This is a genomic window from Streptomyces uncialis (assembly GCF_036250755.1).
GTDB classification, from domain to species: domain Bacteria; phylum Actinomycetota; class Actinomycetes; order Streptomycetales; family Streptomycetaceae; genus Streptomyces; species Streptomyces uncialis.
On the sequence record NZ_CP109583.1, the window covers coordinates 5451905 to 5506769 of the forward strand.

At 71.8% G+C, this 54865-nt stretch carries 56 protein-coding genes (1 of these 56 only partly in view); 30 read left to right on the forward strand and 26 right to left on the reverse strand.

Annotation, left to right across the window (positions count from 1 at the left end; translation table 11 throughout):
* Positions 1–120 precede the first annotated feature (120 nt).
* On the forward strand, positions 121–1116 hold the full coding sequence (gene hemB, locus OG711_RS22605) for a porphobilinogen synthase (RefSeq protein ID WP_073793051.1): 996 nt from the start codon (positions 121–123) through the stop codon (positions 1114–1116).
* 477 nt (positions 1117–1593) lie between these two features.
* Here hemB and OG711_RS22610 read toward each other — a convergent pair whose 3' ends face one another.
* The 4 genes from OG711_RS22610 to OG711_RS22625 all read right to left on the reverse strand — a co-directional run bounded on the left by OG711_RS22610 (position 1594) and on the right by OG711_RS22625 (position 5289).
* The gene (locus OG711_RS22610) at positions 1594–2037 is read right to left on the reverse strand and encodes a hypothetical protein (RefSeq protein ID WP_266516845.1); all 444 of its coding nucleotides are present in this window, start codon (positions 2035–2037) and stop codon (positions 1594–1596) included.
* Between the two features lie 180 nt (positions 2038–2217).
* The gene (locus OG711_RS22615) at positions 2218–3123 is read right to left on the reverse strand and encodes an NAD(P)-dependent oxidoreductase (RefSeq protein WP_329560195.1); all 906 of its coding nucleotides are present in this window, start codon (positions 3121–3123) and stop codon (positions 2218–2220) included.
* Positions 3124–3211: 88 nt separating this feature from the next.
* Positions 3212–4636, reverse strand: a complete 1425-nt coding sequence (locus OG711_RS22620; protein ID WP_329560196.1) for a sensor histidine kinase — start codon at positions 4634–4636, stop codon at positions 3212–3214.
* The gene (locus tag OG711_RS22625) at positions 4633–5289 is read right to left on the reverse strand and encodes a response regulator transcription factor (RefSeq protein WP_073793048.1); all 657 of its coding nucleotides are present in this window, start codon (positions 5287–5289) and stop codon (positions 4633–4635) included. Before OG711_RS22625 ends, OG711_RS22620 begins: the two co-directional genes overlap by 4 nt.
* Positions 5290–5589: 300 nt before the next feature.
* Between OG711_RS22625 and OG711_RS22630 the strand changes: the two genes are divergently transcribed.
* From OG711_RS22630 to OG711_RS22660, 7 genes are all read left to right on the forward strand, one after another.
* Positions 5590–6129 (forward strand): hypothetical protein, encoded by a 540-nt coding sequence (locus tag OG711_RS22630; RefSeq protein ID WP_073793047.1) that lies wholly within the window; start codon positions 5590–5592, stop codon positions 6127–6129.
* Positions 6129–7376, forward strand: a complete 1248-nt coding sequence (locus OG711_RS22635) for a peptidoglycan-binding domain-containing protein (RefSeq protein WP_329560197.1) — start codon at positions 6129–6131, stop codon at positions 7374–7376. The genes OG711_RS22630 and OG711_RS22635 overlap by 1 nt, the downstream gene beginning before the upstream one ends.
* Entirely contained in the window at positions 7373–8164 is a 792-nt protein-coding gene (locus tag OG711_RS22640; protein ID WP_329560198.1) for an ABC transporter ATP-binding protein, read from the forward strand. The genes OG711_RS22635 and OG711_RS22640 overlap by 4 nt, the downstream gene beginning before the upstream one ends.
* On the forward strand, positions 8161–9498 hold the full coding sequence (locus tag OG711_RS22645; RefSeq protein WP_329560199.1) for an ABC transporter permease: 1338 nt from the start codon (positions 8161–8163) through the stop codon (positions 9496–9498). Before OG711_RS22640 ends, OG711_RS22645 begins: the two co-directional genes overlap by 4 nt.
* A gap of 145 nt (positions 9499–9643) precedes the next feature.
* Positions 9644–10033 (forward strand): DUF805 domain-containing protein, encoded by a 390-nt coding sequence (locus OG711_RS22650; RefSeq protein ID WP_329560200.1) that lies wholly within the window; start codon positions 9644–9646, stop codon positions 10031–10033.
* A gap of 62 nt (positions 10034–10095) precedes the next feature.
* The gene (locus OG711_RS22655) at positions 10096–10983 is read left to right on the forward strand and encodes a DUF3592 domain-containing protein (protein ID WP_329560201.1); all 888 of its coding nucleotides are present in this window, start codon (positions 10096–10098) and stop codon (positions 10981–10983) included.
* A gap of 152 nt (positions 10984–11135) precedes the next feature.
* The gene (locus OG711_RS22660; RefSeq protein ID WP_329560202.1) at positions 11136–11834 is read left to right on the forward strand and encodes a hypothetical protein; all 699 of its coding nucleotides are present in this window, start codon (positions 11136–11138) and stop codon (positions 11832–11834) included.
* 214 nt (positions 11835–12048) lie between these two features.
* Here the strand turns inward: OG711_RS22660 and OG711_RS22665 are convergent, their stop codons facing one another.
* Both OG711_RS22665 and OG711_RS22670 read right to left on the reverse strand, forming a co-directional pair.
* Positions 12049–12876, reverse strand: a complete 828-nt coding sequence (locus tag OG711_RS22665; RefSeq protein WP_329560203.1) for a DUF4253 domain-containing protein — start codon at positions 12874–12876, stop codon at positions 12049–12051.
* A gap of 51 nt (positions 12877–12927) precedes the next feature.
* Positions 12928–13395 carry an NUDIX domain-containing protein gene (locus tag OG711_RS22670; RefSeq protein WP_329560204.1) on the reverse strand — a complete coding sequence of 156 codons (468 nt, stop codon included), beginning with the start codon at positions 13393–13395 and terminating at the stop codon, positions 12928–12930.
* Between the two features lie 252 nt (positions 13396–13647).
* Between OG711_RS22670 and OG711_RS22675 the strand changes: the two genes are divergently transcribed.
* Positions 13648–14142 (forward strand): MarR family winged helix-turn-helix transcriptional regulator, encoded by a 495-nt coding sequence (locus tag OG711_RS22675; RefSeq protein ID WP_329560205.1) that lies wholly within the window; start codon positions 13648–13650, stop codon positions 14140–14142.
* On the forward strand, positions 14139–14609 hold the full coding sequence (locus tag OG711_RS22680) for a MarR family transcriptional regulator (protein WP_329560206.1): 471 nt from the start codon (positions 14139–14141) through the stop codon (positions 14607–14609). The genes OG711_RS22675 and OG711_RS22680 overlap by 4 nt, the downstream gene beginning before the upstream one ends.
* A 42-nt stretch (positions 14610–14651) precedes the next feature.
* Here the strand turns inward: OG711_RS22680 and OG711_RS22685 are convergent, their stop codons facing one another.
* Positions 14652–15368, reverse strand: coding sequence for an NAD(P)-dependent oxidoreductase (locus tag OG711_RS22685; protein ID WP_329560207.1), 717 nt, complete (start codon positions 15366–15368; stop codon positions 14652–14654).
* A gap of 219 nt (positions 15369–15587) precedes the next feature.
* Here OG711_RS22685 and OG711_RS22690 point away from each other — a divergent pair, with 219 nt between their 5' ends.
* Positions 15588–16181 carry a TetR/AcrR family transcriptional regulator C-terminal domain-containing protein gene (locus tag OG711_RS22690; RefSeq protein WP_329563965.1) on the forward strand — a complete coding sequence of 198 codons (594 nt, stop codon included), beginning with the start codon at positions 15588–15590 and terminating at the stop codon, positions 16179–16181.
* A 112-nt stretch (positions 16182–16293) separates the two neighbouring features.
* Here the strand turns inward: OG711_RS22690 and OG711_RS22695 are convergent, their stop codons facing one another.
* Positions 16294–16941, reverse strand: a complete 648-nt coding sequence (locus OG711_RS22695; RefSeq protein ID WP_329560208.1) for a TetR/AcrR family transcriptional regulator — start codon at positions 16939–16941, stop codon at positions 16294–16296.
* A gap of 95 nt (positions 16942–17036) precedes the next feature.
* Between OG711_RS22695 and OG711_RS22700 the strand changes: the two genes are divergently transcribed.
* Positions 17037–18062: a hypothetical protein gene (locus tag OG711_RS22700; protein WP_329560209.1), complete on the forward strand. Its 1026-nt coding sequence runs from the start codon at positions 17037–17039 to the stop codon at positions 18060–18062.
* A 181-nt stretch (positions 18063–18243) separates the two neighbouring features.
* On the opposite strand, the gene OG711_RS22705 is transcribed toward OG711_RS22700, so the two are convergent.
* Positions 18244–18645, reverse strand: coding sequence for a RidA family protein (locus OG711_RS22705; protein WP_073793036.1), 402 nt, complete (start codon positions 18643–18645; stop codon positions 18244–18246).
* 99 nt (positions 18646–18744) lie between these two features.
* On the opposite strand from OG711_RS22705, the gene OG711_RS22710 reads away from it, so the two are divergent.
* Positions 18745–19128, forward strand: coding sequence for a winged helix-turn-helix transcriptional regulator (locus tag OG711_RS22710; protein ID WP_073793035.1), 384 nt, complete (start codon positions 18745–18747; stop codon positions 19126–19128).
* Between the two features lie 110 nt (positions 19129–19238).
* Here the strand turns inward: OG711_RS22710 and OG711_RS22715 are convergent, their stop codons facing one another.
* The gene (locus OG711_RS22715) at positions 19239–20684 is read right to left on the reverse strand and encodes an FG-GAP and VCBS repeat-containing protein (RefSeq protein ID WP_329560210.1); all 1446 of its coding nucleotides are present in this window, start codon (positions 20682–20684) and stop codon (positions 19239–19241) included.
* 552 nt (positions 20685–21236) lie between these two features.
* Here OG711_RS22715 and OG711_RS22720 point away from each other — a divergent pair.
* The 3 genes from OG711_RS22720 to OG711_RS22730 all read left to right on the forward strand — a co-directional run bounded on the left by OG711_RS22720 (position 21237) and on the right by OG711_RS22730 (position 25334).
* The gene (locus OG711_RS22720; protein WP_329560211.1) at positions 21237–21590 is read left to right on the forward strand and encodes a hypothetical protein; all 354 of its coding nucleotides are present in this window, start codon (positions 21237–21239) and stop codon (positions 21588–21590) included.
* 197 nt (positions 21591–21787) lie between these two features.
* Complete coding sequence (locus tag OG711_RS22725) at positions 21788–24208, forward strand: tetratricopeptide repeat protein (RefSeq protein ID WP_329560212.1); 2421 nt, start codon at positions 21788–21790, stop codon at positions 24206–24208.
* A 265-nt stretch (positions 24209–24473) separates the two neighbouring features.
* Entirely contained in the window at positions 24474–25334 is an 861-nt protein-coding gene (locus OG711_RS22730) for an endonuclease/exonuclease/phosphatase family protein (RefSeq protein WP_329563967.1), read from the forward strand.
* 81 nt (positions 25335–25415) lie between these two features.
* Here the strand turns inward: OG711_RS22730 and OG711_RS22735 are convergent, their stop codons facing one another.
* Entirely contained in the window at positions 25416–26123 is a 708-nt protein-coding gene (locus OG711_RS22735; RefSeq protein WP_329563969.1) for a hypothetical protein, read from the reverse strand.
* A gap of 285 nt (positions 26124–26408) precedes the next feature.
* Here OG711_RS22735 and OG711_RS22740 point away from each other — a divergent pair, with 285 nt between their 5' ends.
* A complete protein-coding gene (locus OG711_RS22740) occupies positions 26409–27026 on the forward strand; it encodes a hypothetical protein (RefSeq protein ID WP_329560213.1) in 618 nt (205 codons plus the stop codon).
* A gap of 40 nt (positions 27027–27066) precedes the next feature.
* On the opposite strand, the gene OG711_RS22745 is transcribed toward OG711_RS22740, so the two are convergent.
* Positions 27067–27540: an NUDIX domain-containing protein gene (locus OG711_RS22745; protein WP_073793030.1), complete on the reverse strand. Its 474-nt coding sequence runs from the start codon at positions 27538–27540 to the stop codon at positions 27067–27069.
* Positions 27541–27649: 109 nt separating this feature from the next.
* Between OG711_RS22745 and OG711_RS22750 the strand changes: the two genes are divergently transcribed.
* Positions 27650–27802: a hypothetical protein gene (locus OG711_RS22750; protein ID WP_329560214.1), complete on the forward strand. Its 153-nt coding sequence runs from the start codon at positions 27650–27652 to the stop codon at positions 27800–27802.
* 38 nt (positions 27803–27840) lie between these two features.
* On the opposite strand, the gene OG711_RS22755 is transcribed toward OG711_RS22750, so the two are convergent.
* The 4 genes from OG711_RS22755 to OG711_RS22770 all read right to left on the reverse strand — a co-directional run bounded on the left by OG711_RS22755 (position 27841) and on the right by OG711_RS22770 (position 29854).
* The gene (locus OG711_RS22755) at positions 27841–28380 is read right to left on the reverse strand and encodes a UTRA domain-containing protein (protein ID WP_329560215.1); all 540 of its coding nucleotides are present in this window, start codon (positions 28378–28380) and stop codon (positions 27841–27843) included.
* Positions 28377–28694, reverse strand: a complete 318-nt coding sequence (locus tag OG711_RS22760) for a DUF397 domain-containing protein (protein WP_329560216.1) — start codon at positions 28692–28694, stop codon at positions 28377–28379. The genes OG711_RS22755 and OG711_RS22760 overlap by 4 nt, the downstream gene beginning before the upstream one ends.
* A gap of 99 nt (positions 28695–28793) precedes the next feature.
* Positions 28794–29036 carry a DUF397 domain-containing protein gene (locus OG711_RS22765; RefSeq protein WP_329560217.1) on the reverse strand — a complete coding sequence of 81 codons (243 nt, stop codon included), beginning with the start codon at positions 29034–29036 and terminating at the stop codon, positions 28794–28796.
* Positions 29033–29854, reverse strand: a complete 822-nt coding sequence (locus OG711_RS22770; RefSeq protein WP_329560218.1) for a helix-turn-helix domain-containing protein — start codon at positions 29852–29854, stop codon at positions 29033–29035. The genes OG711_RS22765 and OG711_RS22770 overlap by 4 nt, the downstream gene beginning before the upstream one ends.
* A 111-nt stretch (positions 29855–29965) precedes the next feature.
* Here OG711_RS22770 and OG711_RS22775 point away from each other — a divergent pair, with 111 nt between their 5' ends.
* Complete coding sequence (locus OG711_RS22775) at positions 29966–30376, forward strand: ATP-binding protein (protein WP_329560219.1); 411 nt, start codon at positions 29966–29968, stop codon at positions 30374–30376.
* A gap of 52 nt (positions 30377–30428) precedes the next feature.
* Here OG711_RS22775 and OG711_RS22780 read toward each other — a convergent pair whose 3' ends face one another.
* Positions 30429–30839: an NUDIX hydrolase gene (locus tag OG711_RS22780; protein WP_073793025.1), complete on the reverse strand. Its 411-nt coding sequence runs from the start codon at positions 30837–30839 to the stop codon at positions 30429–30431.
* Between the two features lie 171 nt (positions 30840–31010).
* Between OG711_RS22780 and OG711_RS22785 the strand changes: the two genes are divergently transcribed.
* Positions 31011–32267, forward strand: coding sequence for an aminotransferase-like domain-containing protein (locus OG711_RS22785; RefSeq protein WP_405673992.1), 1257 nt, complete (start codon positions 31011–31013; stop codon positions 32265–32267).
* 74 nt (positions 32268–32341) lie between these two features.
* On the opposite strand, the gene OG711_RS22790 is transcribed toward OG711_RS22785, so the two are convergent.
* Positions 32342–32827, reverse strand: coding sequence for a beta-class carbonic anhydrase (locus OG711_RS22790; protein ID WP_329560221.1), 486 nt, complete (start codon positions 32825–32827; stop codon positions 32342–32344).
* A gap of 268 nt (positions 32828–33095) precedes the next feature.
* Positions 33096–34874 (reverse strand): arginine--tRNA ligase, encoded by a 1779-nt coding sequence (gene argS, locus OG711_RS22795; protein WP_329560222.1) that lies wholly within the window; start codon positions 34872–34874, stop codon positions 33096–33098.
* Positions 34875–35200: 326 nt separating this feature from the next.
* Here argS and lysS point away from each other — a divergent pair, with 326 nt between their 5' ends.
* The 5 genes from lysS to OG711_RS22820 all read left to right on the forward strand — a co-directional run bounded on the left by lysS (position 35201) and on the right by OG711_RS22820 (position 41162).
* Positions 35201–36931, forward strand: coding sequence for a lysine--tRNA ligase (gene lysS / locus OG711_RS22800; RefSeq protein ID WP_329560223.1), 1731 nt, complete (start codon positions 35201–35203; stop codon positions 36929–36931).
* Positions 36932–38223: 1292 nt separating this feature from the next.
* Positions 38224–39204 (forward strand): ABC transporter ATP-binding protein, encoded by a 981-nt coding sequence (locus OG711_RS22805; RefSeq protein WP_073793020.1) that lies wholly within the window; start codon positions 38224–38226, stop codon positions 39202–39204.
* Positions 39201–40187 (forward strand): ABC transporter permease, encoded by a 987-nt coding sequence (locus tag OG711_RS22810; RefSeq protein WP_329560224.1) that lies wholly within the window; start codon positions 39201–39203, stop codon positions 40185–40187. Before OG711_RS22805 ends, OG711_RS22810 begins: the two co-directional genes overlap by 4 nt.
* Before the next feature lie 31 nt (positions 40188–40218).
* A complete protein-coding gene (locus OG711_RS22815; RefSeq protein ID WP_266518333.1) occupies positions 40219–40605 on the forward strand; it encodes a GntR family transcriptional regulator in 387 nt (128 codons plus the stop codon).
* Positions 40606–40946: 341 nt separating this feature from the next.
* Entirely contained in the window at positions 40947–41162 is a 216-nt protein-coding gene (locus OG711_RS22820; protein WP_073793017.1) for a hypothetical protein, read from the forward strand.
* Positions 41163–41171: 9 nt separating this feature from the next.
* Here the strand turns inward: OG711_RS22820 and OG711_RS39180 are convergent, their stop codons facing one another.
* The 3 genes from OG711_RS39180 to OG711_RS22835 all read right to left on the reverse strand — a co-directional run bounded on the left by OG711_RS39180 (position 41172) and on the right by OG711_RS22835 (position 44886).
* Positions 41172–42812 carry a DUF2637 domain-containing protein gene (locus OG711_RS39180; RefSeq protein WP_405673994.1) on the reverse strand — a complete coding sequence of 547 codons (1641 nt, stop codon included), beginning with the start codon at positions 42810–42812 and terminating at the stop codon, positions 41172–41174.
* 60 nt (positions 42813–42872) lie between these two features.
* On the reverse strand, positions 42873–43757 hold the full coding sequence (locus OG711_RS22830; RefSeq protein ID WP_329560225.1) for a DUF3558 family protein: 885 nt from the start codon (positions 43755–43757) through the stop codon (positions 42873–42875).
* Positions 43758–43890: 133 nt separating this feature from the next.
* Positions 43891–44886: a DUF3558 domain-containing protein gene (locus tag OG711_RS22835; RefSeq protein WP_329560226.1), complete on the reverse strand. Its 996-nt coding sequence runs from the start codon at positions 44884–44886 to the stop codon at positions 43891–43893.
* Positions 44887–45085: 199 nt separating this feature from the next.
* Here OG711_RS22835 and OG711_RS22840 point away from each other — a divergent pair, with 199 nt between their 5' ends.
* Complete coding sequence (locus tag OG711_RS22840; protein WP_073793015.1) at positions 45086–46279, forward strand: RtcB family protein; 1194 nt, start codon at positions 45086–45088, stop codon at positions 46277–46279.
* 19 nt (positions 46280–46298) lie between these two features.
* On the opposite strand, the gene OG711_RS22845 is transcribed toward OG711_RS22840, so the two are convergent.
* Positions 46299–47096 carry an SDR family NAD(P)-dependent oxidoreductase gene (locus OG711_RS22845; protein WP_099279731.1) on the reverse strand — a complete coding sequence of 266 codons (798 nt, stop codon included), beginning with the start codon at positions 47094–47096 and terminating at the stop codon, positions 46299–46301.
* Between the two features lie 561 nt (positions 47097–47657).
* Between OG711_RS22845 and OG711_RS22850 the strand changes: the two genes are divergently transcribed.
* On the forward strand, positions 47658–48149 hold the full coding sequence (locus OG711_RS22850) for a hypothetical protein (protein WP_329560227.1): 492 nt from the start codon (positions 47658–47660) through the stop codon (positions 48147–48149).
* A gap of 69 nt (positions 48150–48218) precedes the next feature.
* Here the strand turns inward: OG711_RS22850 and OG711_RS22855 are convergent, their stop codons facing one another.
* Positions 48219–49055, reverse strand: a complete 837-nt coding sequence (locus tag OG711_RS22855) for an AraC family transcriptional regulator (protein WP_329560228.1) — start codon at positions 49053–49055, stop codon at positions 48219–48221.
* Positions 49056–49161: 106 nt separating this feature from the next.
* Here OG711_RS22855 and OG711_RS22860 point away from each other — a divergent pair, with 106 nt between their 5' ends.
* The 3 genes from OG711_RS22860 (at position 49162) to OG711_RS22870 (ending at position 51892) form a co-directional block, all read left to right on the forward strand.
* Positions 49162–49797: a TIGR03086 family metal-binding protein gene (locus OG711_RS22860; protein ID WP_079184974.1), complete on the forward strand. Its 636-nt coding sequence runs from the start codon at positions 49162–49164 to the stop codon at positions 49795–49797.
* A 302-nt stretch (positions 49798–50099) separates the two neighbouring features.
* A complete protein-coding gene (locus tag OG711_RS22865; protein WP_329560229.1) occupies positions 50100–51227 on the forward strand; it encodes an LLM class flavin-dependent oxidoreductase in 1128 nt (375 codons plus the stop codon).
* Positions 51224–51892, forward strand: coding sequence for an FMN reductase (locus OG711_RS22870; protein ID WP_073793011.1), 669 nt, complete (start codon positions 51224–51226; stop codon positions 51890–51892). The genes OG711_RS22865 and OG711_RS22870 overlap by 4 nt, the downstream gene beginning before the upstream one ends.
* A 227-nt stretch (positions 51893–52119) precedes the next feature.
* On the opposite strand, the gene OG711_RS22875 is transcribed toward OG711_RS22870, so the two are convergent.
* Both OG711_RS22875 and OG711_RS22880 read right to left on the reverse strand, forming a co-directional pair.
* Positions 52120–53397, reverse strand: a complete 1278-nt coding sequence (locus OG711_RS22875; RefSeq protein WP_073793010.1) for a glycosyltransferase family 4 protein — start codon at positions 53395–53397, stop codon at positions 52120–52122.
* An 858-nt stretch (positions 53398–54255) separates the two neighbouring features.
* Positions 54256–54865 carry the 3' portion of a hypothetical protein gene (locus tag OG711_RS22880; protein WP_079184973.1) on the reverse strand. 11 nt of this gene lie beyond the right edge of the window, so only the last 610 of its 621 coding nucleotides appear in the window; its start codon lies beyond the right edge, outside the window; it ends in the stop codon at positions 54256–54258.

The window sequence follows — 54865 nt, forward strand, 5'->3', positions numbered from 1 at the left end:
GGTGCCTGTGCTTGGCGCCGGGGCCGGGCGCGGTACGGGACGTGGCGGGCCGGTGGTGGTGCCGGGCCGTCCGGCCCGGGGCGGACAGCCGTTCCGGGCGTGACGCTACGGAGTTCGACGTTGAGTAAGTACGGTTCTTTTCCCGGGGCACGGCCCCGACGGCTGCGGGCGACGCCCGTACTGCGGCGGATGGTCGCCGAGACCCGGTTGCACCCCGCCGATCTGATCCTTCCCGCGTTCGTGCGGGAAGGGGTGTCGGCGCCGGTGCCGATCGGGACGATGCCCGGGGTGGTCCAGCACACCCGGGACAGTCTGCGGGCGGCGGCCGTCGAGGCGGTGGCGGCCGGGGTGTCCGGGATCATGCTGTTCGGGGTGCCGGAGGAGGGCAAGAAGGACGCCCTCGGCACGGCCGGTACCGACCCGGACGGGATTCTCCAGGTCGCGTTGCGCGATGTGCGGGCGGAGGTCGGGGACGAGCTGATCGTCATGTCCGATCTGTGCCTGGACGAGTTCACCGACCACGGGCACTGCGGGGTCCTCGACACGGACGGCCGTGTCGACAACGACGCGACGCTGGAGCGGTACGCGGAGATGGCGCAGGTCCAGGCCGACGCGGGCGCCCATGTCGTGGGCCCCAGCGGGATGATGGACGGCCAGATCGGGGTGGTCCGCGACGCGCTCGACCAGATCGACCGGGACGATGTGGCGATCCTCGCGTACACGGTGAAGTACGCGTCGGCGTTCTACGGGCCGTTCCGGGAGGCGGTGGGCTCCTCGCTGAAGGGTGACCGCAAGACGTACCAGCAGGACCCCGCGAACGCCCGTGAGTCGCTGCGGGAGCTGGCGCTGGACCTGGAGGAGGGCGCGGACATGGTGATGGTCAAGCCGGCCGGGCCGTATCTCGACGTGCTCGCGAAGGTCGCGCAGGCGGTGGAGGTCCCGGTCGCCGCGTACCAGATCTCCGGGGAGTACGCGATGGTCGAGGCGGCGGCGGAGCGGGGGTGGATCGACCGGGACCGGGCGATCCTGGAGTCGCTGCTCGGGATCAAGCGGGCCGGGGCGAACATGATCCTCACGTATTGGGCTACCGAGGTCGCGCGGGGGTTGCGGGGCTGACCCGGCCCGGTTCGGGTTCGCCCCTTCGGGGGTCGGGGGGCTGCCTCTTGCTGTGCCCCGTTCCCCGCGGGTCGCCTTTGCTTGGGCTTTCGGGGTCTGTCCGGGTGGACGTACTTGTTCCCTGTGCCGTCGCTCGGCGGGTGCGCAGTTCCCCGCGGGTCGCCTTTGCTTGGGCTTCCGAGGTCTGTCCGGGTGGGCGTACTTGTTCCCTGTGCCGTCGCTCGGTGGGTGCGCAGTTCCCCGCGCCCCTTTGGGGCGCCCCTGGCTGTTGTTCGTCCGGTGCGGGTCTGCCCTCGTGCGCAGTTCCCCGCGGGTCGCCTTTGCTTGGGCTTCCGAGGTCTGTCCGGGTGGGCGTACTTGTTCCCTGTGCCGTCGCTCGGTGGGTGCGCAGTTCCCCGCGCCCCTTTGGGGCGCTCCTGGCTGTTGTTCGTCCGGTGCGGTTCCCCGCGCCCTTTTGGGCGCGGGGACGTGTTGGTGTCAGGCGGTTACGGGGGTGCTCGCGCAGTGGTTGGTGCCGGTGTTCTGGACGAGGCAGACCCGCATGGTGTGGGTGGAGCCCTCGGGGAGGTTGCGGGTGACCCGGTCGACGTTGTCGGTCTGGCCGACGGTCGACGCCCTGCGTCCGTCGCTGAGCTGGGCCACGAACTCGTACGTGGTGTCGCCGAAGTCGACGACCTCCAGGGTGTCGTCCTGGATCAGGCCCTGCGCGTTCTGGTGCCATTCGCCGTAGCCGAGGCGCTCGGTGCCCGCGTAGTAGGTGACGCGTACGCCGTTGCCGGTGGACGCGGTCGTCGCATGGATCGCCTGTACGGCGGCCGTGGTGTCGGCGGACTGGGCGGCGGCGCTGCCCGCGCCGAACGTCATACCGGTGGTGAGGGCGAGGGCGGTCGTGGCGAGGAGGGCACCGACTGCTTTGCGCATGGAGGGTTCAGCCTTTCGGGTCGTGGAATGCCTTGCGGTACGACCATTGGACCCTCCGTGATTATCGATTGCCATAGGTGAGGGGCGGTTGACGCAATGACGCCTCAGGATGAATTCAAGAGGCATGCGGTGCGCGGATAGGGCCGGTGGCGTATTCGCGTCTTGCCGCTCGGGTTCTGTTTACTTTCCCAGGAGTTCCACCAGGCGGGAAAAGCCGTCGGCGGAGTGGCCTTCCGCCACCGAGCGGTCGAGGAGATCGCGCAGCGGCTCGAAGAAGGCGGGGCTGACGCCCTGGGCGGCGAAGGCGTCCAGGAAGCCGCCGATCGCGGCCTGGTTGACGGCGAGGCTGGAGACATCGGTGAGATGGTCGCCGGAGTCCAGGGCCGCCGCGATGCCCGGGACGTTGCCCTGGGTCATCGCGGTCACCCAGTCCGCCAGCAGGGGCGCGAAATCCGTGGCCGGGATGTTCTCCGAGCGGATCATCGCGTACGCCTGGGTGACGCCCATGACCATGCCGTACATGCCTGTGAGCAGGGCCAGGTCGTACAGGGCCGCGTAGCCGGGGTCGGTGCCGGTCCAGCGGGTGCCGCCGAGCGCGGCCAGGGTCGGGCGGTGTGCCTCGTACGCGCGCTCGTCGCCGCTGTAGAGGATGTAACCGGCGGGGGTGGCGATCATCTGGGGGACGGCCATGATGCCGCCGTCGAGGTAAGCGGCGCCCTGCTCCGCCGTCCAGGCGGCCAGTTCGCGGGCCTGGGCGGGGGTGCCGTTCGTGAGGTTCGCGAGGACGCGGCCCTTCAGTGAGGCGGCGATCGGGGTGAGCAGTCCGGTGACGTCGTCGTAGGTGGTGAGGCACAGGATCGTGAGTTCACCCGCCTCGATCGCGGCGGCCGGGGATTGTGCGGGAACAGCTCCCTGGGCGGTGAGGATTCCGGTCTTCGCAGGGTTCCGGTTCCATACCGTCACCTGGTGTCCGGCCTTGAGGAGCGCCGCCGCCAGGGCCGATCCCATCATTCCCAGACCGATCACCGAAACATGCGCGGGAGCGGGGTCGGGGGAAGTCGTCGCGGTGGTTTCGGGTGCGGGCATGGGAATTCCTTTTCGGGGCGGTGGGGTGTTCCGGGAATGTGTTCATCCTTGTTCGCCCGGCCGCCGCCGACAAGTACCGACCAATTCCTCAGATACGCACCGAAAGGTCAGTGAGGGTTCCCAGGGGGTCCGCCGCCGGAAGGGTCACCGAGATGCTGAGGCCCCCCTCCTCCCGGGGGTGGGCCGTGACCTCGCCGTCGTGGGCGCGGGCGATCGAGCGGACGATGGACAGTCCGAGCCCGGCGCCCTTCGCGGTGACGAGCCGGTCCGTGCCCCGGCGGCGGAACGGCTCGAACAGCGAGGGGATCTCGTACGCGGGGATGACCGGGCCGGTGTTGGCGACCGTCACACCCACCCGGGTCCCCGCCGTTCCGTCCTCCTCCGGTACGGGACCGCTGACGATCTCGATCCGGCCCCCGGGCCCGGTGTTGTGGCGTACCGCGTTCTCCACCAGGTTGTGCACCAGCCGCTCCAGCAGCAGCGCGTCCCCCGTCGTCAGGGCCTCGTCGGCGGTGGACCGGATGCCGACGCCCGCCGCCCGTGCCTCCGCGCCGGTCTGCGCCACGACGTGCTCGACCACGTCGGCGAGGTCGACCGGGGCGCGCTCGGTGAGGGCGTTCTCCGAGGACGCCAGCATCAGCAGTCCGCCGATGAGCCGTTCATGACGGTCGTTGATCTCCAGCAGGTTCTCCCCGAGCCGCCGGACGTCCTCCGAGGCGGTGCGCCGGTGCATCGCCACCTCGACCAGGGCGCGGCCCAGGGTCAGCGGGGTGCGCAGTTCGTGGGAGGCGTTGGCGACGAAGCGGCGCTGTCCGTCGAAGGAGCGGTCCAGCCGCTCGATCATGGTGTCGAAGGTGTCGGCCAGGTCCTTCACCTCGTCGTGCGGGCCGCTCAGCGCGATGCGTTCGTGCAGTCCGCGGTCGGCGGCGGGCGCGTTGGCGATCCGCCGGGCCGTTTCGGTGACCCGGTGCAGCGGGGCGAGGACGCGGCCCGCGATCAGCCAGCCGAACCCGGCCGCCACCCCGCCCACGACGAGCAGGGCGATACCGCTCTGGGTCAGCAGGGCGGTCGTCGCCGCGGACCTCAGCCGGTCCTGCTCCTTCGTGAGCCATTCCCCGGCCTCCTCGCCCTTCAGGACGGTGCCGCCGCGCAGATAGACCCGGGTGTTGCGGTCCAGGGGCGGCGGGGTGGGCAGCGGTACGGCGGAGGAGGCGGCGGACCGCTCGGACGCGGCTCCGCCGGTCAGTATCTTCGGCCCGGAGCCCTCGGTCTGCTGGTCGAACAGGACCTGGGTGAGCCCGAGCAGCAGCAGCCCCGCGATCAGGAACAGGACCCCGTACAGCAGGGTGAGCCGGCCGCGCAGGCTGAGGCGGCGCGGGGCCGTGGGGCGGCGCCGGCGGCGGAGCGCGGTTCGGGGTCCCGGGCCGCGGTGGCCGCGGGACCTCGGTGTGTGGTCGGGGGCTTTCGTGGGCCGGTCGCCGGGCTTCGGGGCCTCGTCGGGGTGGCGGTTCACGGGATGCGGTACCCCACTCCGGTCACCGTCTCCACCAGGGGCGGGGCGGCCAGCTTGCGGCGGAGTTTGAGGATCGTCAGCCGGACCACCCCGGAGAACGGGTCGGCGTTCTCGTCCCACACCTTCTCCAGCAGCACCTCGGCGGAGACCGGTGCCCCGTCGGCGCGCAGCAGTTCGGCCAGTACGGCGAACTCCTTGCGGGCCAGCGGGACGTACCGGCCGTCGCGGTAGACCTCGCGGCGCCCCGGGTCCAGGGTGAGGCCCGCGCGGCGCAGCACCGGGGGCGCGGCGGGGCGGGAGCGGCGGCCGAGCGAGTGGACGCGGGCCGCGAGTTCCGCGAACGCGAACGGCTTCGTCAGATAGTCGTCCGCGCCGAGGGACAGCCCGGCCACCCGGTCGGCGATCCCGGCCGCCGCGGTCAGCATCAGCACCCGTGGCGCGGTGTCCGCGCCGACGAGTTCCCGGCACACGTCGTCGCCGTGGACGGCCGGGATGTCCCGGTCGAGGACCACGACGTCGTAGGCGTGGACCGTCAGGCGTTCCAGGGCCGCCGCGCCGTCGTGCGCGATGTCCACCGCGTGGGTCTCCTCGCGGAGCCATTCCGCGATGGCGTCCGCGAGCAGCGGTTCGTCCTCCACGATCAGTACCCGCATGAGCCCCGTCCCTGCCGCTGGTCCCTCGCCGTGCGCCGTGTCCCGGGCGTGGTCGGCGGCCGGGTGCGCGGTGCTGAGAGGTCCATGGTCCCCGGGGCCGTGTTTCCTCCCCGTTAGTGATCGCTGTGCCTCCGGGGGGAGTTGGCGGCCTCGGCCTTGCCGTCCGGTCGGGCCGCCGGACGGGGAAACGCCCGGGAAACAGCGGGTGGCGTTCTCTCGGAGCCATCGGGCCGGTTCTCGACCGGCCGGGCGGACGGCGCGGAGAGCCGCGGCGACGCGGACCGAAGGAGACGAACCACGATGCGATCACGGACACGGGGCACGCTGGCGGCGGTGCCGGTACTGGTGGCGCTGCTGCTCACCGGGTGCGGGGCAGGCGGCACCGACGACAAGGTGGCCTCCGCCGCCGGCGACGGCAAGGGGAAGACGGCCGCCGCCAAGGAGAGCCTGAGCCCCGAGAAGCGCGCGCTGAAGATGGCCCAGTGCATGCGTGATCAGGGGATGGACGTGGCCGACCCGGAGGAGGGCGGCGGCGTCCAGATCCAGGGGCGCGGCAAGAAGATGAGCAAGAAGAAGGTCGACGACGCGATGGCGGCGTGCCGCAAGTTCGCGCCGCAGGGGCTGGACAAGGGCGCCGATCCCAAGGCGATGGACAACATGCGCGAGTACGCCAAGTGCATGCGGGAGAACGGTGTCGAGGAGTTCCCGGACCCGCAGGGCGGCGGGATGCGGCTGGACGCCAAGGTCGCGGAGGACCCGGACGTCCCGGCCGCCGACAAGAAGTGCAAGCCCAAGATGGGCAAGGGCGGCGGCGGACTGCTGGGCGGGGGGAAGCGCTGATGGCCGCGGACACGGACACGGACGGGGGTCCGGGGGCCGGTACGGGTACGGGTACTGATACCCGTACCGGTACCGGTGGGGCCGGTGTCGCTCCCGCCACGGCCGACGGGGGGCTCGGAGCCGTGCTCGGCGCGGGCGGGGGTCCGGCCGGGCCCCGGGGCGCCAAGCGGGCCCGCAGGTCCCGCCGGGGGAGGCTGGCCCTCGCGCTGGTCGTACTGATCGCGGGCGGGGCTGCCGCCGCCGCGGCGCTGGGGCTCGGCAGAGCGCAGGACGACACCGCCAGCACCCCCGCGCTGCCCCCGAAGACCGCCGAGGTGGACCGCCGTGACCTCAAGGACGCCAAGAGCACGGACGGTTCCCTCGGGTTCGGCACCTCACGGACCGCCATCTCCCGGATCGGCGGCACCCTCACCGGGGTCGCGGAGGCGGGGGACACCGTCGGACGCGGCAAGGCGCTGTACGAGGTGGACGACGTGCCCGTCACGCTGATGTACGGGCCGACGCCCGCGTACCGGGCGCTGAAATCCGGCCTGGAGGGCGATGACGTACGCCAGTTGGAGCGCAATCTCGCCGCCCTCGGGTACAGCGGCTTCACCGTGGACGAGGAGTTCACGGACCTGACCGCCGACGCGGTGAAGGAGTGGCAGGAGGACCTGGGCGTCAAGGAGACCGGCACGGTCGACCTCGGACGGGTCGTCTTCGTGCCCGGCGAGGTCCGGGTGGACAGCGTCGAGGCGGAACAGGGCGCGGCACTCGCGCCCGGCGGGAAGGTCCTCGCGTACACCGGCACCGGCAAGGCGGTGACCGTGGAACTCGAACCCGCCGACCAGGACATGGCGAAGGAGGGCACCAAGGTCGAGGTCGTCCTGCCCGACGACACCGTCGCCAAGGGGGTCGTCGAGGACGTCACCACCGTCATCACACCCGGCGGCAACGGGGAGGACGACGAGGCCGAGACGACCGTCGAGGTCGTCATCGGACTCACCGACGCCAAGGGCCGCAAGGCCGCCGACTCGTACGCGCTGGCCGCGGTGGACGTGGAGTTCACCGCCGGCACCCGTGAGGACGTGCTGACCGTGCCCGTGTCGGCGCTGCTCGCGCTGTCCGAGGGCGGCTTCGGCGTGGAGGTGGTCGAGGGGACCGCGACGCGCTACGCACCGGTGGAGCCCGGACTGTTCGCGGACGGCCGGGTCGAGATCACCGGCGACGGGATCACCGAGGGCACGAAGGTGGGGGTACCGGAGTGATCTCCCTGGACGGGGTGACCCGGACGTACGCGGGCGGGGTGACCGCCCTGGACGGGGTGTCGCTGCACATCGCCGCCGGTGAACTCGTCGCCATCGTCGGCCCGTCGGGCTCCGGCAAGTCCACCATGCTCAATGTGCTCGGCACCCTCGACCGGCCCACCGCCGGCCGGGTCCGTCTCGACGGGTACCCGGTCGGGGAACTGTCCGACGCCGAACTGTCGGCGCTGCGGGCCACCCGGATCGGGTTCGTGTTCCAGCACTTCCACCTCGCGGCCGGTACGACCGCCCTCGACAATGTCGCCGACGGACTGCTGTACACCGGGCTGCGGAGCGGGGAACGGCGGCGGCGCGCGGCGGCCGTGCTGGAACGGGTCGGCCTCGGCCACCGGCTGGACCATGAGCCGCACGAACTGTCCGGCGGGGAACGGCAGCGGGTCGCCATCGCGCGGGCCGTCGCGGGGGAACCCGCGCTGCTGCTCGCGGACGAGCCGACGGGTGCGCTGGACTCGCACTCGGGGGCCGGGGTGATGGCCCTGCTGCGGGAGCTGAACGCGTCCGGGACGACCGTCGTCGTCATCACGCACGAACGGGAGATCGCGGAGTCGCTGCCCCGGCAGGTGCGGATGCGGGACGGACGGGTGGTCGCGGACGACACCCGCACGGGCGGTGCGACCGCGTTGTCCGGCGAGACGGAGTTCTCGTCCGGGGCGTACTCGTCCGGGGACGCGTTGTCCGGGGCGTACTCGTCCGGGGAGTCCGTGTCCGGCGCGGGGGAGGGGACACGATGACCACGTCCAGTGCGTCCAGTGCGTCGGGCACGTCCGGCACGTCCAGCGGGTCCGGTGGTACCTCCGTCCTCGGGCGGCCCGGGTCGCGCGGGGCCTCGCGGGGCAGGTCGCGTCACGGGTCCCCGGCCGGGGACCGGCCGAGGCTGCGGCCCGCCCGGCTGTCACCGCGCGATGTGGTGAAGGTCGGCGCGGTGGGACTGCGGACGCGTCCGCTGCGGGCGTTCCTGTCCGCGCTGGGTATCGCGATCGGGATCGCGGCGATGGTCGCCGTGGTCGGGATCTCGTCCTCGTCGCGCGCCGACCTCGACCGCACCCTCGACGCGCTCGGCACCAATCTGCTGACCGTCACCCCCGGCAGCACCATGATGGGCGGCCAGGCGACGCTGCCGCTCACGGCGGAGGACATGGTGTCGCGGATCGGTCCCGTCGACGCGGTCTCTGCCATCGGCAAGGTCCCGGACACCAAGGTCTACCGCAACGACAAGATCCCGGCCGCGGAGACGGGCGGCCTCTCGGCGTACGCGGTACGCGACGACCTGCGGACGACGGTCGGCGCCGAACTGCGCGCCGGGAGCTGGCTGAACGCGGCGACCGCCCGCTATCCGGCGGTCGTCCTCGGTTCGGACGCGGCGGCCCGGCTCGGCATCGGGAAGGTCGACCCCGACACCCGGGTCCTCGTCGGACAGCGGTGGTTCACCGTCGTCGGCATCCTGGAGGAAGCCGCGCTCGCGCCCGAACTCGACGCCGCCGCGCTGATCGGCTGGCGGTCGGCCGCCACGTACCTCGGGTTCGACGGGCACGCGACCACCATCTACACGCGCTCCGCCGAGTCGGCGGTCCCGCAGGTGCAGTCCGTGCTGGGCGCGACCGCCAACCCCCAGCAGCCCGACGAGGTCAATGTGTCCCGTCCGTCCGACGCGCTGGCCGCGCAGCAGGCGGCCGGGGAGGCGTTCACCGGGCTGCTGCTCGGGCTCGGCGCGGTGGCGCTGCTCGTCGGCGGGGTCGGGGTCGCCAACACCATGGTGATCTCCGTACTGGAACGGCGGGCCGAGATCGGTCTGCGGCGTTCGCTGGGCGCGACCCGGGGGCAGATCCGGACGCAGTTCCTCGCCGAGTCGCTGCTGTTGTCCGCGCTCGGCGGGCTGGGCGGCGCGGTCCTCGGTACGGGGGTCACCGGCGGGTACGCGGTGTACCAGGGCTGGCCGACGGTCGTCCCGCTGTGGGCGGTGGCCGGCGGGGTCGCGGCGACGCTGGTCATCGGCGGTCTCGCGGGTCTGTACCCGGCGATCCGCGCGTCCAGGCTGTCGCCGACGGAGGCGCTGTCCGCGACCTGAGGAATCCGGCCGGAGCGGGGGCGGGAGGGGACGGAGGCGACTCCGGGTAACGGTTTGATCAGTGTTCATCAAGCCCGCTTACCTTCCCGCCCCCGACCTGACTCAATGATCGGGTCGTACCGGTCATAGGGGGCAGGGGGTTGGCATGTTCCGGTGGTACGCGACCGTGCTCGGACGGTACGCCGTGTTCGGCGGCCGGGCCCGCTGCCGTGAGCTCTGGTACTTCGCCGTGGTGCACGCCCTTGCCACCCTCTGTCTCTACGCCCTGGACGTGACGCTGTTCGGCGCGCGGGCGCCCTGGCTGACGGCCGCGTACACGCTGGCGACCCTGCCGCCCGTCCTCGCGGCGGTGGTCCGGCGGCTGCACGACACCGGGCGCGGCGGGTGGTTCGCCCTGCTGTGGCTGGTGCCGGTCGCCGGCTGGTGCGCGGTGCTGGCGCTGCTCGGGGCGGAGGGGCAGGCCGGTGGGAACCGGTTCGGTCCCGATCCCCGGGGCGGTGTCGAGCCCGCGCCCGGGACCGTCCCGGCCGTGTGACACGTCCCGGCGCCGGGGGCTCGTTCCCCTGGGCGTACGTCTGCTGTGCGGGGGTTGAGCTGGTGAGTACGGTCGATCCGGGTGAGGCGCGGCGCGCGCGGAAGCGGCGGGCCGCCGAACGGAACCGGCGGGGCGCGCCGCTCGGGGTGTTCTTCTGGTGCCTCCTTCTCGCGTACGGCGGGCTCTGGGGGCTCGCGGCGTACGGGGCCGCCGACGCCGCCGCCTTCCCGCTGGCGTCCGGCTACCTCACCGAGGACCTGTTCCCGGTGAACGACACCCCCGGGTACCTGTGGGCGCTGTTCACGGGCACGACCGCCGCCCTGTTCCTGGGGCTGGCGGTCGGTGCGCGCTGCACCACCCGGCTGGGCCCGTACGTCGGCCCCGCGCTGCTCCGCGCCCTCGCGTGCACCGGGGCGGGGCTGGGGCTGCTGCTCGGCGCCCGCGACCTGTGGACCCGGCCGCCCCGGACGGGCACCTTCGTGGACGCGGCGGGCCGGGCGGGCGCCGAGTGGGGGATCGGGCCGTGGGCCGCGTGGACCTCGCAGTGGTGGGTCCCCGGGCTGTTGCTGCTGATGGCGGTACGGGGTGTGGTGGCGGCCGTGGTCAGGGACCGGGTCCGACGGCGCCGGGACGCGCGGACCCGGGACCTCCTCCGTACCGGCCGCCGGGTCCCCGGCGAGGTCACCGCGGTGTCCGCGACGGGAGTGGAGATCGACGGCCGGCCCCGGCTGGAGTTCGACGTCCGGTTCACCGACCACCAAGGCGTACGGCGGTGGGTGACCCGCCGCGGCTGCTTCGACAAGGCGGCGCTGCCCCGGGTGGGGGACCCGGCGGCGGTGTGGTTCGACCCGGCGGACCCGGGCGACCAGAAGTCGATCCCGGTGGCCCTGAACGGACTTCACGACGACGCCGAGGAGATGCTGGGACGGGACGAGCTGCCGTTCGTGTGACGGGTGGGGGCGGGGGATGCGGGCCCCTGGGACGGGATGCGCCGAACTGTGAGCGCACACCCGTGATTTGACGGTCCGTCCGGACGGTTACTGTCTGGGCCTGTGGTGGTCGGTGGTGATCACCCGTGTCCTGGGCGAAATGGGCTCTTCTGATGACCGATCTCTTCACCGTGTCCGTCGACAGCGTCGAGGGGGCGGCCTTCCACGGCCGTGTCCATCTCATAGGCGCCGACGCCGTGCGGGTGCCCCGCGATGTGACGTTCCCCGTCGCGCTGCTGGTCGACGCGTGGTCCCGGCGGGGCCGTGGCGGACCGGCCGGTGGGGGCGCTCCGGACACGGGGGACGCACGGCTCGACGGGGAGTTCCGCGTCCTGCACGAGTGCCTGCACGGGCGGCTGCTGCGGGTCACCGACGACGGCTTCCTGCTGGCGGACGACGGGACGACGGTCCTCGAACCCCGCCGCCGGGCCGCCGAGGTGTACGACCTGGGAGGCGCGGACCGCGACGAGGTGTCCGCGTACGTCCGCACCCTGACCGACGCCGACGCGTTCGGCCGCCTGGCCGCGTCGGTCGTCACGGGCTACGACATCGGGCCGCTGGTGAACGTGCCGGTATGGAGCGATGTCGCGGCCGTGGAACCCGAGGAGTGGGAGCCCGGCCTGGAGGAGATGGCCACCTGGAGCGAGCCCGCGGACCTCGACTACTGGCGGACCTGGCGACTGCTGGAGACCCGCCCCTTCGAGGAACTTCCCTGCGCCGGGATCACGGTGAAGGTCTCCGACCCCGCGTATCTGGAGCCGCTGGCGGACGGGATGCGCTGGTCGACGGCGTACGCCGGGACGGCGGGCTGAACGGGTCGGGCGGGCGCGTCTGCCCCGGACCGGCGGGTGGGCGGGCGTGGCGGTCGTGGTGATCGTGGTGGGGTCCGACGGGCGTGGCGGGGCCCGGAGGCCGGGCGGGGTCGGCTGTCACGGCTGGTGGCCCGTGGTCCGTGGCCCGTGGTCCGGGTGGTGGCGGTAGTAGTGGCGGTCGGGCCGGGGCCGTGCGGTCCTCGGGCGCGGGGTCTCAGTCCCACCAGAAGCTCCACACGTACTGGTCGAGCAGCCGCTCGCGGGCGTACTGCGCGATGCCCGGGGTGTCGGACTGATGGAGATTGTCCGGGCAGAAGGCGAAGTGCTCAGCGGCGAGCGCCTCCGCGGCCTCCTGGGTCCGGGGCGGCGCGGCCACCGATATCACCAGCTGGTCGTACGTCAGCGCCACGATACGGGTGCCGAACCGGTCCTCCCACGAGCGCATGACCGCGCAGAGCCGTGCCACGTCGTTGTCATGGTTCAGCGGGCCCGACCAGCCGATCACGGCGGGGATGTCCGCGCTGCGGCGCGCGGGGACGAGGGCGAGGCGGGGCTGTCCGAGCCAGCCGTCACCGTCGCTGATCATGTCCGCGAATTCCCTGGCGGCGCTGTCGGGGTCCTCGGGGAACTCGTCGCTGCCCGCCGCGAGGCCCCGCCACGGCGGCTCCTCGTGGCCACCGGTCCCGCTCTCGCCGGGCCCGTCCTCGGCCAGGCCCGCCCAGTACTCCGCGAGCACGTCGTCCGCGTCGTGGTCGCCCGGGTAGCTCATCCGGTCGGGCATCAGACCCCACTCGGCCGGGTCCGCGCCCTTGCCGTCGGGGTCCGCGATCAGCACGGGCAGCAGCCCGACGGCACGCCGCGCGGCCGACGCCCGGCCCCAGTCCCCGAACCCGACGGGCTCGGCGGACAGCCACAGCAGCGGCTCGTGCCACGACCCTTCGTGCACGGTGTCGACCAGGGCGCCGGGCGGCAGCTCCAGCCCGAACGCCCGCCCGGTCGGGTCGTCCTGGAGTCTCGGCAGCGCGTTGGGAAGTGAGGCCATGTCCCAGAAGGTAACGGCCCCCACTGACAACGCCCCTTGACCTGGGGTTTCCTATAGTGGACCCAGTCGCCGGTTCCCGGCCGACCGGACGGCCCACGTCCCGATGTGCTCGATCACGTGGTCGCGGAGTGCGGGCGGCTGGAGGTTCAGTCCACTCACGGCGCGCACGTCCAGGGGGACCCGGACCGGCTCGTGGTCGCCGGTGTCGGGGTCGGCGAGTTCGGGACCGTGGCGGAGGCTCAGGTCCATGTCCGTGATGTCGGCGAGGAAGTAGTGCTCCACGACCGTGGTCGCCCCGCCCGGATCGGTCAGGGTCATGAGCTCCTCGACGGGACCGATCGTGGCGCCCAGCTCTTCCATCGCCTCGCGGCGCAGGGCCGCTTCGGGATCGGCGTCACCCGGCTCGACGCCGCCCCCGACCGTCGTGCAGTACGCGGAGCCTCCCGGCCACCCCCGGCGCAGGAACACCAGTTGATCGCCGTCGAAAAGTACGGCGCGGGCCTTGTGGCGGACCTTCATGTCCGGAACGGTAGCGCGTCGTCCACGTCCGGGACGGTGGAGCGTCGCCGTCCGGCCTTCCGGGTGAGATTGCCGGTCAACTCTGTTGTGCGGCATGGCTGTTCGGGTGCGCCGCCCGGTCGATCGCGGTGGATGCGTCGGCCCGCTGTCCGTAGCCCGCAGTGGGTCGTCCCGCCGTCCGCGGCAAGCCGCTCCGTCCGGCGTCCCGCAAAATGGTAGCCATGTACATAGTAGCCATGTACGTTATTCGGTATGAGTGAGGATGCGCCGGGTCCGACTCCCGGCTTTCTGGTGTGGCGGCTCGCCAACAAGTGGCGTGCCGCGGTCGATCGCGCGCTGGCCCCGCTGGGTCTGACCCACGCGCAGTACCCGTTGATCTCGTCGCTGTACGGCATGCGGTACGACGGTGAGCGGCCCAGTCAGCGCCAACTGGCCGACCACACCGGTATGGAGGCGCTGTACGTGTCGAAGCTGGCGCGTGCCCTGGAGTCGGCCGGACTGATCGAGCGGACCCGTGATCCCCGCGACCCCCGGGCCGTACAACTCGCCCTCACCGAGGAGGGCGAGGCCGTCGCGCGGCGGGCCGTCGTGGTGGTCAGGGAGCTGGTCGACCGGTCGATGGAGCCGCTCGGCGGTCTCGACGGCCCCCGGGCCCGCGCGTTCACCGACGAACTGACCGCCCTGCTCGACGTACCGCTCGCTCCGCTCCCGCCGAACGACGGGACCACCCAGGGGAGAACGCCATGACCACCGTCCCGTCCACGTCCGCGTCCGCTGTGACCGCGCCCGCCGCCGACGCCCGTGTGCTCGGTCTGGCCCACTACGCCGCCCGCGGGGTCCTGGAGCACGTCCTGGCCCGGCACGGCCTCACGTTCCAGGAGCAGATCGTCCTGCACGCCGCGGCGACCGCCGACGCCCCGCGAACGCCGGACGATCTCGTCACCGAGGTCCAGGGCTCCCTCAAGGCCGATCCGGCCGTCCTGCGCGCGACGCTCGGCGAACTGCTGGTCAAGCGACTGCTCGTCCAGGAAGGCGCGCGCCTTCGCCCCACGGACACGGGGCGCGAACTGCTCGCCGCGGCCCGCGCGGAACTCGCCCCCGCGGCGGCCCGCATCTGGGGCGGGATCCCGGCCGGGGACCTGGCCGCGGCCGGTCGGGTGCTCGCCCTGGTCACCGAGCGCGCCAACGCGGAACTCGCGGCGCTGGAAGTCTGACCCGAGGGCGTTCCAAGGGGGCGGCCGCGACCCGGGCGTCCCCTACGCGTGGTCGCGGGTCCCGTCCGCGTGGGCGAGGGCGCTGGGGGTGAGGCGGCCGACGATCGCCGGTGCCTCCCGTACGAGGGTGTCGTCGGTCAGTGCCTCCACCATGAACAGGGCGAAGTCCACGCGGCGGGTCCGGTCGCTGGCCAGTACCGGGTCGCCCACGTGCGCGCTCCATGCGGGCAGCCCCTGGCTGTCGCCCTCCTCCAGGGTGCTGCCGCGTACGACGGTCCAGCGGGTGCCGCTGTCGAACACCCTCCGGCACGCCTCCACCTGGTCGTCGATCTCGACGGCGCGGACGAGCTTGCCCACCACGGCGGCGATCCGGACGCCCAGGGTGAACATCCGCGAGTACGTGTCCTTGCCGTCGCGGGTGATGTGCCAGCCGCAGGAGAAGACCAGCCGGGCGCCCGGCCGTGCGTGGTCGAGCACCGCCTGCGCCGTGCCCGACGCGTACTGCCGCACACCCCAGGGCACCAGGACCGTCAGCACCCCGTCGCAGCCGTCCACCGCCCGCCGGACGACCTCCGGGTCGTCCGTGGGTCCGGGGACGACGGTGATCCGGTCCTTGAACGCCGCCAGCTTCGGCACGCTCCGCTCCCGGCACACGCCGACCACCTCGTACCCGCGCTCCAGTGCCAGCCGGACCATGTACTGCCCGAGCTTCCCCGAAGCCCCGATGACGCAGACCCTCTTGACGCGATCCGTGCTCATGGCGCGGTCCCCCTTCGCCGGAATGTCAACCTTATGCTGTAAGGCAAGGTAGCCTTATGCTGTAAGCCGGTCAACAGGGGCGAAGGGGAAGCGCGGATGGGCGACGAGGGCGAAGGCCGCCGCAGGACGTCACCGCGCACGCCTCGCGCACCACGTACGTCAGGCACATCAGGCACACCCCGCGCACCGCTCAGCCGCGCGAGTGTGATCCGTACGGCGGTGGCGGTGGCGGACGGGAAGGGCACCGCCGCGCTCAGCATGCGGGCCGTCGCGGAACCGCTGGGCGTCCAGGCGATGTCGCTCTACCACCATGTCGCGGGCCGGGAGGACATCCTGGACGGCATGGTGGACGTGGTGTTCGGCGAGATCGACCTGCCGCCCCGCGACATGGACTGGAGGAGCGCCGTCCGCCACCGGACGTGCTCCGCTCGTGCCGCGCTCCGCCGCCACCCCTGGGCCGTCGCCCTGATGGACTCCCGCAAGCGGCCCGGCCCGTCGACCCTGCGCCACCACGACGCCGTCCTCGGAACCCTGCGCGGGGGCGGCTTCTCCGTCCCGATGGCCGCGCACGCCGTCTCGCTGATCGACAGCTATCTCTACGGCTTCGTCATGCAGGAACTCAGCCTGCCGTTCAGCGGTCCGGCGGAGCTGGACGAGGTCGCGGGCGCGATCCTGCGCGAGATGCCCGCCGACGCCTACCCCCACCTCGCGGAGATCGCCACCGAGCACGTACTCAAACCCGGCTACGACTACGCCGACGAGTTCGCCTTCGGCCTCGACCTGATCCTGGACGCGCTGGGTCCGGACGAGTGAACTACCCCGCCGGGACGCTCCATTGGGTGGTGCCGGGTGACGCGGGCTTCCCGGCGAGCGGGGCGGCTGCGTGGCCGGACGGCGGGGCGCGCTGTGCGCCGGCGGGACGGACTCAGCCGCGCGAGCGCTGCCGCGCCTGTTCCTCGGCGGCGTCGAGCGCGGGTTCGAGTGCGGCGAGCGCGGCGCGGAGCAGGTCCGGCAGTGAGCCCGACGGTACGACGAGCCCGCCGCTCGCGAAGGGCGCGGCCGGAGGCCGGAGCCACTGCTGGAGCGCGATCCGGACCGCGGCGGCCACACCGGCCGCGAGGACGCGGGGGGCGGGTGGGTCCGGGTGGCCGAGGCGCTGGTCGATCGCGGTGGCGAGGGGGTGCTCGATCGCCGCGGCGGCGTCGAGGAACGCGTCGCGCAGCGCGGGACTGGCGGTGATCAGCAGCAGCTCGTCGTGGTCACGCGGTTCGGTGTACTGCTCCAGGATCGCGTCGGCCAGGGCGTCGGCGAGGCGGACGTGGGCGGGCCGGGCGGACACGGCCGCGGCGATCCGGGACTCCCGTCCGGCGGTGACGGCGGCGACGATCGCCTGTTCGCGACTGGAGAAGTAGTTGTTGTAGGTCCTCGGCGAGACCCCGGCCGCCTCGGCGATGTCGTCGACGCGGACATCGGCGGGTCCGTGTTCGAGGGCCAGCCGGAGTGCCGCCTCGCGCAGGGCCACCCGGGTGGCCCGCTTCTTCTCCTCGCGCAGCCCGGTCCGCCGTGTCGTCATACCCGCAGCATCCCAGCCGGAGTGCGCGCACGCAAACTTGCGTGCACGCAATATTTGCTTCTACTCTCGGGCCCTCCTCCGGAAAGGACACACGCGTGCGAGCCAAGGGCATCTGCTACGACACCGGCTTCCTCCGCGGCGGCACCAGCTCCCGGGAGCACTTCGACCCCGGTCCGGTCGAGAAGGAGCTGACCGTCATCCGCGACGATCTCCACTGCACCGCCGTCCACCTGACCGGCGGCGACCCGGACCGGCTGGAGCTGGCGGCCCGCCTCGCCGCCGGGTTCGGGCTGGAGGTCTGGTTCTCGCCCTACCCGCTGGAGCTGACGACCGACGAGATCCTCGTCCTGCTGGCCGACTGCGCGGAGCGCGCCGAACGGCTCCGGGCGACGGGGGCCGAGGTCGTGTTCGTCACCGGCGCCGAACTGAGCGTCATGAACCACGGGTTCCTCGAAGGTGACGGCACCGAGGAGCGGCTCGCCTGGCTGCTGGGCGACCCGGCCCGCCGGCCCGAGCGGATCGCCGCGGCCGGTGCCCGTCTCAACGCCTTCCTGCGCGAGGCCGCGGCGGTGGTCCGCGCACGCTTCCACGGCAAGGTCACCTACGCCGCCATCCAGTTCGAGGCCGTCGACTGGGACCTGTTCGACTTCAGGACCTTCGAACTCATCCGTACCGCGGAGGTGGCCGACCGGTTCCGGGACGCCGTGCGCAGCCTCGTCGCACAGCCCGGACCCGTCGCCATCACCGGCTTCGGCACCGCCACCTGGCGCGGCGCGGGTGACGTCGCACCCCGCAGCATGGAGATCCTCGAAACCGACCGGGCGACCGGCGCCCCGCTGCGGCTGGCCGGAGCGTACGAGCGCGACGAGGCCGGCCAAGCGGCCTATCTGGGCGAACTGCTGGAGATCTTCGACAGCGAGGGCGTCGACAGCGCCTTCGTCTTCCTCTTCGCCCTGTACAACCTGCCCCACCGGCCGGACGGTGATCCTCGCGACGACCTCGACCTCGCCAGCCTCGGCATCGTCAAGGTCTTCGAGGACCGCCACGGCGACACCTACCCGGGTCTGTCCTGGGAGCCGAAGGCCGCGTTCGCCGCCGTCGCCGACCACTACCGGGACTGAGTCCGCTCCGGACCGGGACGCGGCGGACGGACGGCCCCCCGGATGCCCCCCCCGGAAGCCCTCCCGTCCCCCGCCGCACCGGACCGCCCGGCCCGCGAGGTATCAGGTCGCCCGCCCGGCCCGCCGCCCCGCACCCGTCAGTCGAGCGGGCGCCCACCCCATCGAGCGGGCGCCCACCCCGTCAAGCGGGCAACCCCAGGTCCACGACCGCGCTGATCTCCACGAGCTGCCCCGGGAAGGTCAGTTCGGCGACGCCGACGGCCGTGCTGGCCGGGTGGTGGGTGCCGAAGTACGCGCGGTTGCCGTCCGCCATCTCCGTCGCGTGGTGGCGGAGGTCCACCACGTACAAGGTCTGGGAGACGACCTGGTTCCGGGTGGCGCCGTAGTGGTCCAGGACCCTGTCCAGGTTGACGTGGGTGCGGCGGAGCTGGGCGGGGAAGTCGTCCGCGTGCGCGAACGCGCCCGCCGCGTCGAACGCGAGCTGTCCGGAGACATGGATCAGCGCGCCGGACCTGATCGCCTGCGCGTAGCCGAAGTCGTCCTCGGCCGGGAAGCGGTGGTGGAAGACATCGGGAGTGGACATGGCGTCCGTCCTTCCTTCGCTCTCTTGTGGTTACTCGGAAACCATAGGAGAGTGAGCCTTGACCTGGAAGAACGCACTTTTCGGTGACTGGGGAACCTGATGGTGACCAAGCAACAGCTCAAGGGACTGCCCGAGGACGCGGACCTGCGGCGCGCGGACTCCCTGGCGCGGGAGATCTTCTCGGACGTGGCCAACAAGTGGGCGCTCCTGATCATCGAGGCGCTCGGTGACGGCACGCTGCGCTTCAGCGAGCTGCGGAACGAGGTCGAGGGCATCAGTCACAAGATGCTCACCCAGAACCTGCGCATGCTGGAACGCAACGGCCTGGTCCACCGGAAGGTCCACCCGACCGTGCCGCCGCGGGTCGAGTACACCCTGACCGGGCCGGGCCGGGGCCTGCGCGCCACGGTCGACGCGATGTGCGGCTGGACCCACCAGAACCTCGGTCATATCGAGGACGCGCGCCACCGCTTCGATTCCTGACCCGGTCCCGGGCGGGAAGAAGCGGTAGGCGCGCGTCGGACTGCTCGATCGGAGTCCGGTGACTGGACCCGGTCACCGGTCCCCGGTCGGCGGTGCGACCGGTCGGAGGCTCAGTCGGAGAAGTTGGTGCCCAGCCAGGGGGAACCGGCCGTCGAAATGCCCACGGTGGTCACATAGATACCGGCGGGGGACGTCAGCGTCCCGTTGGCCTGGGAGCGCAGGGTGAACACCGCGCCGTTGCCGCCGTCCTCGCCCGGCGCTCCGACGATCACGTCGCCGCGGCGGTCACCGTTGAGGTCGTCCACATGGACCTCCGAGCCGAACCAGTCCTTGGTCTCGGAGTGGTTCGGGACGCCCGTCGTGTCCTGGTTGAGGACGCGGGCGCCCGCCGTGCTGATGCCGGAACCGTTGGCCGCGCCGTACAGGACGGTGACCGTGCCCTGGTCCTTGCCGCCCGCCAGATCCTCACCAGCCGCGCCGATGACCAGGTCGAGCCGCTTGTCGCCGTTGACGTCCCCGAGATCCAGCTCGCCGCCGAAGGCGTCCTGCTTCTCGCTGCCGCCGGGGACCCCGCTGGTGTTCTGGGTGAACGACTGCCGCGCCCCGTGCGCCGGGCCCGAGCGCGTGCCCTTGGCGATGATCACCTTGCCGCCCAGCGCGGCACCCGCGATGCCGTTGTCCCAGTGGATGCCCAGGACGATGTCCTGGATACCGTCGTTGTCCGTGTCGCCGACATCGGTGATCAGGCCTGCCGGGAGCTTCTGGGCGCCGGAGGTGGTGGCTCCGCGCGACGAACCGGGCAGCCAGTAGTTGGCGTTGTACCCGTCGCGAGTGGAGTACCCGTTGACGAGCAGGTCCTCGCGGCCGTCGCCGTTGGCGTCGCCGGAGTGCAGATTGCTGACCCCGGTGTCCTGGCCGTCCTGGATCGCCGGAGTGACGGTGTAGCGGCCGGCGGGCTTGGCCGAGCGGTTGAAGCCGCCGCGCAGGATGTCGATGGTGGCGGAGCCGCGGGAGGAGATCGCCAGATCGTCCTTCCCGTCCTTGTTGAAGTCGGCCGCCTCCAAACCCATGGCGAAGTGGTCGTGCTTGGTGGGGCGCGGGTCGGCGACGGTGGAGCCCTTCTTGAGGCCCGAGGCGGAGCCCCACATGATGATGAGGGTGCCGCCGTCCTTGTCGCTGCCCATGTCCTCGCCCAGGGCGCCGATGGCGAGGTCGTCGTAACCGTCGTTGTCGAAGTCGCCGTACGTCGTGTCGCCGCCGAAGAAGTCTTCCTTCTCGGCCGTACCGGGGACCCCGGCGGTGTTCTGGCTGATCGCGACCTTGCGGGTGTCCGAGCGGCCGCCGTAGATGATGACGACCTGTCCTGCGGCGGCCTTGCCCGCGACGGTGGCCCGGCTGGCGGAGACGGCGACGTCCGCGTAGCCGTCCTTGTTGAAGTCCGCGTCGGAGGCGGCGACAGGAGCGGCGGCAGCGGGGCCGGCCGCGAAGGTGAGGAGCCCGCCCGTCAGTGCGGCCACGGCGGCCGTCGCGAGGGCGGGTCTTATGCGCTGGTGCATACGGATCTCCTGCGGTGGGGACGCCCTCTCGGGCGTCCGGGTCATTCGTGCGGGCGTCGCCCGTCGTCGAAGTGGCCGTCCGCCCACGTGCGCCCGGGGTACCGCCCGGTATCGGCGGGGTCCCTGAGGCGCACGGGTGTTCGGCGTAAGAGGGACTTCCGAAGGGGGGCGAGGGTTGTAGGGGAATCTGAGGGAACGTCGGGGAATTCCGGGGATCCGTCCCGGGGCCGGTCGGCGCGGTGAGCCGGAGCGGGAGCCGTGCGGCATCACCAGTGTCCTGCACGGGGTGACGTGCCGTCGGCCCCACCCGGTCCGACGGCATCGTGAGGCCGTGCTCAGGGCATCGGTCCGGAGGGTGCACCAGGAACGACAGTCCTTCCGGGCTGTACGGACTCTGCGGAGCGGTCGCCCTCCTGGGTCCGGCGCGATGACACCCCCGAACGCCCCCGCAGGGCCCATGTGTTGTGCGACGGCGCGGCATCGCTGGGATAGTGGACCGCGGGCGGCCTGTCGGCGGTCGACGGGCGTGCCGCTGGAGCAGGGGGGATCGGCGTGACACGAGCGTGGAAGGTCACGGTCATTGTGCTGGGGGCGGCGGGAGTGGTCTCCACGCCGTTGATCTGGCTGCTGGACGGCCCCGGCGCGGGACAGCTGGTCGGCGCCTCCGTGCAGGCCGGTGCCGGTGTGATGGCCCTGGTCTGGGCACTGTTCCAGCGGTCGGGGGACGGCCCGGACGACTCGGCGACCCGCACCGGGACGGCGGACGCGAGCGGCGGCGGGACGGCCGTCACGGGTATCCGGCGTCCGCAGGGCCGTGGCGGCAGAGCGGCGAAGGCGGAGGACACCGGGAACGCCACCGCGTCCGGCGCGGGCAGCAGCGCGGTCACCGGTATCGACTACACCTGAGCGGCCTGCCGGGGGGAGCAGATGTGAAGAGGGAACGACCGCGTGGCCCGGGCAGAAGCACTCGGCCTGACGCCTCCGCCGGTGCCCCGGAGGTCACGGTGTCCGGTACCGGCGAAGCCGTGGCGGCCTCCGGCAGTACGGCCGTGACCGGCTTTCGCGGCCCGGCACCGGGGACCGGACAGGCGCCCGGGGGTCCGGTGAGCGTGTCCGGTACCGGGGACGCGAACGCCACCGACGGCGGAGTCGCCAGCACCGGTCATATGCACATCGACACCTTGAACGTGGTTCAGCGCGCGCCCCAGGAACCTGCTCCGTGGCCGCACCAGGTCGGTGTCATCCCGCTCCGGGCGCGCTCGTTCCAGCATCGTGGTGCGGTGGATCAGTTGGCCACGAGGATCGACGGTGGCGGTACGGCTGTGCTGTCCCAGGTCCTGACCGGTATGGGCGGGGTGGGGAAGACCCAGCTCGCCGCCGACTACGCCAGTACCGCGTGGGAGTACGGCGGTCTGGACGTGCTGGTGTGGGTCACCGCGAGTACCCGGGAGGCCGTCGTGGCCGGGTACGCGCAGGCCGGTGTCGAGCTGTGCCGGGCCGATCCGGGTGATCCGGAGCGGGCCGCGCGTTCCTTCCTGGCCTGGCTCACCCCCAAGGCCGGGACGCGGCCGTGCCGGTGGCTGATCGTCCTGGACGATGTCACCGACCCCGCCGACCTGCGCGGACTGTGGCCCCCGGCAGGCGGACACGGCCGCACTCTGATCACCACCCGCCGACGGGACGCCGCTCTCGCCGGGGACGGCCGCCGCCCTATCCAGGTCGGCGTGTTCAGCAAGAGGGAAGCCCTCACCTACCTCACGACCTCCCTCGCCGCCCACGGCCGCACCGAGCCCGCCGACCAACTGGACGCCCTGGTCTGCGAGCTGGGACACCTTCCCCTGGCGCTCGCGCAGGCCGCCGCCTACCTCATCGACACCGGCGACACCGTGGCCACCTACCGGGAACTCCTCGCCGACCGCACCACCACCCTCACCGACACGGCTCCCGACGCCCTGCCCGACGACCAGGCCCTTCCCCTGGCAGCCGCCTGGTCCCTCTCCGTCGACCGCGCCGACACCCTGCGCCCCGTCGGCCTGGCCCGTCCCATGCTCCAACTGGTCGCCATGCTGGACGCGAACGGCATCCCCCACGACGTACTCACCAGCCCGCCGGTCCTGGCCCACCTCGCTACCCCGGACACCACCGGGCAAGGAGGCCCGGTATCCGTTCGGGACGCGGTCCACGCCCTGCGGGCCCTGCACCGGCTCAGCCTCCTCGACCACACCCCCGAAACCCCGCACCAGGCCGTCCGCGTCCACCAGCTCATCCAGCGCGCCACCTGCGACACCCTGACCGCCGAGCGGTTCGACCGCATCGCACGCACCGCAGGTGACGCGCTCATCGCTGCCTGGCCCGCCATCGAACGCGACACCGGTTTCGCCCAGACCCTGCGTGCCAACGCCATCGCTCTCGCCGGCTGTGCCGAGGACGCCCTCCACCGGCCGGACGTGCACGCGGTGCTGTTCCGTACGGGCTACAGCTACGGATCGAACGGCCAGTTGGTCGCGGCTCGCGACCACTACCAGCACCTTGCCGGGACCATCCGCCACCACTTCGGCGCGGACCACCCCGCCGCATTCGGCGCCCGTAACGATTTCGCCTTCTGGCGAGGTCAGGCGGGGGACGCGGCCGGAGCGGCGGAGACCTTCGCCGAGTTGCTGGCCGATCACGTCCGGCTCTTTGGCCCGGTTCACCGGGGCACCCTCGCCATTCAGGGGAACCTCGCCCGGATGCGGGGGGAGGCGGGGGACGCGGCCGGAGCGGCGGCGGCCTTCGCCGATCTGCTGAAGCGCATGGTGCGTGTGCTGGGTGAAGATCACCCCGACACCTTCACCACCCGAAGCCACCTTGCCAGGATGCGCGGGGAGACGGGGGACGCGGCCGGAGCGGCGGAGGCCTTCGCCGCACTGCTGGCCGACCGGGTCCGGGTACTGGGTGAAGATCACCCCGCGACGGTCACCACCCGGAACAACCTCGCCGCTTGGCGAGGTCAGGCGGGGGGCGCGGCCGGGGCCGTGGATGCTTTCGCCGCGCTGCTGACCGACCGTGCCCGGGACTTGGGCGTAGACCACCCCGACACCCTCATCACCCAGGGGAACCTCGCCTCCATGCGGGGGGAGGCGGGGGACGCGGCCGGAGCGGCGGCGGCCTTCGCCGATCTGCTGAAGCGCATGGTGCGTGTGCTGGGTGAAGACCACCCCGACACCTTCACCACCCGGAACAACCTTGCCGCTTGGCGCGGGCAGGCGGGAGACGTGGCCGGGGCCGTGGATGCTTTCGCCGGGTTACTGGCCGATCGTGTCCGGGTTCTTGGTGAAGATCACCCGGACACGCTCATCACCCGGGGGAACCTCGCCAGCATGCGCGGGCTGGCCGGGGACGCGGCCGGGGCCGCGCAAGCCCTCACCGACCTGCTGGAGCACATGACACGGGTGCTGAGCGAGAACCACCCGCATCTACGGACCGCCCGGGTCGGACTCGACTACTGGCGCGGCCAGGCCAAGAGGAACAAGCAGCGCCGATAGCGCGCTGCCGGGCGGACCGAGGACGAAGCTGTCGACCGTCGCCCCGGATCGATCAAGTGCCGTTCGGCCGGGTTTGGGCGCCCGTGTGTCGGCGCCGCGTCACGTCCGGCGGCGGGCCGGGCGGGCGGGGCGAGATCCGGTGCACCATACGTGGTGCTGACAGCCCGTCCCTTAGTCTCGTCAGGGGAGACGCCGGACGCCATGGGTGTCCGCACCGGGGGAGGCGATCGTGTTCGGAAGAGGTGCGCAGGTGCTCGCGGGCGCCATGGCGGTGGCCTGTGTGATGCTCCTCGGGCCCAGTGCGCCGAGCGGTGCCCTCGTCGCCAGGCCGCTGCCGGACGGGGCCGCCGGGGAGGTCGTCCCGAACCGGGTCATGACGTGGAACCTCTGCAACCCCTGCGACGTGAGCGACCTCGACCGGGCGGCGGAGATAGCCACGTACGCGCCCCAGGTCATCGGTCTTCAGGAAGCCTGCGAGGGTGACGTCAGAAGGATCCGCGACTATCTGGAGAGCCTTTACGGGCTGGTCTACCACGTCGAGTACGGCGCGGTGCTCCAGCACCGGGGCCGTTGCGGCGGGGTGCCGTGGAGTCCGGGCGGCTTCGGCCAGGCGATCCTCTCGGCGGCGCCGATGGAGGACCGCGTCGCCGTGGAGTACCCCGACGGCGGTTCCGAGGACCGCGGGTACATAGCGGTCACCACGATGGTGGGCGGCCAGCCCGTCCGGGTCTTCAACACACACCTCGCCCAGCGCCGCCAGGAGGCGATACGGGCGGGCCAGACCGGGGTGCTCGCCAAGGAGGTCGCCAAGCACGAGCGCGCGGTCGTCCTCGGGGACTTCAACGCGGTGCCGCAGTCGCCCGAGCTCACCGGGATCTGGACGCTCGCCGAGGACACGGACCCCCGCTGCCGTCCCGAGCCCACCGGCGAGGGCGTCTGCGGGGTGACCACCGACTGGCAGAGCAAGTTCGACTACGTGTTCCTGCGGGGCATCACCTCGCTCGAACACGACGTCCACCCCAGCGCGTACTCGGACCACCATCTGGTCGCGGCCGACGTGGACCCGACGGTAGAGGTCGCAGGGGCAGAGGCAGGGGCAGAGGCAGAGGCAGGCGCGGCGGGCTGACGGAGGCGGTCGGCGCCGGTCGCCCCGGCATCCGCATCCCCCGCCCTCGCCGCCCCCTCCGGCCCGGCGGCCCGGGTGTCCCTAGAGCTCCCACCACCAGGCTTCGAGCTCATGGTGACCGGCGAACTCCACGGGGACCGCGTACGGCGACCGCCGTGCGACGGACAGCGCGCCGGTGCGGCGGACCACGGCCCGCAGATCCCGTACGGCGGGCATCTCCGCGAGCTCCCCGACATCGGAGGGGCACCCGGCCGGGCCGCCCACCAGGGTCTCGCAGCCGAACGCGTACCAGAGGCCGATCAGATCGTGGTCCCGCTCCTTCTCGGCGGCGACGGCGATCTCACGGACCACGTCGATCAGCGGGGTCCGGCGCGGCGGGACGGCGTCGGGTCCGTGGAGTTCACCGGCGTCGGCCATGCGCCGCCACAGCGCGGTGCCCGCGTCGCAGTAGAGGAACGGCGGGTCGACGTAGCCGTCCTCCAGCCAGGATGCGTAGCCGTCGAAGCCGGGCGCGTCCTCGTCGAACGTGCGCAGACCGGTGAACTCCGTCAGGCCGCCGAAGTACGCGCTCCGCTCGGCGTGGTCGGGGTGCCGCTCGACCGGGAAGCGGTACGTGAACCCGCGCCGCAGCAGGATGTCCATCACCCGGAAGTGTGTGAACGAGCAGTCGTACCCGCCCTGGAACCCGTACAGCGCCGCGAACCGGTCCCGCACCCGTGGATCGTCCGGCCCGGCATGGCCGTCCAGGACCCGCACCGAGTCCGCGACCAGGTCCTCGACCATATGCATGGACAACGCATGCCCCCTCCTTGAGCCACCGGCGACGCGCACAGCCCTGGCCGGGTGCGAGGCGTACGTGGACGCGGCGGTACGTACACACCCGCCCGCGTGCGCGAACGTCCCGCATCCAACCACCCCCCGCCGAGCCTCCGCCAACGCGCGGAAGCGCGCGAGCCGAGGCGGTGTCGGTGGGCGGGGCTATCGTGCGGGGCACCCGATGCCTTCCGGGCCGGATACCGGTTTGCCGGGCGGACACCGGTCAGGTCCCGCGCCGTTGCCCCGAGGAGGCACCCGATGGGCGCTCGTTCGTTCATGCTGGCGACACGGATACCGATGTCGCGCGACGGCTTCGACGCGTGGCTGCGCACACCCCTGCCCGGCCTCGGCATCATCGAGAACCCGTCCGCGATGTACGCGGGGTGGGCCGTCGACGGCGCCGACCCCGACTGGGACATGACCGCGCTCGCCGCCCACTACCCGCAGGCGGTGGCCGGAATCCGCGCCGACCGGGACAAGACCCCCCAGCAACTGCTCGCCGCCCGCGCCGCACGGGGCGACGACCTGCTCCGCCACCGTGACGAGGCGCTTGAGGTCTATCTGTACGACTACCACGGCGAGGAGACCCGCACCCGGACCGACCTCCTGATGCTGGCCGGTGCGGGCCGCTTCGCGCACCCCGGCACCGAAGCGCCGGTCATGTACTGGGGCGGCGACATCCACCCGGGTCTCCCCATGCCCGGTGAAGAGCCCCTCGCGGTCCTGCTCGTCACCAGCACCCGGGCCCGCTTCGTCGCCACCTACCCGCTCGACGCCCTGATCGCGGACCTGACCCCCGTCGAGGCCGACTTCCTCGCCCTGACCGGCTACGGCGACCCCGAGAACCCCAGCGGCACGTCGACCCTTGCACCGTGACAAGTCGCGGTGGGACGGCCTCGGGCGGGGCCCATGAAGTTCACCGGCGCCGTTTGCTGCCCGATACGGCTTCGGGCGCCTCACCGTGTTCCAGATACGCGGTCAGGCCGCTCGCGCGAGCCTGGAACCCGGCGTTGATCCTGCGCACGAGGCGGGGGACGGTGAGCTCCGGCAACCGTTCGGCGTGGTGGAAGCCGTAGCCGCGCAGCTCGTCGGCCTGAAGCCTGATCCGGCGGCGGTGATCCACGCCGAGCAGGCCCCCGTCGAAGAGGTAGAGCACCTTGTCCCCCTCCCCGGGGCTGGGCGCCCAGTCGACCACGAGCAGCCGGCCGATACGCGGTGTGATGGCCAACTCCTCGCGGACCTCGCGCACACAGGCTTGCAGGGGCGACTCGTTCCGCTCGACATATCCACCCGGAACGTCCAGATGGTCCTTGTAGGACGGCTCGACAAGCAGGACACGACCGGCTTCGTCGAAGAAGAGGGCGCCCGCTGCCATACGGGGGTGGGCCATCTTCGCCTCATGCTCGTTCACAGCCCGGACTCTAACCGCCCGCGAGGACGCGAAGCCTGCGGGCCGGTTCGGCAATGGCCGGGACGGCGTACGTCATGACGATGAGCCGGTGGAACGCGCCCAGGGCCGTGAACCCGAGCTGGACGCGCTCGCGTTGGTCCGCACCCCGGACGACCTGGACGGCCTGGCCGGTCCGCACGCGGACTACCTGGAGCCGGTCGTACGCCGCTACACGCGGGTGCCGTCGCGGCACGAGGGCTGACGGGCTGGGCGTCGGTGCGACCCGGCCCGGGTGCCCGTTCAGTCGTCCAGGTCGATCACGAAGTCCACGACGGTGGTGTCGCCGCGCCGGACGATCGGGTGAGCGACCTCCACGACGCGGCCGGTGTCCGCGATATGGCGCCGGGTGTATCGCAGAACCGGAACACCCGCGCCGATACGCAGGACCGCCGCTTCGTGCTCCGTCGGCATGGCCGCCGTGAACGACTCGGTGACCTGCTTCACGCTGATCCCCAAGGTCGCGAGCTGCGCCCGGGTGCCGCCCGGCCAGGGTTCGTTGATGGGGTCCGCGACGGGTGTGCCGGCCACGTCCGACCAGCGCACGTAGCTGGTGCTCATCTGGGTGGGCTGGTCGTTGTCGTGGAACACGAAGTGCCGGGCGAGCAGCCGCTCCCCGGGCTCACAGCCGAAGAGCGCGGCCAGCTCCGCGTCCGCCCGCACCTGCTCGAACCGCTTGTCGAGTCGGTACTCAGACCAGTCGATCCCCTGGTCCAGGGTGTACGGGGTGGACGGTCCCGTACCTCGCGCGGTCCGGTACCGGTCGGCATGCTCGCTGGTCATCGTCCTCGGGCGGGTCCTGTTGCCGCGTACGTGGTGAACGCCGCCCAGGTGGTGGGTGCGAGCGCCAGTTCCGGGCCGGTGGTGTTCTTGGAGTCACGGACGTGGACGGTTGCGGGACATGCGGCGACCTCCACGCACTGCCCGCCTTCGCTACCGCTGTACGTGGACCTGTGCCAGCGGTACGCGGTCTCCACGCACTGCCCGCCCTGGTCGCCGCTGTGGCTCGACCTGAACCACGTGTACGACGCTTCGAGGCATTCGCCGCCTTCGTCGCCGCTGTGGGTCGACTTGAACCAGTCGCGTTCCGTGGTCATGGCCACTCCGTCCGACGACGCCGCCTGTCTGCTTCGACTGTGACGGCGTCGCGACGGGTTGCCAACCATGTCCTTTCGGACGATGTACGGCTGCGCGGTTCAGCCTTCGGCCGCGTACGTGGTGAACGCCGCCCACGTGCTGGGCGCGACCGCCAGTTCCGGGCCGATGGGGTTCTTCGAGTCACGGACGTGGATCGTGTCCGGGCAGGCGGCTATCTCGACGCAGGCGCCGCCTTCGCTACCGCTGTAACTCGACTTGTGCCATGAGTAGGCGGTCTCAAGGCACTGGCCGCCTTCGTCGCCGCTGTAGCTCGACTTGAACCACTGACGTGCGGTGCTCATTGATCCCCCAGGAGATCGTCCAGAAGGTCCCGGGACCTCTCGACGGAGAGGGCCTGAGTCCGCAGCATCGCATATTTGCGAGTGAGGATGGACACCGTCTCCGGGTCGGAGATCCACTGGCTTCCACGCTGAGTCTCCGCGTAGGCGAGGTGCTGGTGGTCTGGCGTCTCCAGCAGTGTGAATGGCCCATTCAGTCCAGCATGTGAGGGGCTGTCCATCGGCATGAACTGGAGTGCCACGGTGGGGAGCCGCGAGCACTCCAGCAGATGGCTGAGCTGCCCCTTGTGCATGGCCGGGTCGCCCAGCGAGAGGCGCAGCACCGGTTCCCAGATCACGAAGCTGACCGTCGGAGGGTTCTTCCGGTGGAGTATCTGCTGGCGCTCCATTCGGCCAGCCGTCTTCGTCTCGATCTCGGACTCCTCGTAGGCCGGAATCCTGTTACGCAGAACCGTGTTCGCGTACTTCTGGGTCTGGAGCAGGCCCGGGAGTACCTGGTTGTCGTACCAGGACAGCGTCACGGCCTCCCGCTCATGGGCCATGTACTGCTCGGCCCACATGGGGAACTGGTCGATCTCGGGGAGGTTGTCCACGCCGATGAACAGCAGGCCCTTGGTGTCGAGGGTGCGGTCCAGCAGTTCCGCGATGTCCGGCTTCAGGGGACGGCGGCCCTGTTCGATCGAGGCGATCGTCTCCTCGTCGAGGCCCACTTCCCCCGCGAGGGTCCGCTGTGTGTAGCCTGCGGCGACGCGGGCCCCGGCCACCTGCTGGCCGAGCATCTTCATCGATGTGGTGTTCTTGGCACGTTTCCTGGGGCTCATGAGGTCCCAACTTTCACTGGCAGCCCGGACTCCTTTGTCCCACCCCGTACTTGACAGCGGTACGGGGCGACTCACTGCACCACGGTAATCACGCTCCGCAAGCTTTGCCATGTGAACGAGTCAACTCAACTGAGCCTCACCCGATCGAAGTTCTTCCTGGGTGAGCTGCAATCCGTCCGTGCGGCGCGGGAGTTCGCGCGGGCGTTGCTCCGTGAGTGGGAGCTTTCCGGGCTCCACGGGGCCGTGGTCCTGTGTGTGAGCGAACTGGCCACCAACGCGCTGCTGCACGGCGCTCCGCGCGACGACGGGTTCTGGCTGCGGGCCGGGTACGACGGGGCGGTGTTGCGCGTCGAGGTGCGGGACGGGGGCGCGGGGGTGCCGTGTGTGGGAGAGGGGGTGCCGGACGAGTCGGGGCGGGGGCTGATGCTCGTCGCCGCGTCGAGTGACGCCTGGGGTGTGGACCGGGACCCGGACGGGAGCGGAAGCGGCAAGGCCGTGTGGTGCGAGTGGAAGGTGCCCTGACGCGGTCCTGTCCCCTTCGGTGTGGACCCGATCGTCCGGATCGGGGGCCGGGTCAGCCCAGTGCAGCGTCCAAGTGTTGCTGTACGGGCTCGAACAGTCCGTACGGGACGTACTGGGGAATCTCGTCATGGGTGACCCAGGCGAACGCGTCCAGCTCATCGGCGTCCGCGACATGCGCTGTACCGCTGACGACCTCACACACCGTGTAGGACATCAGCCGTCCGGTCGCCGGATGGACGCGCTCGCCGAGCGGTTTGAGGGCCTTCACCTTCAGCCCGGTCTCCTCAAGGGTCTCCCGTACGGCCGCGTCCTCGCGTGATTCACCGGGCTCGACCTTCCCGGCGGGGAACTGCCAGGAGAGTCGGCCCTCACTGACCCGACGCCGCACCAACAGCACTCGGTTGTCGTGCACGATGATGGCCGCCGCGACCCCGGGCCGCTCGTCAGCGTTCTGCTGTGTCACGTCTGCTCCTCCAGGACTGCCAGGACTGCCAGGACTGCCAGGACGGGGGAGATCGTATCGACGGGGACGAAGCGGGGCGCCGACTTTCCGGGCACCCGCATCACGTCCGCATCCACCCCCCTTCGGCGTGGACCCGATCGTCCGGATCGCGGAACGGTGGGTGTAGGTGGCATGCGTCTCGTTAGGGTGCCCGGCACAGCCGCCGGGGCCGGACGGGCCCCCGTAACCTCAGGAGTCACCGTGCGGAACGTCGTGGAACCGCCTGCCCTGGCCGCGCGGGTCGCCCGGACGGGCGGCTCACCCGTGCGGGACATCCTCGCCGTGACCTCGCGGCCCGAGGTCGTGAACTTCGCGGGCGGGCTCCCCGCGCCGGAGCTGTTCGACCACGAGGGCGTCGCCGCCGCGTTCCGCGACGTGCTCGCGGAGAGCTCCGGGCGGGCGCTCCAGTACGCGACCACCGAGGGCGAACCGGGGCTGCGGGCCGCGCTCGCGGAGCGGACGACCGTTCGGGGGCTGGCCACCGGGGCGGACGACGTGCTGGTGACCACCGGGTCCCAGCAGGGGCTCTCCCTGCTCGCGGGGGCGCTGATAGACCCGGGTGACACCGTCCTCGTGGAGCGGCCGTGCTACCTCGCGGCGATCCAGGCGTTCGCGTTCGCGGGCGCCCGGATCGTGGCCGTGCCGGGGGACGGGGACGGGGTCGACCCTGGGGCGCTGGACCGGCTCGTCGCCGCGCACCGGCCGAAGCTGTTCTACTCGGTGCCGACGTTCCAGAACCCGACCGGCCGGACGATGCCGCTCGCCCGGCGGGAGGCCGTCGCGGAGGTGGCGGCGCGGCGCGGGCTGTGGCTCGTGGAGGACGATCCGTACGGGGAGCTGCGGTTCGAGGGGGAGCGGGTGCCGTGGATCGCGTCGCTGGAGGCGGCGGCCGACCGTACCGTGCTGCTCGGCAGTTTCTCGAAGGTGATGGCGCCGGGCCTGCGGCTGGGCTGGCTGCGGGCGCCGGGCGCGCTGCGGCGGGCCTGTGTCGTGGCGAAGCAGTCCGCCGATCTGCACACCCCGACCGTCAACCAGCTCGCCGCCGCCCGCTATCTCGCGGACCGGGACCTGGACGCCCATGTGCGGACGGTCGCCGCCGCGTACGGGGAGCGCCGGGACGCGCTGCTCGGCGGGCTGGCCGACGCGCTGCCGGAGGGTTCGGTGTGGAACCGGCCCGAGGGCGGGATGTTCGTGTGGGCCCGGCTGCCGGACGGTGAGGACTCGGGGGCCCGGCTGAAGGAGGCCGTCGCGCACGATGTGGCGTACGTGCCCGGGGCGCCGTTCCACAGCGACACCCCGGACCCGGCGACCCTGCGCCTCTGCTTCGTCACGCACACCCCGGACGAGATCCGGGAAGGGCTGCGACGGCTCGGCAAGGTGTTCCGCTGAACGTCACGGGTTCGGCGCGGATCACTCCGTGCTGGTGCACGTCACATCACGTCACCCACCAGACCTACTTCACTTCACTTCACTTCGTGGAGTTTCCCGGTCGCCACATCGAACACAAATCCGCGCGCACTCTTATGAGTGATAAAGGGACTCGCCTTGATGCGGCGTACGGACTGCCGTACGTCCTCCTCCAGATCCGTGAACGATTCCGGGGACCAGAACGGACGCATTCCGACGTCCCGCTGGATGTCCGTCTTGAACTCGTCATCGGTGAACGTGAGCATTCCGCAGTCCGTGTGATGGATGAGGAGGATGTGGCGGGTGCCCAGCAGCCGCTGGCTGATCACCAGGGAGCGGACGGCGTCCTCGGTGATCGCGCCGCCCGCGTTGCGGATGATGTGGGCGTCGCCCTCGCGCAGGCCCAGGATCGAGAAGATGTCGAGGCGTGCGTCCATGCACGCCACGACCGCCAGCCTGCGCCTCGGGGGGAGGGCGAGGGGCCCGGAGAACGCCGCCGCATAGGTCTCGTTGTTCCCCAGGAACTCATCTGTCACAGTCAATTCGTGCCTCGCATTCGATGACGGCCGGCCCCCTGAATTCCACACGCCCCAGGGTGCCGTACCGCTGTGGCGGGGACACCGTAGCGGGCGGTAAATCGAACAGGAAAGAAGCGGCGTCAATGCGTACACAGGACCGCAACGCGCGGCAATACTGCCGAAATGAAAGGGCGCGGACGGGGGAGCGCGCTCCGGCGTGAAAGGCCGCGCGCACGCCACAGGGGGCGCCCGGAGGCGCCCCCTGTGAAATGTGTACTCCGTGGCTGCCGGGTTACAGCCGCTCGGGGGTCCGGATGCCCAGCAGCTCCATGCCCTGGTGCAGGGTGGCCGCCGTGATCTCGCAGAGGAACAGCCGGTTCCCGACCTGCTCGGGGGTGTCCGCCTTGAGGACCGGGCACTTGTCGTAGAACGTCGTGTAGTGCGACGCGAGCTGGTAGAGGTACGCGGTCAGCTTGTGCGGGGCGTACTCCTTCGCCGCCTCCGTGACCGCCTCGCCGAACTGGTCCAGATGCAGCCCGAGCGCGCGCTCGGCGTCCTCCAGCGTGAGCTCCGGGTGCGCGACCGGCTTGGCCTCGCCCGCCTTGCGCAGGATCGAACGGATACGGGCGTACGCGTACTGGAGATACACACTGGTGTCGCCGTGCAGGGACACCATCTGGTCGAGGTCGAACTTGTAGTCACGGCTCGCGGACGTGGACAGGTCCGCGTACTTCACCGCGCCGATGCCGACCTGGCGGCCCCGCTCGGTGATGTCCTCCTCGGAGAGCTGCCCGAGGGTGTCCTTCTCGCGGACGACGGCCGTGGCGCGGTCGATCGCCTCGTCCAGCAGGTCCTCCAGCCGGACCGTCTCGCCCTCACGGGTCTTGAACGGCTTGCCGTCCGCGCCGAGGACCGTGCCGAAGGCGAGCTGCACCGCGCGGACGTCGTCGGTCAGCCAGCCCGCGCGGCGGGCCGTCTCGAACACCATCTTGAAGTGCAGGGCCTGCCGGGCGTCGACCACGTACAGCAGGGTGGACGCCTTGAGGCCGAACACCCGGTCGCGGATCGCCGACAGGTCGGTGGCCGCGTAGCCGTAGCCGCCGTCGGACTTGCGGACGATCAGCGGGGTGGGGTTGCCGTCCGGGCCCTTGACGTCGTCGAAGAACACGCACAGCGCGCCCTCCGAGCGGACCGCGACACCCGACTCCTCCAGGATGCGGCAGGTCTCGTCCAGCATGTCGTTGTACCCGGACTCGCCGACCACGTCGGGGTCGCGGATCTCCATGTCCAGCTTCTCGAAGACCGAGTAGAAGTAGAGCTTCGACTCGTCCACGAAGCGCTGCCACAGCGCCCGGGTCTCCGGGTCGCCCGCCTGGAGCGAGACCACCCGGCGGCGGGCGCGCGCCTTGAAGTCCTCGTCCGAGTCGAAGAGCGTCCGCGCGGCCTTGTACAGCCGGTTCAGGTTGGACATCGCGGTCCGGCCCTCGGCCGTCTCCGTCGCGTCGCCCTGGTGGTCCAGCTCGTGCGGGTGGTCGATCAGGTACTCGATGAGCATCCCGAACTGGGTGCCCCAGTCCCCGATGTGGTGCCGGCGCACGACCGTCTCGCCGGTGAACTCCATCAGCCGGACCGCCGCGTCACCGATGACCGCCGACCGCAGATGGCCGACGTGCATCTCCTTGGCGACGTTCGGCTGCGCGTAGTCGATCACCGTGGTGCCCGGGTGCTCCGCGTGCGGCACGCCGAGACGGCCGCCGTCGTCCGCGAAGCGCGCGGCGAGGTTCGTGGTGATCGCGCGGTCGGTGACCGTGACGTTCAGGAAGCCGGGGCCCGAGACCTCGATCTCCTGGATCACGTCGTCCGCCGGGACGGCGTCCGTGACCCGGCCGGCCAGCTCGCGCGGGTTGGCCTTCGCCTTCTTCGCGAGGGCCAGGATGCCGTTGGCCTGGAAATCGGCCCGGTCGCTTCGTCGCAGCAGCGGGTCCGCGGCGCCGGACTCCGGCAGGGCTGCCTGGAGGGCCGCCGCGAGGCGCTGGTGGACGGAAGCGGAAAGGGACGTGACCGAGGCCATGGAGGGGTGCCGTTCTGCTCGGGTTCCGGAAGGTGCCTTCGGGTGCTGGAAGGCATCTGGGGCAGCCGCCGCCGCTCGCCCCACGGCCGGGCCGGGAGGAGTGCGCACGGCTACAGGCTCCGAGTATCCCACGCGCCCCGCGCCCGCTGAAAAGCCGTTTTCGCCCTTGCGGCGGTAGCTGGGAGAATGGGGCGGACCGCTCTCGTACCACCGCGCCCGACCACGCCGCCGCCCGCCGTGCGAGCGGGCCGGGCGGACGGTACGAGGACGGAACGGCGGACCGCCCCACCGGCGGCGCCGCAGGGTCAACACTGGGAAAGAAGGACGTGCCGATCGTGGCTCAGAGCAACGAGACCACCGACTGGGTCTCCCGTTACGCGGACGAGGTCATCGAGGCGTCGGAGCGCCGGGCCCCCGGGAAACCCGTCGTCGTCGCGTCCGGTCTCTCCCCGTCCGGCCCGATCCACCTGGGCAACCTCCGCGAGGTCATGACCCCGCACCTGGTCGCGGACGAGATCCGCCGCCGGGGCCGGACCGTGCGCCATGTGCTGTCGTGGGACGACTACGACCGCTACCGCAAGGTGCCCGCCGGGATCGACGGCGTGGACGAGTCCTGGGCCGAGCACATCGGCAAGCCGCTGACCTCGGTGCCCGCGCCGAAGGGCTCCCCGTACGCCAACTGGTCGGAGCACTTCAAGGCCGCGATGACCGAGGCGCTCGCGGAGCTCGGCGTCGAGTACGACGGCATCAGCCAGACCGGGCAGTACACCGCCGGCGCGTACCGCGAGCAGATCCTGCACGCCATGCGCCACCGCGGCGACATCGACGCGATCCTCGGGCAGTACCGCACCAAGAAGGCGCCGCCGAAGAAGCAGCAGAAGCCGCTGGACGAGGCCGAGGTCGAGGCCGCCGAGGGGTCCGGCGCGGCCGGTGAGGACGACGGCTCCACGGCCGCCGGGTACTTCCCGTACAAGCCGTACTGCGGCAACTGCGAGAAGGACTTCACCACCATCACGTCGTACGACGACGACAGCACCGAACTGGCGTACACGTGCGACGTGTGCGGCTTCGGTGAGACGGTGCGGCTCAGCGAGTTCAACCGCGGCAAGCTGGTGTGGAAGGTCGACTGGCCCATGCGCTGGGCGTACGAGGGCGTGATCTTCGAGCCGTCGGGCGTCGACCACTCCTCGCCCGGGTCGTCGTTCCAGGTCGGCGGGCAGATCGTCGGCCCGATCTTCGGCGGGGAGCAGCCCATCGGGCCGATGTACGCGTTCGTCGGCATCTCCGGCATGGCGAAGATGTCCTCCAGCAAGGGCGGGGTGCCCACCGGCGCCGACGCGCTGGAGATCATGGAACCGCAGCTGCTGCGCTGGCTGTACGCGCGCCGCCGCCCGAACCAGTCGTTCAAGATCGCCTTCGACCAGGAGATCCAGCGGCTGTACGACGAGTGGGACAAGCTCGGCGCGAAGGTCGCGGACGGGTCGGTGCTGCCCGCCGACGCGGCGGCGTACGCGCGGGCCGTCGGGACCGCCGCGGGTGAGCTGCCCGCGACGCCGCGCGCGCTGCCGTACCGGACGCTCGCGTCCGTCGCGGACATCACGGGCGGTCATGCCGACCAGGCGCTGCGGATTCTCGACGAGCTGGACCCGGAGCGTCCGCTGGGTTCGCTGGACGAGGTGCGGCCCCGGTTCGACAAGGCCGAGGCGTGGACGCTGCGGTATGTGCCGAGCGAGGCGCGGACCGTGGTCCGCGAGGAGCCGGACACCGAGCTGCTGGGCTCGCTGGACGAGCGCGGGCGGGAGTCGCTGCGGCTGCTCCTCGACGGGCTCGACTCGCACTGGTCGCTCGACGGGCTCACCGGGCTGGTGTACGGGGTGCCGAAGGTGCTGGCCGGGCTCGCGCCCGACGCGAAGCCGACCGCTGAGCTGAAGGCCGCGCAGCGGGAGTTCTTCGTGCTGCTGTACCGGCTGCTGGTCGGGCGGGACACGGGGCCGCGGTTGCCTACGTTGTTGCTTGCGGTGGGGGCGGGGCGGGTGCGGAAGCTGCTCGCCGGCTAGCGGTTCTCTCCCGCCCGCCCACCCCTCGGCCCCGTCCTCCCCAGGACGGGGCCCTTCGCGTTCCCGGGGCGCCCGGGTCCCGGGGTTTCTTGTGCTGGGCGTACTTGTCCCTGTGCCGTCGCTCGTGGGGTGCGCAGTTCCCCGCGGGCCGCCTTCGCTTGCGCTTCCCAGGTCCGTCCGGGTGAACGTACTTGTCCCTGCGCGGGCCGTTCGTGGGTGCGCAGTTCCCCGCGCCCCTTGGGTTCCCCACCTGGGCGTACTTGTTCCTGTGCCGATACGTCGTGGGTGCGCAGTTCCTCGCGCCCCTTGGGTCGTCTCACCTGGGCGTACTTGTTCCTGTGCGGGCCGTTCGTGGGTGCGCAGTTCCCCGCGCCCCTGGGTTTCCTGTGCTTGGCCTGCTTGTTCCTGTGTGGGTACTTCGGTGGTTTCGCGCAGTTCCCCGCGCCCCTTGGGTTCCCCACCTGGGCGTACTTGTTCCTGTGCCGATACGTCGTGGGTGCGCAGTTCCTCGCGCCCCTTGGGTCGTCTCACCTGGGCGTACTTGTTCCTGTGCGGGCCGTTCGTGGGTGCGCAGTTCCTCGCGCCCCTGGGTTTCCTGTGCTTGGCGTGCTTGTTCCTGTGCGGGCCGTTCGTGGGTGCGCAGTTCCTCGCGCCCCTTAGGTCGTCTCACCTGGGCGTACTTGTTCCTGTGCGGGTATTTCGGGGGTGCGCAGTTGCTCGCGCCCCTGGGTGGTGCCCCCTTGCGGTCGCTGTTCGGGGGCGGGCCGGTCCTCGTTTTTGCGCAGTTCCCCGCGCCCCTTTGGGGCGCCACCTGGGGCTGTTCTCCGTCTGCGGGGACGGGGTTGGACCATCCTCCTCGTGCAGGCGCGCTGCTGCGGGAGGGGGTGGGCGGGAATCTCTGCTCGCAGACTCCGATGCTCTTCAGTCGAGTCACGGAACGTCGTACCGAGCGTGTCGGATCGAGGACGGAGAATCCCGACCGGCACCGACCCGAAGAACCGACCGGACGCGCCCCAAAGGGGCGCGGGGAACTGCGCGAACCCACCGAGTGACGGCACAGGAACGGAGTGCGCCCAGCCGGACAGACCTCACAAGCGCAAGCGAAGGCGACCCGCGGGGAACTGCGCGAAACCACCGAGCGACGGCACAGGGACGAAGTGCGCCCAGCCGGACGGACCTGGGAAGCGCAAGCGAAGGCGACCCGCGGACCCCTTTGACTCGCAGCGTGCCGCACCCCCATACTCTCCGCATCGCATCATTCCACTAACTAACTAGTGAAACGGGGGACCTGAATGAGCGGCGATTCCCACCCGTACGCCGTCGAGGCTCTGGACCTGGGCAAGAAGTACCTCCGAGGCTGGGCCCTGCGTGACGCTTCCTTCCGCCTGCCGGCAGGCTGCATCAGCGCACTCGTCGGCCCGAACGGCGCCGGAAAGTCCACCTTCCTCGGCATCGCCGCGAGGCTGCTGCGCCCGACCACCGGCAGCCTCCGCCTCTTCGGCACGGAGGTGAGCGACCCCGCCGCGCTCCAGCGCGTCGCCTTCGTGGACCAGGAACGCCCGCTCTACAAGGGCTTCAGCGTCGCCGAGACCCTGCGCCTGGGCCGGGAGCTCAACCCCCGCTGGGACCAGGCCGCCGCCGAGCGGATCGTGGAGGCCGGCCGGGTACCGCTCGGCGCCCGGATCGGCACGCTCTCCTCCGGCCAGCGCACCCGCGTGGCGCTGGCACTGGCCTTCGGCAAGCGGGCCGAACTCCTCCTCCTCGACGAGCCGATGGCCGACCTCGACCCGCTCGCCCGGCACGAGCTCTCCGCGCTGCTCCTCTCGGAGGCCACCGAACGCGGACTGACCGTACTGATGTCGTCGCACCTCCTCTCGGAGCTGGAGGAGATGTGCGACCACCTGGTCGTCCTCGCCGACGGCCGTCTCCGGATGGCCGGTTACGCGGACCAGCTGATCCCCGCCCACCGGCTCGTCACCGGACTCGCCGACCCGGGCCCCGGCTCCGGTCACGACGACCACGGAGTGCTGCCGCCCGTCTTCACCGAGCGCCACACCGTGATCGAGTCCCGGATCACCGGACGCCAGTTCACCGCCCTGATCCGGCCCGGAACGGACGCCGTCGACGCGTACGAGAGCGTCGAGCCGAGCCTCGAAGAGGTCCTGCTCGCCTATCTGCGCTCCGCCGAAGCGCCCGCGCTGATCACCCCCGGCGCCGATGTCACCGCCCCCGCCACCGCCCCGGCGGCCCCGCAGAAGGGAAGGGCCGCATGAGCGCCCTGACGACCACCGCGGCGCCGAGCGACCGCGCCGCCGCCCCGGCCCGCGGGCTCCTGCGCGGGACGAGCTGGGTGGTGTGGCGCCGCAACCGCACCGTGCTGCTGCTGCTGATCGGCGTCACCGTCCTGTTCGCCGGGTACTCCGTGTACCTGCACGGAATGCTCGCCGACTTCCTGGCGTCGCCGCAGGCCGCCGCCAAGCCCGGCCAGCTGCTGCCGCACCACGAGGAACGCATGGGCACCGCCTTCTTCCTGCTCGCCTTCCTGCCGGCGATCCTCGGGGTGTTCCTCGGCGCCCCGCTGCTCGCCGCCGAGCAGGAGCACAACACGCTGCGGCTGATCACCACGCAGTCGGTCGCGCGCCTGCGGGTCGTCATGACGATGCTGGCCCTGCCGCTGCTGGTCGTCGCCGTCACCACGGCCCTGATGTCGGTGGCCTTCACCTGGGTGTGGCGTTCGGTGGACACCCGTTTCTCCCACGGCAACTGGTGGACCAGCGACGTCATCGCCACCACGGGCCCGGTCCCGGTGGCGCTCGCCCTCTTCAGCACCGCGTTCGGCATCCTCGCCGGGGCGGTCCTGCGGCGCTCCGTCGCCGCGATGGGCGTCACCTTCCTCGTGCTCGTCCTGGGAGCCCAGACGCTGAAGGACCGGGCGCCGGAATACTTCGTCACCTTCCACCAGCTCACGTACCCCATGGGCGGGGACGCCCCGGAGCTGAAGTCCGGTGAGATCCAGGTGGACAACTGGGTCGGCAGCGCGGACGGCACCCTGCACGGATGGGGCAAATGCGTCCTGATGACGGAGGCCGAGAGCGACGCGTGCGTGAAGAAGCATGGGATCGTGAACGACGTGATCGACTATGTGAAGCTCGATCAGCTGCCCGGCATCCAGTGGTCCATGACGGCGGTACTGCTGGCGATGACCGCGGCCATGCTCGTCGCCACGGTGTTCTGGATGCGGCGCAAGTCGCTGTGAGGCGGCACGTGGGAAGAACGAAGGGGTGACCATGGTCGAGTTCCGGATCGACCGGCGCAGCGGCATGGCCACGTATCTCCAGATCGTGCAGCAGGTCAAGCAGGCACTGCGGATGGGCATCCTGGTCGAGGGGGACCGGCTGCCCACCGCGGCGCAGGTCGCCGCGTCCACACGGGTCAATCCCAACACCACGCTCAAGGCGTACCGGGAGCTCGAACGCGAGGGGCTGGTCGAGCCGCGGCCCGGGGTCGGTACGTTCGTGAGCCAGTCCCTCGCGCGTCCGCCCTCGGAGGACGGTGCGCGGCTGACCGCGGAGCTCGTCGCCTGGATGGACGACGCACGGGCGACGGGGATGGAACGGGAGGACGTCCGGGCGCTCCTGGACGCCACACTGGAGCAACGCTTCCCGCCCCCCTGACCCCCGAACCCCAGGGGCGCCCCAAAGGGGCGCGGGGAACTGCGCAAAGGACGAGAACCGCCCCGCACCCGAAGAGCGACCGCAATGGGGCAGCACCTCAGGGGCGCGGGGAACTGCGCACCCCACGAACGACGCCGCAGGGACAAGTGCGCTCAGCACAGGAAACCCGACCGCACAGGGACAAGCGCGCTCAGCACAGGAAACCCGGGGGGCACGACCGAGGGTGACCCGGACGACCCCCCCCTGCGGCGCGCCCGGAAGGGCCCTGCACCGTTCGATGTACCCCCGTCTCCCCCGCGCGCAGGACGAGATCCCGGGGGCCCCGGGGTCATGCTGGAGGCATGAAAGAGATCTGCGCATGGACCGGCTGGATCGTCGGAATCCAGGGCGGACTGGGTCTGCTCGGACCGGTGTGGGGGGACGGCCCGCAGGGCCTGCTCCACCACTGGTTCGACCTGTCCCCGGCCGCGTACGCCGTCATTCTCGTGGGCGGACTGGCACTCGGCATCTGGGCGGACATCTCCCGCAAGCGGGACAAGGTCCGCGCCGCACGCTGAACCCCGCCGTCAGGCGATGTGCTCCTCGGTCATCTCCGTGTTGAGACGGTCGCCGAAGGACTTCACATAGCGCTTCAGCGCGGCGTCGCTCTCCTGTATCCCGTACGTGGACTTGATGTCCGCGCCGAAGGACGCCGGGGTCGGCATACTGCCCTGGCCCTTCGTCGACTGCCGGAACACCTGGTAGTAGGCGTTCTCCTGAGACATCCCCTCCGGGAAGCGGGAGTCCGGCCGCGGCGCCTCCACGGCACCCTGACCGTCGCCTTGCCCGACGCCCTGCCCGACACCCTCGACGGCCGCGTCGACGGCTTCCCCCAGCCGCGCCTCCGAGAGATCGGTCGCCGTACCGTCCGGTACCGGGAAGCCGTTGTCCTGCGGATCCCGTTCCGCCCGCGGGCCCGGGATCGTCCCATGGCCGAGCGGACGGGTCTGGCCCGGTCCTGACGGGACATGGAACCCCGGCCGCGGCGGCTCCGGCCGTACGTACTCCGGCCGCGGGTACTCCTGACCCCGGTGGCCGTCGCCCTGGTGGCCGTCGCCCCGGAAGCCGTCCTCGAAAGCCTGGCCGTCCTCGTACGCCCGCTGGTCCTCGAACCCGCGTTCGTCCTGGTAGCGGCGGCCCTGCTGGCTCTCGTACCGGTCCTGCTCGTCGTACCACTGCTGGTACTGCGCGGGGGGCTCGTACGACGAGGACGGGTCGTAGCCGCCCTCGTACCGCTGTTGTTGCTGCTGCTGCTTGAACCAGGGGCTCAGGCCCTCCTCCGGCTCCGGCTCGGGTCCGGGGTCGGGTTCCGGTTCCCTGCCCAGCTCCGTGCCCGGCTCCGTGCCGGGTTCCGGTGCGCGCCGGGGCGCGGGGGCCAACTGGCGTTCCGGTTCGCGGCCCAGGGCCGGGGCGGGGGCCGCGACCGGTCCGGGGGCCGTGACCTGGGCCTGGGGGGCGACCGGCGGGAGGACGGCCGGTTCGATACCGGCCGCCGCCAGCCCCGAGGGGGCCGTCTCCGCCAGCGGTACCCCGTACTTGGCGAGCCGCAGCGGCATCAGTGACTCCACCGGGGCCTTGCGGCGCCAGGAACGGCCGTAGCGGGACCGCAGCCGGGCCCGGTAGACGAGACGTTCCTGCTCCAGCTTGATGACCTGGTCGTAGCTGCGCAGCTCCCACAGCTTCATCCGCCGCCACAGCAGGAACGTCGGCACCGGGGAGAGCAGCCAGCGCGTCAGCCGCACGCCCTCCATGTGCTTGTCCGCGGTGATGTCCGCGATCCGGCCGACCGCGTGCCGCGCGGCCTCCACGGTCACCACGAACAGCACCGGTATCACCGAGTGCATGCCCACGCCGAGCGGATCGGGCCAGGCCGCGGCGCCGTTGAACGCGATCGTCGCCAGCGTCAGCAGCCACGCCGTCTGCCGCAGCAGCGGGAACGGGATACGGATCCACGTCAGCAGCAGATCGAGGGCGAGCAGTACGCAGATGCCCGCGTCGATGCCGATCGGGAACACATAGCTGAAGTTCCCGAAGCCCTTGGTCAGGGCGAGCTCACGGACGGCCGCGTACGACCCCGCGAAGCCGATGCCCGCGATGACGACCGCGCCGGCGACGACCACCCCGATCAGAATCCGGTGTGTACGTGTCAGCTCTACTTTCCCGGCCACCGTCGCTCCCCTCCCCGTTCTGCTGTTGCGCGCAACAGCGTGACACAGGTGCCGCAGGTGTCAGGAGGTGGCTTTCGGGGACTTGTTCTTCGCGGGGGCCTCGGGGGAGGCTCCGGCGCCACCGTCCGCGTCCGCCTGCTTGTCCCCGCTCTTGTCCTTGGGCTTGTCCTTGGTCTTGCCCTTGTCGCCGCTCGCGGAGGGCGCCGCGTCCTTCTCGTTGGCCGCGACGACCGCCGCCACGACCTCCTTGGCGGCCCGCTCCGCCGACTTGGTGAGCGCGGCGGCGTCCGGCGTCCTGTCCCCGGCGAGTCCGGCGCCGTTGTAGTCGAGGGTGACCACGACGTTCTCGACCCGGGCGACGACCGTCTGCTGCTTGAAGTCGCCTTCCTTCTTCTTCAGGTCGTAGCGCACGGTCCGCGCCTCGTCGCCCGTGCCGGACAGCGGGGTGGTGCCGAGCTTCTTCGCCCCGTTCGTGGCCTCGGCGTCCTTGACCTGCTTGGCCAGGTACTCGCCCGCCAGCTTGTCCCCCGCGCCACGGGTCTGGTCCGAGTCGAAGCGCAGCAGCGACACGTTCAGCCAGCGGAACTGCGAGCCCTTGACGCCGTTGTTGTCGAGGCTGCTCCAGGAGCAGGTGCCGCGGGTGGCGGTGTCGTCGGAGGTGCTGGCCTTGCCCGCGCCGCCCTTGGGGACGAGATCCTCGCGGGTCTTCTTCGCCAGCGACTCACAGGGGTCGGGGAGCTTGGCGTACGCCGCTTCCGGGACCTTCGGCGCCGACGACCCGCCGCTCGGGGAGGTGGCGGCGCCGGACGCCGACGCGTTCGCCGGGGTCTTCTTCCCCGCGTCGTCCGAACCGGAGTCGGACGAGCAGCCGGACGCGCCGATGATCACCGTTACGGCGGCTGCGCAGGCGAGAACGCGGGTGAGTCGCTGTGCTGGTCGGTGCATGGTTCCTTCACTCGTGACGCTGTGCATCGGTCGTCGTTGCGGGGGGTCCGGTGGGCCACGGTACGCCGAACAGGTGACCGCCGAGGCCGTGACATCCGGTTCCCCGGCGGTCCGGCGGCTGCCCGGCGGACCGTCAGTTGCTGAGCCGCTCGGCCAGCCGCGCGGCCAGGTTCCGCGCCCTGTCCTGCATTTCCCTGCTGCTCGGCGGCTCGCCGGGAACGGTGGGCTGGGCCTCGTACTCGATCGTCACCACCACGTTCGACGTGCGGAACACCACAGTGACCGTGCGGCGCTGCGTGGAGCCCGGACTGCCGAGGGCGTCGTCGACGAAAGCGGCGTCACCGAGGTCGTCGAGGACACGGGGCAGCAGGGCGGTGAGGTCGTCCTCGGCCGCCGCGTCGTCCGGTTCGCCGGAGTTGTCGGCACTGCTGGTGCTGCCGGTGCTGCCGGTGCTGTCCGTGTCTCCGGGGCCGTCCGTGCTGCCGGAGGCGCCCGCGTCGTCCGGTTCGCCGGAGCCGCCGGGGGCGCCGGAGCCGGTCGGGGCGCTGGAGCCGGGGGAGCCGTCCGGCTTCGGGGACGTCTCCCCGGCGGGGCTCTTCCCGGACGCGGTGGCGGGACCGGTGGACGACGACGGGTCCGGGGCGTCCGACGCTCCCGCGGACGGGGTGCCGGACGGCGGGAGTTCCGCGGCCTTCTCCTTGTCCGCGTACACCTCTTCCGCGCGCTGGTCGTCGCTGACGTCGCTGTCGTAGGACACGATCCGGTCCAGATCGACCAGCAGATGGTGGGTGGCCGCGGCCGACTCCGCCTTCCAGCGGCAGCCGACCCGCCGGTCCGTGTCGTACGTGGCGGTCGCGGTGCCCTCGTACGCCTTGTTCCGCTGCTCCTCGTCCGGGTTCTCCTTGATACCGGGGAGCAGCGAGTCGAGGGTGCTCCGGCTGAGGGCGCCGCACGGCTCGGGCAGGGTCCGGTAGCGGCCGGGCTCGGCGGCCGGGACGGCCGCTCCGGCGTCGCCCTGCTTGGCGTCACCGGTGGAACCGCCGCTGTCGTCGCCGGCGGTGCAGCCGGCGAGCAGTGCCGTGAGGAGCACCGCGACGCCCGGTACGTACGCCTTCCGCTGCACGGTCATGCGCTCCTCTCGACACGGGTCGCGCCGGGGGCGCGGAGGTTCGGCGGGGCTTATTCGCTTGCCGCCGGGGACAGGTCGACCGACATTATGTGTATCGCACGCATGGCCGTGGACGCCGGTCCGTCATCCCATTCATGGACCTTGGCTCCGGTATTTGCGCTTACAAACTTTTGAACGATTACGGGGGAAAGAGGGCGCTATGTCGTACGTAGAAGTCCCGGGGGCCAAGGTACCGATCCGGATGTGGGCCGATCCGGCCACCGTGGAGGAGGGCGCGCTCCAGCAGCTGCGCAATGTCTCGACGCTGCCGTGGATCAAGGGCCTCGCGGTCATGCCGGACGTGCACTACGGCAAGGGCGCCACGGTCGGCTCGGTGATCGCGATGCAGGGCGCGGTGTGCCCGGCGGCGGTCGGGGTGGACATCGGCTGCGGGATGTCGGCGGTGAAGACGTCCCTCACGGCCAACGATCTGCCCGGTGACCTCTCCCGGCTGCGCTCGAAGATCGAGCAGACCATCCCGGTGGGCCGGGGCATGCACGACGACGCGGTCGACCCGACCGGCTTCCACGGATTCGCCACGGCGGGCTGGGACGACTTCTGGACCCGTTTCGACGGGGTCGCGCAGGCCGTCCACTTCCGCCAGGAGCGCGCGACGAAGCAGATGGGCACGCTGGGTTCGGGGAACCACTTCGTCGAGGTCTGTGTCGACTCGCAGGACGCCGTCTGGCTGATGCTGCACTCCGGTTCGCGCAACATCGGCAAGGAACTGGCGGAGCACCACATGGGCGTCGCCCAGTCGCTCCCGCACAACCAGGGCCTGGTCGACCGTGACCTCGCGGTGTTCGTCGCGGACACCCCGCAGATGGCGGCGTACCGCAACGACCTCTTCTGGGCGCAGGAGTACGCGAAGTACAACCGGGCGCTGATGATGTCGCTGCTGAAGGACGTCGTACGCCGTGAGTTCAAGAAGGCCAAGGTCACCTTCCAGCCGGAGATCTCCTGCCACCACAACTACGTGTCGGAGGAGCGCTACGACGGTATGGACCTGCTGGTCACCCGCAAGGGCGCGATCCGGGCGGGCTCCGGCGACCTCGGGATCATCCCGGGCTCGATGGGGACCGGTTCCTACATCGTGCGCGGTCTGGGCAACGAGGAGTCGTTCAACTCCGCCTCGCACGGCGCCGGACGGCGGATGAGCCGCAACGCGGCGAAGCGGCGGTTCACGGCGCAGGACCTGGCGGACCAGACCCGGGGTGTGGAGTGCCGCAAGGACTCCGGTGTCGTGGACGAGATCCCGGCCGCGTACAAGCCGATCGAGCACGTCATCGAGCAGCAGCGGGACCTGGTCGAGGTCGTGGCCAAGCTGAAGCAGGTCGTCTGTGTGAAGGGCTGACGGGGCGGCCGGGCCGGGGTCATCGGGTGCGGTGGACCTTGGTGTTGGACGCCTGGGCGCGGGGGCGGACCACCAGGAGGTCGATGTTGACATGGCTGGGGCGGGTGACGGCCCAGCCGATGGTGTCGGCCACGTCGTCCGCCGTGAGGGGTTCGGCGACGCCCTCGTAGACCTTGGCGGCCTTCTCCTCGTCACCCCGGAACCGGGTCGTCGCGAACTCGTCGGTCCTGACCATGCCGGGGGCCACCTCGATCACCCGGACCGGACGGCCCACGATCTCCAGCCGCAGTGTCTCGGCGAGTACGTGCTCGGCGTGCTTGGCGGCCACATAGCCGCCACCGCCCTCGTAGGCCGCGTGGCCCGCCGTGGACGACACCACGACGACCGTGCCGTCGCCGCTCGCCTCCAGCGCGGGGAGCAGGCACTGGGTGACGTGCAGGGTGCCGATGACGTTCGTCTCGAACATCCGGCGCCAGTCCGCCGGGTCGCCCGTGGCCACCGGGTCGGCGCCGAGGGCGCCGCCCGCGTTGTTCACCAGGACCTCGCACGCGTCCAGGCCCGCCGCGAAGGACTCGACGGCCGCCCGGTCGGTGATGTCCAGCGGATACGCCGTGGCCCGGTGGCCCGCGGCCGTCAGCTCCTCCGCCAGGGCCTCGATCCGGTCCTTGCGGCGGGCCGTGAGCACCACATGGAACCCCTCGGCGGCGAGCCTGCGCGCGGTCGCGGCACCGATGCCGCTGCTGGCACCGGTCACCACCGCCGTACGTCCGGCGCCGGGCGCGGTACGGGGCTGGGTGCTGGGGTCCGGGCGGGTCATGCGGGGCTCCTCGGCCTGGGCGGTGGGACGGACTGGGTGAACAGCGCGGGCCGGGTCCACGCGGACGGCTCGTGTGCTGGTACGGCCCGTGCGGGTCCGGGCCGGGGCCCGGGGACGGCTGCGTGCCGCTTCAGGATAGGTCGGCGCCACCGACCCGTGGCGGGCCTGTGGACAACCCGTCGCCCCACCTGTGGACAACCCCGGTCCGGCGGTCGGCCGGGCTCCGCCGGGCCGCCGGGTGCCGCGTCCGGCCCTGTCCGGCCGCCCTGTGCCGTGCCGGGTCGCGACCGCCCGTCCCGGTGCCCGGTGCCGTCACCTGTTGGGTGGCGCCTGCCCCGGGAGGCATCGGGGATACATCGAGGTGTGGTGGCGGGTGAGCGGCGGCCGGAGGAGTGGGTGCGAGTGGTGGACGCGACGCGCGGGTGTGCGGCGACGGCGGAACGGGGCGGTGCGCGGTGGGCGGGGGCCGTCCGGGCCGTACGGGGCGGACGAGGGGGCCGGGGGGTGGGTGCGGCGGCCGTGATGGGCGCGGTGGTGCTCGTGGTGGGGGGAGCGGCGCCGATGAGCACCCTCGTACCAGCCGCGAACACCCCCGCGCCGTCCAGGACCGACCCCGCGCCGTCCACGACCGAACCCGTGCCACCCGTGGTCGCTCCCGCGCCGCCCGAGCCGGAGGCCGATCTGGCTCAGCACGGGAGTGTGTCCCTGGCGGGGGGCGGGGCCGAGCTGCGGTTCACCCCGCAGAACTTCGGTCCGGCCGACATCGACGACGCCACCGTCCGGCTGGACTGGTCCGAGCCGCTCGCGGACGGCCAGTCCCTGCCCGCGTCCTGCGTACGGGCGGACCGCTCGTCCCTGGTGTGCCGGACGGGCGGGCTGGTGGCGGGCAGCCTCGGGGAGCGGATCGACGTACCGGTCCGGTTCCAGGGCGCGCCCAGCGAGGTGACCCTGCGGATCGGCACCCTGTGGAACGGCGGCGCGCGGGACGGCAACCCCGAGAACAACGAGCACGAGGTGCTGGTGCTGGACACGGGGGACGTCTACCACTTCTGACCGGCCGCGCGACCACTGCTGACAGCCGCCCCGGTGCCGGTCCGACCGTCCCCGCGCCGACCGTCCGGGTCAGTGGCGGCGGTACGCGGCCGGGGGTACGCCGACGGTCGCGGTGAAGTCCCGTACGAGGTGGGCCTGGTCGGCGTAGCCGAGGTCGGCGGCGAGGGCCGCCCAGTCGACGGCCCGGTCGTTCTCCGCGTGCTCCAGCACCTCGTGCACCCGGTGGCGCAGGATGATCCACTTGGGTCCCACCCCGACGTACGCCGCGAACAGCCGCTGGACGGCCCGTACCGTCAGGCCCGCCTCGCGCGCGAGGTCGGTCACCCGCCGCAGGGACCGGTCGTGGCGGACGCGGTCGGCCAGGGCCGTCGCGAGGCCGGCCCGGGGGTCGGGCGCGGGACCTTCGCCGTGCGGGCCGAGACCCAGCAGGAAGGCGTCGAGCGCGGCCACGCGCGCGTGGTCGTCGTCGGGCGCCAGGAAGGCGTCCGGATCGGGGTCGGGGACCGGGTCGCCGCCGGGCGCGCGCAGCACGTCCGTGAGGGGGAGGTGCCGGCCGGTCCACCGGGACACGGGCGCGTGCGGCGCGAAGGGCCGGAAGCCTCCCGGGCGGAACTGGACACCGCTGACCCGGCCCCGCCGCTCCAGCTTCCGGGTGAACAGCCCGAGCCCGATGCCCGCGACCTCGCCGCGGGGCTCCTGGTCCTCGTCCTGCTGGAAGACGATGTTGACCGACGGGTGCGGGACGACATGGGTGGCGTACGGCTCGGTGAGGTCCCAGTCGATCAGCCAGTAGTGCTCCAGGTACGGGCGCAGCGCCCCGGCGGGGAGGTACCGGCGGAAGCGGACCCGTGCGAGCAGTTCGTCCGCGTCGACGATGCCCCTGGTGTCCCGGCGTGGAGCGGCCATGGGGGGATCGTATGCGTGGCCTTCCCGACCGGGCTGCCGCGTTCGTCCCGGCCGGGCTGTCGCGTTTCTTCAAGCGGTGGCCGGGGGCCGTTCGTACGGTGGCCGTATGAGCGATCTCCCGAAGGACCCCGCATCCGCATCCGCCGACCGCTACCCGCCGGGGCCCGCTCTGGGGCCGCTGCTCGGCGCCTCGGGCGGGCAGGCGGTCTCCCTGGTCCGCGCGGTGCCGGACGACGCGCTGGCGGCGGCCACGCCGTGTGCCGACTACGACGTGCGGGCGCTGGTGAACCATCTGTTCCAGGTGGTGACGCAGTTCCGCGAGCTGGCGCTGAAGAAGCCGTCCGACTTCGGTGACACCCCGGACGTGGTGGGAACGGACGGGCACTGGCGGGAGTCCTTCGCCGCCGCCGTGGACGAGCTGGTCCGGGTCTGGTCGGCGCCGGGCGCCGAGGAGGGCACCACGGGGGCGATGGACATGCCCGCGCGGACGGTGGGGTGCCTGGTGCTGCTGGACCTCACGGTCCACGCGTGGGACCTCGCGCGGGCGACGGGGCGGGAGTACCGGCCCGATCCCGGGGGCGCCGGGGTGGTGCCCGTCCTGGCGACGGCGGTGACGGGGCTGGCGCCCACGGCCCGGCGGATGGGGATGTTCGCCGAACCGCTCCCGGTGCGGGAGGACGCGCCGGACTTCGAGCGGCTGCTGGCGGTCACCGGCCGCGACCCGGGGTGGACGCGGCCGTAGCGGGGGTGTCCGGCGCCCGTGGCGGGGGCTGTGGCCGCCGCAGGGCGGCGGAGGGCGTATCGGGAGGGCCCGGCGGGCGTGGAAGCGCCCACCGGGCCCTCCGGCGCCCGCTCCGGGCCCTCCAGCCCCGCGCCGACACCCCCACCGCCCCTCACCGCCCCCCCCCACGGCCCCTCACCACCCCCCACCGACCCCCGTGAGCCCCCAACCCGCGCCCCCGCCGGGGTGCGGGAATACCTTGTGCCGGGGTACCGTTCTGTCGGTGTAGTTGAACAATCAACCACTTCTGAGGGTGAGCAGTCATGCAGTTCGGGATCTTCAGCGTCGGCGATGTCACGACCGATCCGACGAACGGCCGTGTTCCGTCCGAGCACGAGCGGATCAACGCGATGACGGCGATCGCGCTGAAGGCCGAGGAGGTCGGGCTCGACGTCTTCGCGACCGGTGAGCACCACAACCCGCCGTTCGTACCGTCGTCCCCGACGACCATGCTCGGCTGGATCGCGGCCCGCACCGAGAACCTGATCCTGTCCACGTCGACCACGCTGATCACCACCAACGACCCGGTGAAGATCGCCGAGGACTTCGCGATGCTCCAGCACCTCGCGAACGGCCGGGTGGACGTGATGATGGGCCGCGGCAACACCGGCCCGGTGTATCCGTGGTTCGGCAAGGACATCCGCCAGGGCATCCCGATGGCGATCGAGAACTACGCGCTGCTGCACCGGCTGTGGCGCGAGGACGTCGTCGACTGGGAGGGCAACTTCCGTACGCCGCTCCAGTCGTTCACCTCGACGCCGCGCCCCCTCGACGGGCAGCCGCCCTTCGTGTGGCACGGTTCGATCCGCTCCCCGGAGATCGCGGAGCAGGCCGCCTACTACGGTGACGGCTTCTTCCACAACAACATCTTCTGGCCCAAGCAGCACACCCAGCGGATGGTGGAGCTCTACCGCGAGCGGTACGCCCACTACGGGCACGGCACGGCCGAACAGGCCATCGTCGGACTCGGCGGTCAGGTGTTCATGCGGAAGAACTCGCAGGACGCGGTACGCGACTTCCGTCCGTACTTCGACAACGCGCCCGTCTACGGGCACGGTCCGTCCCTGGAGGACTTCACGCAGCAGACGCCGCTGACGGTGGGCTCGCCGCAGGAGGTCATCGAGAAGACGCTGTCGTTCCGTGAGTACGCGGGTGACTACCAGCGTCAGCTGTTCCTCGTCGACCACGCGGGACTGCCGCTCAAGACGGTCCTGGAGCAGCTCGACCTGCTCGGCGAGGAGGTCGTGCCGGTGCTGCGCAAGGAGTTCGCCAAGAACCGCCCCGCGAACGTGCCGGACGCCCCCACCCACGGCTCGCTGCTTGCCGCCGCCCGCAGCGGCAAGGACAACGGCAACGACAACGACAGGAAGCAGGAGGTGACCACCGCATGAAGCTCGTCGTCGTGTCCGCCGGACTGAGTGTCCCCTCGTCCACCCGGCTGCTCGCGGACCGGCTCACCGAGTCGGCCGTGCGCGGGGCCCCGGGGACGGACGTCCACGTCATCGAACTGCGTGACCTGGCCGTCGACATCGCGAACAACTTCGTCACCGGCTTCCCGGCGCCCGCCCTGGAGGCGGCGCTGGGGAAGGTGGCGGAGGCGGACGCCCTGATCGTGGTCTCGCCCGTGTTCTCGGCCTCCTACAGCGGACTGTTCAAGTCGTTCTTCGACGTGATCGACAAGGACGCGCTGAGCGGGAAGCCGGTCCTCATCGGCGCCACCGGGGGCACCGGACGCCACTCGCTGGTCCTCGACCACGCCCTGCGGCCGCTGTTCGGCTATCTGCGGGCCGTCGTCGTCCCGACCGGGGTGTACGCGGCGTCCGAGGACTGGGGCGCCGAGGGGCTCGCCGAGCGCATCGAGCGGGCCGCCGGGGAACTGGTCGCCCTCACGGCCCCGTCCGCGACGGTCCCCGCGCAGGAGCGGGGCGCGGCGCCCGCGCGCGGGCAGGCACCCCGTACGGTCGGCTCCGTCGAGGACCGCCCGCTCGGGACCGGCTCCCTCAAGGACCGGGTCGTCCCCTTCGAGCAGCAGCTCGCGGCCCTGAAGGTCCGGTGACCCTGCCGGGCACCACGGTCGACGGCAGCACGGACCGCGACACCACGGCAGTGCCGACAACGGCACCACAGGGAACGGCACGGAGAAGTACCCCACGCGCGCGTGGCCGACGAACGTCCGCCACGCGCGCGTAGCCGTGCCCATGGATCCGACGGCGGACCGGCTCCCGCGCGCACCGGAGCACACCGGGGCGGCCGTCCGGAGCGCGGGGGACCGCCGTCGCCGTCTCAGGCGGCTCGCCACGCGCGCAGGCGGGTCGTGAGCCGCTTGCGCCAGCGCCGTACCTGCCGGGCCGGGCGCCGCAGTCTGCGGCGCAGGGACGCCGCGTAACGCGCGCGGGTGCGCCTGCGGTAGCGGCGGCCCCGGGAGGTGCCCAGCTCCGCGAACAGCGACTCGTAGCGGGTGACGATCGGGCCCGGGTCGAAGCGCCGGGCGCTCTCCAGGGCCGCGCTGCCCATCGCCCTGCGGCCGGAGCCGTCGCCGATCAGGTCGAGCATCGCCGCGGCGAGGGCCGGGGCGTCCCCGACGGGCACGAGCCTGCCGTCGACACCGTCGCTGATGATCTCCGCGGGCCCCAGCGGGCAGTCCGTGCTGATCACCGGCACCCCGCAGCGCATCGCCTCGACCAGGGTCATCCCGAACGACTCCGCGTCGGACGCGCTGACCACCAGCGACGCTTTCGCGAACTCCGGTTCGATGGGGGAGCGCGGGCCCATCAGCACCGCGCGCCCGCCCAGCTCCCGCGCGTCCACGAGCTGCTGGAGCCGTTCCTGCTGGGCGCCGCCGCCGTAGATCCGCAGCTGCCAGTCGGGCTGCTCCCCGGCGACCTTCCCGAACGCCTCGATCAGCAGGTCGAACCGTTTCCCCCTGGCCAGCCGCCCCGCCGCGGCGATCACCTTCGCGGAGCCGTCCGACGGGACGACGCCCCGGGGCGCGGGCACGATGTTCGGCACCGGGACGACCGGTACGCCCGGCAGCCGCATCCGCGAGCGGTACGCCACCGCGTCCGCCTCGGTCATCGTGACCAGCGCGTCCAGCGTGCGGTAGTGCCGGGCCAGGACGCCCCGCAGCTCCTTGCCGTGCGCGTCGTGGCGCAGATGCTCCTGGGCGATCCGCAGCGCGGTCGGCGGGCCGAACAGCGAGAGGTACACGTTCACCCCGGGCCGGGTCCCGAAGATCACATCGGCGTCGCAGCCCTTCAGGTACTCCCGGGCGCGCAGGTCCACCAGCCGGCTGTACTGGTGGTGCCGTTTGTCCTGGGCGGGGAAGTCCTCGGCGGGCTCATGGAACTCGGGGCGCTCCGCGTCGCCCCGTCCCGCGCGGGTGTCGACCAGCGGGACGAGCGTGACGCGCGGGTCCACCGCGAACCGGGGCTGTTCGCGGTGCCGCATCATCGAGGCGATCTCGACCTCGTGCCGGTCGCAGAGGGCGGCGGCGAGATTGAGGGTGGTGCGGATGGTGCCGCCGATCGCGTACGCGTTGTGCAGCAGGAACGCGATCTTCATACGTGTGCCTCCCGTGCCCGGTCGTTCGCGGTTCCGGCACCGCGTCTGCTCACCCGGACGGCGCTCCGAACGCCCCCGACGGTGTCCCTCGGATACTCCGGCGGCTCCATGCGCTTCCTTCCGCTCCACGTCCCACGCACCACACGCGCACGTCACTTCCGCGTACACCGCGCCCCTGCCTTCCACCCGGCCGGGCGGTGTACATCCCTGGAACGCCGTTGGGCACGGCTGGGTTACGAACAACCGTCGGGCAGCTCGGCCCCGGCGCCCCGGGTCGCCCCCACTCACACCCCTCGGGTTCCCCACCCGGCCGTACGTGTCCCCGTGCGGGTAGGTCCGGGGGTGCGCGGTTCCTCGCGCCCCTGGGGTTCCCCGCCTGGGCGTACGTGTTCCTGTGCGGGTCGCTCGGTGGGTGCGCAGTTTCCCGCGCCCCTTTGGGGGCGCCCTCCTGGGGCTGCCGTCCGGCTGCGGGCTGTCAGCGACCGGGGTCGGGGTTCAAACCACCCTCCTCGCGCAGTCGCCGGACTCACGTAAGGGGGTGGGCGGGAATCTCTGCTCGCAGACTCCGATGCTCTTCAGTCGGGTACGGGTACGTCGTGCCGAGCGTGTCGGATCGAGGACGGAGAATCCCGACCGGCACCGACCCGAAGAACAAACAGAAGGCGCCCCAAAGGGGCGCGGGGAACTGCGCAAAACCCACGAGCGACAGCACAGGAACGGAGTGCGCCCACCCGGACAGACCTACGAAGCGCAAGCGAAGGCGACCCGCGGGGAACTGCGCAAACCCACCGAGCGACGGCACAGGAACGGAGTCCGCCCACCCGGACAGACCTACGAAGCGCAAGCGAAGGCGACCTGTCAGGGCCAGACCAGGCAGTACGGCTGGTGGCCGGCCTCGTGCAGACGGTGCGAGAAGTCCTGCCACTCGTGCAGGAGTTGGTAGACGTTGAACGCGTCGCGGGGGCCGCCCCGGTCGGGGACCGTGGACCAGATGAACGCGGCGGCGCCGACCGCTTCCTCACCGACACCGCGCAGCGGGTCGACGACGGTCATGGGCAGCTTGACGACGGCGTAGTCGGGGTGGAGGACGACCAGTTCGAGCGGGGGGACCTTGTGCAGGGGTATGCCCTCGATACCCGTGAGGACCATCGCGGCCATCGTCTCGGGCTTGATCTTGGTGAACATGCCGCCCATGCCCAGCTCATCGCCGCCGAGCTCCTCGGGCCGCATCGAGATGGGCACTCTGGCGGCCGTGGCGCCGTCCGGGGCACCGAAGTATTTGTAGGTCACCCCCACCCGCCCGCTCCTGCTTCCCGTCCGTGCCTGCTCCGTCCCGTCCCGGCCGCCGGGGACATGCGCCCCGGCCGGGATGTGCGCCCCCGGCGTGCCCGCCTCCGCCTCGCGCCGGTGCCTTCCCCGCCGGGCACGCCGGGGGCCCAGGCCGTCGGTGCCCTCGCCCAGTCCGCCA

What these genes read in the sequence shown, in the direction of transcription:
- OG711_RS22610 (WP_266516845.1), bottom strand. Translation starts at nt 2,037, where the DNA reads ATGCGCAAAGCAGTCGGTGCCCTCCTCGCCACGACCGCCCTCGCCCTC.
- OG711_RS22615 (WP_329560195.1), bottom strand. Translation starts at nt 3,123, where the DNA reads ATGCCCGCACCCGAAACCACCGCGACGACTTCCCCCGACCCCGCTCCC.
- OG711_RS22625 (WP_073793048.1), bottom strand. Translation starts at nt 5,289, where the DNA reads ATGCGGGTACTGATCGTGGAGGACGAACCGCTGCTCGCGGACGCCATC.
- OG711_RS22630 (WP_073793047.1), top strand. Translation starts at nt 5,590, where the DNA reads ATGCGATCACGGACACGGGGCACGCTGGCGGCGGTGCCGGTACTGGTG.
- OG711_RS22635 (WP_329560197.1), top strand. Translation starts at nt 6,129, where the DNA reads ATGGCCGCGGACACGGACACGGACGGGGGTCCGGGGGCCGGTACGGGT.
- OG711_RS22645 (WP_329560199.1), top strand. Translation starts at nt 8,161, where the DNA reads ATGACCACGTCCAGTGCGTCCAGTGCGTCGGGCACGTCCGGCACGTCC.
- OG711_RS22650 (WP_329560200.1), top strand. Translation starts at nt 9,644, where the DNA reads ATGTTCCGGTGGTACGCGACCGTGCTCGGACGGTACGCCGTGTTCGGC.
- OG711_RS22660 (WP_329560202.1), top strand. Translation starts at nt 11,136, where the DNA reads ATGACCGATCTCTTCACCGTGTCCGTCGACAGCGTCGAGGGGGCGGCC.
- OG711_RS22665 (WP_329560203.1), bottom strand. Translation starts at nt 12,876, where the DNA reads ATGGCCTCACTTCCCAACGCGCTGCCGAGACTCCAGGACGACCCGACC.
- OG711_RS22670 (WP_329560204.1), bottom strand. Translation starts at nt 13,395, where the DNA reads ATGAAGGTCCGCCACAAGGCCCGCGCCGTACTTTTCGACGGCGATCAA.
- OG711_RS22675 (WP_329560205.1), top strand. Translation starts at nt 13,648, where the DNA reads ATGAGTGAGGATGCGCCGGGTCCGACTCCCGGCTTTCTGGTGTGGCGG.
- OG711_RS22680 (WP_329560206.1), top strand. Translation starts at nt 14,139, where the DNA reads ATGACCACCGTCCCGTCCACGTCCGCGTCCGCTGTGACCGCGCCCGCC.
- OG711_RS22685 (WP_329560207.1), bottom strand. Translation starts at nt 15,368, where the DNA reads ATGAGCACGGATCGCGTCAAGAGGGTCTGCGTCATCGGGGCTTCGGGG.
- OG711_RS22695 (WP_329560208.1), bottom strand. Translation starts at nt 16,941, where the DNA reads ATGACGACACGGCGGACCGGGCTGCGCGAGGAGAAGAAGCGGGCCACC.
- OG711_RS22705 (WP_073793036.1), bottom strand. Translation starts at nt 18,645, where the DNA reads ATGTCCACTCCCGATGTCTTCCACCACCGCTTCCCGGCCGAGGACGAC.
- OG711_RS22710 (WP_073793035.1), top strand. Translation starts at nt 18,745, where the DNA reads ATGGTGACCAAGCAACAGCTCAAGGGACTGCCCGAGGACGCGGACCTG.
- OG711_RS22715 (WP_329560210.1), bottom strand. Translation starts at nt 20,684, where the DNA reads ATGCACCAGCGCATAAGACCCGCCCTCGCGACGGCCGCCGTGGCCGCA.
- OG711_RS22730 (WP_329563967.1), top strand. Translation starts at nt 24,474, where the DNA reads ATGGCGGTGGCCTGTGTGATGCTCCTCGGGCCCAGTGCGCCGAGCGGT.
- OG711_RS22735 (WP_329563969.1), bottom strand. Translation starts at nt 26,123, where the DNA reads ATGCATATGGTCGAGGACCTGGTCGCGGACTCGGTGCGGGTCCTGGAC.
- OG711_RS22740 (WP_329560213.1), top strand. Translation starts at nt 26,409, where the DNA reads ATGGGCGCTCGTTCGTTCATGCTGGCGACACGGATACCGATGTCGCGC.
- OG711_RS22745 (WP_073793030.1), bottom strand. Translation starts at nt 27,540, where the DNA reads ATGGCCCACCCCCGTATGGCAGCGGGCGCCCTCTTCTTCGACGAAGCC.
- OG711_RS22755 (WP_329560215.1), bottom strand. Translation starts at nt 28,380, where the DNA reads ATGACCAGCGAGCATGCCGACCGGTACCGGACCGCGCGAGGTACGGGA.
- OG711_RS22760 (WP_329560216.1), bottom strand. Translation starts at nt 28,694, where the DNA reads ATGACCACGGAACGCGACTGGTTCAAGTCGACCCACAGCGGCGACGAA.
- OG711_RS22765 (WP_329560217.1), bottom strand. Translation starts at nt 29,036, where the DNA reads ATGAGCACCGCACGTCAGTGGTTCAAGTCGAGCTACAGCGGCGACGAA.
- OG711_RS22770 (WP_329560218.1), bottom strand. Translation starts at nt 29,854, where the DNA reads ATGAGCCCCAGGAAACGTGCCAAGAACACCACATCGATGAAGATGCTC.
- OG711_RS22785 (WP_405673992.1), top strand. Translation starts at nt 31,011, where the DNA reads ATGCGTCTCGTTAGGGTGCCCGGCACAGCCGCCGGGGCCGGACGGGCC.
- argS (WP_329560222.1), bottom strand. Translation starts at nt 34,874, where the DNA reads ATGGCCTCGGTCACGTCCCTTTCCGCTTCCGTCCACCAGCGCCTCGCG.
- OG711_RS22805 (WP_073793020.1), top strand. Translation starts at nt 38,224, where the DNA reads ATGAGCGGCGATTCCCACCCGTACGCCGTCGAGGCTCTGGACCTGGGC.
- OG711_RS22810 (WP_329560224.1), top strand. Translation starts at nt 39,201, where the DNA reads ATGAGCGCCCTGACGACCACCGCGGCGCCGAGCGACCGCGCCGCCGCC.
- OG711_RS22815 (WP_266518333.1), top strand. Translation starts at nt 40,219, where the DNA reads ATGGTCGAGTTCCGGATCGACCGGCGCAGCGGCATGGCCACGTATCTC.
- OG711_RS22820 (WP_073793017.1), top strand. Translation starts at nt 40,947, where the DNA reads ATGAAAGAGATCTGCGCATGGACCGGCTGGATCGTCGGAATCCAGGGC.
- OG711_RS22830 (WP_329560225.1), bottom strand. Translation starts at nt 43,757, where the DNA reads ATGCACCGACCAGCACAGCGACTCACCCGCGTTCTCGCCTGCGCAGCC.
- OG711_RS22835 (WP_329560226.1), bottom strand. Translation starts at nt 44,886, where the DNA reads ATGACCGTGCAGCGGAAGGCGTACGTACCGGGCGTCGCGGTGCTCCTC.
- OG711_RS22840 (WP_073793015.1), top strand. Translation starts at nt 45,086, where the DNA reads ATGTCGTACGTAGAAGTCCCGGGGGCCAAGGTACCGATCCGGATGTGG.
- OG711_RS22845 (WP_099279731.1), bottom strand. Translation starts at nt 47,096, where the DNA reads ATGACCCGCCCGGACCCCAGCACCCAGCCCCGTACCGCGCCCGGCGCC.
- OG711_RS22850 (WP_329560227.1), top strand. Translation starts at nt 47,658, where the DNA reads ATGAGCACCCTCGTACCAGCCGCGAACACCCCCGCGCCGTCCAGGACC.
- OG711_RS22855 (WP_329560228.1), bottom strand. Translation starts at nt 49,055, where the DNA reads ATGGCCGCTCCACGCCGGGACACCAGGGGCATCGTCGACGCGGACGAA.
- OG711_RS22860 (WP_079184974.1), top strand. Translation starts at nt 49,162, where the DNA reads ATGAGCGATCTCCCGAAGGACCCCGCATCCGCATCCGCCGACCGCTAC.
- OG711_RS22865 (WP_329560229.1), top strand. Translation starts at nt 50,100, where the DNA reads ATGCAGTTCGGGATCTTCAGCGTCGGCGATGTCACGACCGATCCGACG.
- OG711_RS22870 (WP_073793011.1), top strand. Translation starts at nt 51,224, where the DNA reads ATGAAGCTCGTCGTCGTGTCCGCCGGACTGAGTGTCCCCTCGTCCACC.
- OG711_RS22875 (WP_073793010.1), bottom strand. Translation starts at nt 53,397, where the DNA reads ATGAAGATCGCGTTCCTGCTGCACAACGCGTACGCGATCGGCGGCACC.